This window comes from Falsiroseomonas frigidaquae, from assembly GCF_012163145.1.
GTDB lineage: Bacteria > Pseudomonadota > Alphaproteobacteria > Acetobacterales > Acetobacteraceae > Falsiroseomonas > Falsiroseomonas frigidaquae.
This window is the reverse complement of record NZ_JAAVTX010000001.1, coordinates 1-57,546: the sequence shown is the minus strand read 5'-3', so window position 1 is coordinate 57,546 and position 57,546 is coordinate 1. Positions and strand designations below refer to the sequence as shown.

The 57,546-nt window shown below is 70.8% G+C and carries 50 protein-coding genes and 1 tRNA gene (1 of these 51 only partly in view); 17 read left to right on the top strand and 34 right to left on the bottom strand.

All coding sequences use genetic code 11. The features are described from left to right. The 4 genes from HB662_RS00255 to HB662_RS00240 form a co-directional block, all read left to right on the top strand. Nucleotides 1-333, top strand: the end of a protein-coding gene (locus HB662_RS00255) for a Bug family tripartite tricarboxylate transporter substrate binding protein (protein ID WP_168046014.1). Its footprint begins 627 nt before the window's first position; only the last 333 of its 960 coding nucleotides appear in the window; its start codon lies off the left edge, out of view; its stop codon occupies nt 331-333. A 72-nt stretch (nt 334-405) separates the two neighbouring features. After that, the gene (argE, locus tag HB662_RS00250; RefSeq protein WP_168046012.1) at nt 406-1,566 is read left to right on the top strand and encodes an acetylornithine deacetylase; all 1,161 of its coding nucleotides are present in this window, start codon (nt 406-408) and stop codon (nt 1,564-1,566) included. Continuing rightward, nucleotides 1,563-2,537: a M14 family metallopeptidase gene (locus HB662_RS00245; RefSeq protein WP_342449410.1), complete on the top strand. Its 975-nt coding sequence runs from the start codon at nt 1,563-1,565 to the stop codon at nt 2,535-2,537. Before argE ends, HB662_RS00245 begins: the two co-directional genes overlap by 4 nt. 62 nt (nt 2,538-2,599) lie before the next feature. Next, a complete protein-coding gene (locus HB662_RS00240; RefSeq protein ID WP_168046008.1) occupies nt 2,600-3,409 on the top strand; it encodes an aspartate dehydrogenase in 810 nt (269 codons plus the stop codon). Nucleotides 3,410-3,529: 120 nt separating this feature from the next. Here the strand turns inward: HB662_RS00240 and HB662_RS00235 are convergent, their stop codons facing one another. The 5 genes from HB662_RS00235 to HB662_RS00215 form a co-directional block, all read right to left on the bottom strand. Then, nucleotides 3,530-4,210 carry a zinc metallopeptidase gene (locus HB662_RS00235; protein WP_168046006.1) on the bottom strand — a complete coding sequence of 227 codons (681 nt, stop codon included), beginning with the start codon at nt 4,208-4,210 and terminating at the stop codon, nt 3,530-3,532. Between the two features lie 12 nt (nt 4,211-4,222). Further along, nucleotides 4,223-5,008, bottom strand: coding sequence for an SDR family NAD(P)-dependent oxidoreductase (locus HB662_RS00230; protein ID WP_168046004.1), 786 nt, complete (start codon nt 5,006-5,008; stop codon nt 4,223-4,225). Between the two features lie 31 nt (nt 5,009-5,039). Beyond that, nucleotides 5,040-5,112 (bottom strand) — tRNA-His (locus HB662_RS00225). Nucleotides 5,113-5,174: 62 nt separating this feature from the next. Continuing rightward, on the bottom strand, nt 5,175-5,591 hold the full coding sequence (locus HB662_RS00220; RefSeq protein WP_168046002.1) for a cytidine deaminase: 417 nt from the start codon (nt 5,589-5,591) through the stop codon (nt 5,175-5,177). 2 nt (nt 5,592-5,593) lie between these two features. Then, nucleotides 5,594-6,787, bottom strand: coding sequence for an aminotransferase (locus HB662_RS00215; RefSeq protein ID WP_168046000.1), 1,194 nt, complete (start codon nt 6,785-6,787; stop codon nt 5,594-5,596). Nucleotides 6,788-7,142: 355 nt separating this feature from the next. Between HB662_RS00215 and HB662_RS00210 the strand changes: the two genes are divergently transcribed. The 3 genes from HB662_RS00210 (at nt 7,143) to HB662_RS00200 (ending at nt 11,762) form a co-directional block, all read left to right on the top strand. After that, a complete protein-coding gene (locus tag HB662_RS00210; protein ID WP_168045998.1) occupies nt 7,143-7,481 on the top strand; it encodes a P-II family nitrogen regulator in 339 nt (112 codons plus the stop codon). Between the two features lie 208 nt (nt 7,482-7,689). Further along, the gene (gene glnA, locus HB662_RS00205; RefSeq protein ID WP_168045996.1) at nt 7,690-9,129 is read left to right on the top strand and encodes a type I glutamate--ammonia ligase; all 1,440 of its coding nucleotides are present in this window, start codon (nt 7,690-7,692) and stop codon (nt 9,127-9,129) included. Between the two features lie 263 nt (nt 9,130-9,392). Further along, nucleotides 9,393-11,762: an ATP-binding protein gene (locus HB662_RS00200; protein WP_168045994.1), complete on the top strand. Its 2,370-nt coding sequence runs from the start codon at nt 9,393-9,395 to the stop codon at nt 11,760-11,762. Here HB662_RS00200 and HB662_RS00195 read toward each other — a convergent pair. After that, nucleotides 11,753-13,186: an amidohydrolase family protein gene (locus HB662_RS00195; RefSeq protein ID WP_168045992.1), complete on the bottom strand. Its 1,434-nt coding sequence runs from the start codon at nt 13,184-13,186 to the stop codon at nt 11,753-11,755. The two genes, HB662_RS00200 and HB662_RS00195, sit on opposite strands and share 10 nt — an antisense overlap. Before the next feature lie 121 nt (nt 13,187-13,307). Here HB662_RS00195 and HB662_RS00190 point away from each other — a divergent pair, with 121 nt between their 5' ends. The 4 genes from HB662_RS00190 (at nt 13,308) to HB662_RS00175 (ending at nt 16,735) form a co-directional block, all read left to right on the top strand. Beyond that, complete coding sequence (locus HB662_RS00190; RefSeq protein WP_168045989.1) at nt 13,308-13,931, top strand: glutathione S-transferase family protein; 624 nt, start codon at nt 13,308-13,310, stop codon at nt 13,929-13,931. A 22-nt stretch (nt 13,932-13,953) separates the two neighbouring features. Continuing rightward, nucleotides 13,954-14,529: a histidine phosphatase family protein gene (locus HB662_RS00185; RefSeq protein ID WP_168045987.1), complete on the top strand. Its 576-nt coding sequence runs from the start codon at nt 13,954-13,956 to the stop codon at nt 14,527-14,529. Between the two features lie 8 nt (nt 14,530-14,537). Further along, on the top strand, nt 14,538-15,425 hold the full coding sequence (locus tag HB662_RS00180) for an amidohydrolase family protein (RefSeq protein ID WP_168045985.1): 888 nt from the start codon (nt 14,538-14,540) through the stop codon (nt 15,423-15,425). 134 nt (nt 15,426-15,559) lie between these two features. After that, complete coding sequence (locus HB662_RS00175; RefSeq protein ID WP_168045983.1) at nt 15,560-16,735, top strand: sensor histidine kinase; 1,176 nt, start codon at nt 15,560-15,562, stop codon at nt 16,733-16,735. A gap of 15 nt (nt 16,736-16,750) precedes the next feature. Here HB662_RS00175 and HB662_RS00170 read toward each other — a convergent pair whose 3' ends face one another. The 13 genes from HB662_RS00170 to HB662_RS00110 form a co-directional block, all read right to left on the bottom strand. After that, complete coding sequence (locus HB662_RS00170) at nt 16,751-17,440, bottom strand: response regulator (protein WP_168045981.1); 690 nt, start codon at nt 17,438-17,440, stop codon at nt 16,751-16,753. Further along, entirely contained in the window at nt 17,437-20,229 is a 2,793-nt protein-coding gene (locus tag HB662_RS00165) for a sensor histidine kinase (protein ID WP_168045979.1), read from the bottom strand. Before HB662_RS00165 ends, HB662_RS00170 begins: the two co-directional genes overlap by 4 nt. A gap of 17 nt (nt 20,230-20,246) precedes the next feature. After that, a complete protein-coding gene (gene kdpC, locus HB662_RS00160) occupies nt 20,247-20,774 on the bottom strand; it encodes a potassium-transporting ATPase subunit KdpC (RefSeq protein ID WP_168045977.1) in 528 nt (175 codons plus the stop codon). 3 nt (nt 20,775-20,777) lie between these two features. Then, on the bottom strand, nt 20,778-22,796 hold the full coding sequence (gene kdpB / locus HB662_RS00155; protein WP_245185353.1) for a potassium-transporting ATPase subunit KdpB: 2,019 nt from the start codon (nt 22,794-22,796) through the stop codon (nt 20,778-20,780). Between the two features lie 11 nt (nt 22,797-22,807). Next, entirely contained in the window at nt 22,808-24,493 is a 1,686-nt protein-coding gene (gene kdpA, locus HB662_RS00150) for a potassium-transporting ATPase subunit KdpA (RefSeq protein WP_168045973.1), read from the bottom strand. After that, nucleotides 24,490-24,579, bottom strand: a complete 90-nt coding sequence (kdpF, locus tag HB662_RS00145; RefSeq protein ID WP_168045971.1) for a K(+)-transporting ATPase subunit F — start codon at nt 24,577-24,579, stop codon at nt 24,490-24,492. Before kdpF ends, kdpA begins: the two co-directional genes overlap by 4 nt. 272 nt (nt 24,580-24,851) lie before the next feature. Then, nucleotides 24,852-25,940, bottom strand: a complete 1,089-nt coding sequence (locus HB662_RS00140; RefSeq protein WP_168045969.1) for a YncE family protein — start codon at nt 25,938-25,940, stop codon at nt 24,852-24,854. 47 nt (nt 25,941-25,987) lie between these two features. Next, entirely contained in the window at nt 25,988-26,569 is a 582-nt protein-coding gene (locus tag HB662_RS00135) for a cytochrome b (protein ID WP_168047505.1), read from the bottom strand. A 5-nt stretch (nt 26,570-26,574) separates the two neighbouring features. Continuing rightward, nucleotides 26,575-30,486 (bottom strand): non-ribosomal peptide synthetase, encoded by a 3,912-nt coding sequence (locus tag HB662_RS00130; protein ID WP_168045967.1) that lies wholly within the window; start codon nt 30,484-30,486, stop codon nt 26,575-26,577. Further along, on the bottom strand, nt 30,479-30,730 hold the full coding sequence (locus tag HB662_RS00125; RefSeq protein WP_168047503.1) for a phosphopantetheine-binding protein: 252 nt from the start codon (nt 30,728-30,730) through the stop codon (nt 30,479-30,481). The genes HB662_RS00130 and HB662_RS00125 overlap by 8 nt, the downstream gene beginning before the upstream one ends. Nucleotides 30,731-30,746: 16 nt before the next feature. After that, entirely contained in the window at nt 30,747-32,384 is a 1,638-nt protein-coding gene (locus tag HB662_RS00120; protein WP_168045965.1) for an AMP-binding protein, read from the bottom strand. Between the two features lie 94 nt (nt 32,385-32,478). Further along, on the bottom strand, nt 32,479-33,702 hold the full coding sequence (locus HB662_RS00115) for an MFS transporter (protein ID WP_168045963.1): 1,224 nt from the start codon (nt 33,700-33,702) through the stop codon (nt 32,479-32,481). Beyond that, on the bottom strand, nt 33,699-34,913 hold the full coding sequence (locus HB662_RS00110; RefSeq protein WP_342449409.1) for an amidohydrolase: 1,215 nt from the start codon (nt 34,911-34,913) through the stop codon (nt 33,699-33,701). The genes HB662_RS00115 and HB662_RS00110 overlap by 4 nt, the downstream gene beginning before the upstream one ends. 119 nt (nt 34,914-35,032) lie before the next feature. On the opposite strand from HB662_RS00110, the gene HB662_RS00105 reads away from it, so the two are divergent. From HB662_RS00105 to HB662_RS00095, 3 genes are all read left to right on the top strand, one after another. Continuing rightward, nucleotides 35,033-36,130, top strand: a complete 1,098-nt coding sequence (locus tag HB662_RS00105) for an alpha-hydroxy acid oxidase (RefSeq protein WP_168045959.1) — start codon at nt 35,033-35,035, stop codon at nt 36,128-36,130. Between the two features lie 166 nt (nt 36,131-36,296). Beyond that, nucleotides 36,297-38,546 (top strand): TonB-dependent receptor, encoded by a 2,250-nt coding sequence (locus HB662_RS00100; RefSeq protein WP_168045957.1) that lies wholly within the window; start codon nt 36,297-36,299, stop codon nt 38,544-38,546. A 105-nt stretch (nt 38,547-38,651) separates the two neighbouring features. Next, a complete protein-coding gene (locus tag HB662_RS00095) occupies nt 38,652-39,332 on the top strand; it encodes a Fe2+-dependent dioxygenase (RefSeq protein ID WP_168045955.1) in 681 nt (226 codons plus the stop codon). A gap of 55 nt (nt 39,333-39,387) precedes the next feature. Here HB662_RS00095 and HB662_RS00090 read toward each other — a convergent pair whose 3' ends face one another. From HB662_RS00090 to HB662_RS00070, 5 genes are all read right to left on the bottom strand, one after another. Beyond that, entirely contained in the window at nt 39,388-41,121 is a 1,734-nt protein-coding gene (locus tag HB662_RS00090; RefSeq protein WP_168045953.1) for a sensor domain-containing diguanylate cyclase, read from the bottom strand. An 18-nt stretch (nt 41,122-41,139) separates the two neighbouring features. Beyond that, nucleotides 41,140-41,742, bottom strand: coding sequence for a methyl-accepting chemotaxis protein (locus HB662_RS00085; protein WP_168045951.1), 603 nt, complete (start codon nt 41,740-41,742; stop codon nt 41,140-41,142). Beyond that, entirely contained in the window at nt 41,743-42,519 is a 777-nt protein-coding gene (locus tag HB662_RS00080; RefSeq protein ID WP_168045949.1) for a protoglobin domain-containing protein, read from the bottom strand. A gap of 405 nt (nt 42,520-42,924) precedes the next feature. Beyond that, nucleotides 42,925-43,614: a cyclase family protein gene (locus HB662_RS00075; RefSeq protein WP_168045947.1), complete on the bottom strand. Its 690-nt coding sequence runs from the start codon at nt 43,612-43,614 to the stop codon at nt 42,925-42,927. Between the two features lie 20 nt (nt 43,615-43,634). Next, entirely contained in the window at nt 43,635-44,624 is a 990-nt protein-coding gene (locus HB662_RS00070) for a Bug family tripartite tricarboxylate transporter substrate binding protein (RefSeq protein ID WP_168045945.1), read from the bottom strand. Between the two features lie 165 nt (nt 44,625-44,789). Here HB662_RS00070 and HB662_RS00065 point away from each other — a divergent pair, with 165 nt between their 5' ends. Then, entirely contained in the window at nt 44,790-45,644 is an 855-nt protein-coding gene (locus tag HB662_RS00065) for an IclR family transcriptional regulator domain-containing protein (RefSeq protein WP_168045943.1), read from the top strand. Nucleotides 45,645-45,658: 14 nt separating this feature from the next. After that, nucleotides 45,659-47,035, top strand: a complete 1,377-nt coding sequence (locus HB662_RS00060) for an amidase (protein WP_168045941.1) — start codon at nt 45,659-45,661, stop codon at nt 47,033-47,035. Nucleotides 47,036-47,056: 21 nt separating this feature from the next. On the opposite strand, the gene HB662_RS29885 is transcribed toward HB662_RS00060, so the two are convergent. From HB662_RS29885 to HB662_RS00010, 10 genes are all read right to left on the bottom strand, one after another. Next, complete coding sequence (locus HB662_RS29885; RefSeq protein WP_168045939.1) at nt 47,057-47,512, bottom strand: transglycosylase SLT domain-containing protein; 456 nt, start codon at nt 47,510-47,512, stop codon at nt 47,057-47,059. Nucleotides 47,513-47,925: 413 nt separating this feature from the next. After that, the gene (locus HB662_RS00050; RefSeq protein WP_168045937.1) at nt 47,926-48,909 is read right to left on the bottom strand and encodes a tripartite tricarboxylate transporter substrate binding protein; all 984 of its coding nucleotides are present in this window, start codon (nt 48,907-48,909) and stop codon (nt 47,926-47,928) included. 21 nt (nt 48,910-48,930) lie between these two features. Further along, nucleotides 48,931-49,812, bottom strand: coding sequence for an MBL fold metallo-hydrolase (locus HB662_RS00045; RefSeq protein WP_245185351.1), 882 nt, complete (start codon nt 49,810-49,812; stop codon nt 48,931-48,933). A 31-nt stretch (nt 49,813-49,843) separates the two neighbouring features. Next, nucleotides 49,844-50,767 (bottom strand): 3-keto-5-aminohexanoate cleavage protein, encoded by a 924-nt coding sequence (locus HB662_RS00040; RefSeq protein ID WP_168045933.1) that lies wholly within the window; start codon nt 50,765-50,767, stop codon nt 49,844-49,846. A gap of 31 nt (nt 50,768-50,798) precedes the next feature. Then, a complete protein-coding gene (locus HB662_RS00035) occupies nt 50,799-51,410 on the bottom strand; it encodes a glutathione S-transferase family protein (protein WP_168045931.1) in 612 nt (203 codons plus the stop codon). A 62-nt stretch (nt 51,411-51,472) separates the two neighbouring features. Then, on the bottom strand, nt 51,473-52,441 hold the full coding sequence (locus HB662_RS00030) for a tripartite tricarboxylate transporter substrate binding protein (protein WP_168045929.1): 969 nt from the start codon (nt 52,439-52,441) through the stop codon (nt 51,473-51,475). Nucleotides 52,442-52,553: 112 nt separating this feature from the next. After that, entirely contained in the window at nt 52,554-53,411 is an 858-nt protein-coding gene (locus tag HB662_RS00025; RefSeq protein ID WP_168045927.1) for an IclR family transcriptional regulator, read from the bottom strand. Nucleotides 53,412-53,511: 100 nt separating this feature from the next. Next, entirely contained in the window at nt 53,512-54,687 is a 1,176-nt protein-coding gene (locus HB662_RS00020; protein ID WP_168045925.1) for a benzoate/H(+) symporter BenE family transporter, read from the bottom strand. Nucleotides 54,688-54,819: 132 nt separating this feature from the next. After that, nucleotides 54,820-55,623: an alpha/beta fold hydrolase gene (locus HB662_RS00015; protein ID WP_168045915.1), complete on the bottom strand. Its 804-nt coding sequence runs from the start codon at nt 55,621-55,623 to the stop codon at nt 54,820-54,822. A gap of 133 nt (nt 55,624-55,756) precedes the next feature. After that, on the bottom strand, nt 55,757-56,587 hold the full coding sequence (locus HB662_RS00010) for an alpha/beta fold hydrolase (RefSeq protein WP_168045913.1): 831 nt from the start codon (nt 56,585-56,587) through the stop codon (nt 55,757-55,759). 280 nt (nt 56,588-56,867) lie between these two features. Here HB662_RS00010 and HB662_RS00005 point away from each other — a divergent pair, with 280 nt between their 5' ends. Further along, nucleotides 56,868-57,311 carry a MarR family winged helix-turn-helix transcriptional regulator gene (locus tag HB662_RS00005; RefSeq protein ID WP_168045911.1) on the top strand — a complete coding sequence of 148 codons (444 nt, stop codon included), beginning with the start codon at nt 56,868-56,870 and terminating at the stop codon, nt 57,309-57,311. Nucleotides 57,312-57,546: the final 235 nt, after the last annotated feature.

The following is a 57,546-nucleotide window of genomic DNA, read 5'->3' as shown; positions in this document are numbered from 1 at the left end:
ATCCCCACCAACAACAACCTGCCCATGCTGGCGGTGTTCGGCGCCGAACGGATGACGGCGCTGCCGCAGGTGCCGACGGTGGCGGAGCTCGGCCACCCGATCGAGGGCAGCTCCGCCGGCGGGCTGGTCGGGCCGGCCGGCATGCCGGATGCGGCCGCCGCGGCGCTGGAGCGGGCCTGCGCCAGCGCGGTGGCCAGCGACAGCTTCCGCCAGGCGGCCGAGCGGCTGAACGCGGTGCCGCGCTACCTGCCCGGCGCCGCCTTCCGCACCCGCTTCGCCGCCGAAAGCGAGATGAACCGGACCGTGCTGCGCGACCTCGGCCTGGCCCAGTAGAGACACGGTATTGGCCCGGATTTGCGCCCGTTCCCGTGCCGTATAGAGTGAAGGCAAGGGAGATTCTCGCGGATGGCGGCGGAAACCGACGTGGTCGGGATGCTCGCGCGACTGGTGGCCTTCGATACGACCAGCGCGCGCAGCAACCTCGGCCTGGTGCAATTCGTACAGGCCGAACTCGCCAGCCATGGCGTGGCATCCCGGCTGGTGCCGGACGCCACGGGCCAGAAGGCGGCGCTGCATGCGGTGATCGGGCCCGCGGTGGCCGGCGGCGTGGCGCTGTCGGCACATGCCGATTGCGTACCGGTGGAGGGCCAGGACTGGGCGGCGGACCCCTTTACCCTGCGCGAGGCGAACGGACGGCTGACCGCGCGCGGCACGGTGGACATGAAGGGCTTCTGGGCCTGCGTCATGGCGGCGGTGCCGGGCCTCGCCGCGCGCAAGCTGGCGCGGCCGATCCATCTCTGCCTGTCCTTCGACGAGGAGACCACCTTCGCCGGTGCCCCGCTGCTGGTGGACAGCCTGGCGAAGCACGGCCCGCCGCCGGCGCTGTGCATCGTGGGGGAGCCGAGCCGCATGGCGCCCGTGGTGGCACATAAGGGCTATGCCTCCTGGGAAGTGGAGGTGACCGGCCGCACCGGCCATTCCAGCCAGGCGCACCGCACCGCCAATGCGCTGGAGGCGGCGGCGGAGGCGGTGGCCTTCCTGAAGGCGAAGGCGCGCCACTTCGCGGCGGAGGGCCGCCGGGCGGAAGGCTTCGAGCCGCCCCATACCACTGTCCATACCGGCACCTTCCGCGCCGGCAGCATCCTCAACATCGTCCCCGACTTCGCCGAATTCGTCTTCGAGGTGCGCGCCGTGCCCGGCGATTCGGCGGAATCGGTGCGGGATGCGCTGGCCGATTACGCCCGCGAGGTGCTGCTGCCCGATCTGCAGGCCCGCGCGCCGGAGGCCGCATTCCGCATCCGCCCGCGCTGCCTGGCGCCGGCGCTGAGCCTGGATGCCGCGCATCCGCTGGTCGCCCTGGCGCAGGATTGCGGCGCGGTGGGGCCGGTGGGGCGGATGCCCTTCGCGACGGAGGCGGGCGTGTTCCAGGATGCCGGCATCGCCACCCTGGTCTGCGGCCCGGGCGACGTGGCGCAGGCGCACCAGCCGGAGGAATGGATCGCCCGGTCCGAACTCGAAGCCTGCTGCGCCTTCCTCGACAGGCTCGGCGACAGGATGGCGGCGTGACGCCTCCGCCCCTGTCCGGGACCGCCGCGCTGGCCGGCCTGCCGCCGCTGACCGTGCATCTGCCGCAGCCGGAGATCGGCCCCTGGCGCGCCGGCAATGCCGGGCTGCCGGGGGTGTGGCGCTTCGCGGCGGCGGAGGCGGGGCCGCATCTGGTGGTCTCGGCGGCGGTGCATGGCAATGAGATTGCCGGCGCGCTGCTGCTGGCGCGCTGGCTGCGCGATGGGGTGCGGCCTCGGCGCGGCACGCTGACCCTGGTCTTCGGCAACCTGGCGGCGCTGGAACGCTTCGATCCGGCCGACCCCACCGCCAGCCGCTTCGTGGACGAGGATCTGAACCGCATCTGGGCGCCGGCGCTGCTCGCCAGCGGGCGGCGATCCGTGGAGCTGGAGCGGGCGCGCGCGCTGCTGCCGGTGGTGGCGCAGGCGGATGTGCTGCTGGACCTGCATTCCATGCTCTGGCCCTCGGACCCGCTGTTCCTGTCCGGGCCGGGGGCGGCGGCGCGACGGCTGGGCCAGGACCTGGGCACGCCGCCGCTGGTGGTGGCGGATGATGGCCATGCCGCCGGGCTGCGGCTGATCGACCATGCCCGCTTCCGCGATGGTGGCACCGCCCTGCTGCTGGAGGCCGGGTCGCATTGGCAGAAGGACACGCTGGCGCAGATGGAACACAGCGCCGCCCGGCTGCTGCGCCAGCTCGGCATGGCGGCGCCGGATGCGGCCCTGCCGCCGGATTCGGCGCCGCCCGCCGGGCGCCTGGCGCGGGTGACGCGCACGGTGACGGCAGCCACCAGCGGCTTCACCTTCCTGCGCGACTTCCGGGGTGGGGAGGTGGTGCCGCGCCGCAACACGCTGATCGCCCTGGATGGGGAGGTGGAGGTGCGGACCCCGCATGATGATTGCCTGCTGGTGATGCCCAGCCCGCACGCCATGCGCGGCCACACGGCGGTGCGGCTGGCTCGCTTCGAGGGGTAGGTTTCCTCCCGGCCGGTCTTGCTGTAGCCCCGAGCCGGGATCGCAAAGCTTGGGGGCCGCACATGGCACGTGAACTGACCGTCGCAATCGCTGGCCTCGGCGCCATCGGCCTGCACCTGGCCCGCGCGCTGGATGCGGGGGTGGAGGGGCTGCGCCTGGTGGCCGTCGCGGCGCGGGACCAGGACAAGGCGCGCGCCAACTTGGCCGGCTTCCGCACCCCGCCGGCGCTGGTGTCCCTGGCGGAACTGGCGCAGGCCGATGTGGTGGTGGAGGCCGCGCCGGCGGCGATCTTCGAGCAGGTCGCCGTGGCCGCGATCGAGGCCGGGCGCATCTTCGTGCCGTCCTCCTGCGGTGCGCTGCTGCCGCGCATGCATCTGGTGGCGCGGGCGCGGGAAACCGGCGCACGCATCATCGTGCCGACTGGCGCGCTGCTCGGGCTGGATGCGGTGCGGGCCGCGGCGGAAGGGGAGGTGAGCTCCGTCACCATCGAGACGCGCAAGCCGCCGCGTGGCTTGGTGGGCGCGCCCTATCTGGACCAGCACGGCATCGACGTGGCGGCGATCACCACGCCGACCCTGATCTTCAAGGGCAACGCCTTCGACGCGGCCCAGGGCTTCCCGGCCAATGTGAATGTGGCCGCCGCGCTCGCCCTGGCAGGCATCGGGCCGGAGCGGACGACGGTGCAGATCTGGGCGGATACCACCGTGACCCGCAACACCCACACGATTCGCGTGGAGGCGGCCAGTGCGCGCCTGACCATGACCATCGAGAACGTGCCGAGCGAGGAGAACCCCCGCACCGGCAAGATCACCCCGCTGTCGATCCTGGCCTGCCTGCGCGGCCTGACCAGCACGTTGAAGGTGGGCAGCTGAGGGCAACCATTTCCGCGCGACCTGCGGCCAGCCCAGCTGGCCGAGGCGGCGAACGGCGCCCGCCGCCTATGCGGCGAGCCAAGCGGCCGGAGGCCGCGCCCGGCGCCTGAGGGCCATGATTTACGGCCGGAACCAGCGCACCGCGTTGATCAGCGTCATCAGCCCCGCCGCCACATAGGTCAGTGCCGCGGCGCGCAGCACGCGGCGGGCCTTGGGCAGGTCGGCGGCGGCCAGGTAGCCGCCGCGCTCCAGCACCGGCAGCGCCTTGCCGAAGCTCGCATCCATCTCCACCGGCAGCGTCACCGCATGCACCGCCAGCCGCCCGGCGAAGAGCAGCACCACCAAGGCGAGTTGGAACGCCAGCAGGGCAGGCGACCGCACCGCGATGAAGACCAGCGGCATCGACAGCAGCAGAAGCTGCCCGATGCGGTCGAGCGGCGCGATCGCCTGGATCAGCGCCATGCGCCGGCGGAAGCCCGGCTCCCCCCGCGCATGCTGCACGGCGTGCGAGACCTCATGCGCCGCCACCGCCACCGCGGCGATGGAGCGGCCGGCGAAATGCGGCGGCGTCAGGCGCACCACGCCGGCGCCGGGGTCGTAGTGGTCGCCGGCTTCCGATTCCTCCACCTGCACATGGCGCAGATCGGCCTCATCCAGCAGGTGGCGGGCCAACTCCCCGCCGGTGCCGGGCAGGTCGCCCCGCTCCGCCTGCGCCACATGCAGCACATGCCGCACCCAGAGCTGCGGCCCGAAGATCAGGGCCAGCAGCAGGATGCCGCCGAGGATGACGAGGATGGCCATGCGGGCAGGATATCAGACGACGGGGCTGCGCCCGCCATCGACGTTGATGGCCGTGCCGGTGACGTAGCCGCCCTGGTCGGAGGCGAGGAAGGTGGCCATGGCGGCGAATTCCTCGGCCTTGCCGATGCGGCCCATCGGCACCGCCTTGCCCTGCTCCGCCTTCCAGTCTTCCCAGGAGATGCCGCGCGGGTCGGCGGCGTGGCGGCGCACCCATTGGTCGCTCTCGATGATGCCGACCAGCATGCCGTTCACCAGGATGCCGTGCGGTGCGCCCTCGCCGGCCAGGATCTTGGTCAGCGCCATGCCCGCGGCGCGGGAGACGGCGGTGGGGGCGCCGCCGGCCGCCGGCGCCTTGGCGCCGATGTTCAGCACATTGATGATGCGGCCCCAGCCGCGCGCCTGCATGCCGGGCCAGACGGCGCGGGTCAGGCGGATGGCGGCGAACAGCTTCAGGTCGAGATCGGCCTGCCACAGCGCGTCATCCACCTCCATGAAGGGGCCGCGCTGGCTGGTGCCGGCATTGTTCACCAGGATGTCGACCGGGCCGAGCTCTGACGCGGCCTGTGCCGCGGCGCGGGCGCAGCCCTCGGCGGTGCCGACATCGGCGGCGATGGCGGCGACCCGGGCGCCCTGGAATTTCCCCGTGATCCGCGCCTTGGCGGCTTCCAGCGCTTCCGCGCCGCGGGCGACCAGCGCCACGGCGGCGCCCGATTCGACATAGCTCTCGGCAATCGCAAGGCCGAGGCCCTTGGACCCCCCGGTGATCAGGGCGGTGTGGCCATCGAGGCGGATCTGCATGTGGTTGTTTTCCTGGACGTGTGGGCGAATGGGCGATCGACGGGGCTCGAACCCGCGACATCCAAGACCACAACCTGGCGCTCTACCAGCTGAGCTACGACCGCCACACGCCACTTTCCGGGCAACCGCCCGGGCGGCGGGTGATACGGCGAGGCGGGTGGTCGCGTCAACCGGGGGGATGGGTCTTGGCGAGATCGGCGGCGCCGAAAGCCTCCGGCAACAGGGCAGCGAGGGTGGTTTCGCGGGCCGTGCCATCCGCGGCACGCATCACCACCCGCAGCCCGCCATCCGGGGAGAATTCGGCAAGCACCTGGCGGCAGATGCCGCAGGGCGAAAGCGCCACCCCGGCGGGGCCCGCGATAGCGATCGCCCGGAACCGCCGATGGCCGGCGGCGATGGCGGTGCCGACCGCCACGCGCTCGGCGCAGATGGTGGCGCCGTAGCTGGCGTTCTCGACGTTGCAGCCCGGCTGGATGCTGCCGTCCTCGCACAGCAGCGCGGCACCCACCCGGAAGCCGGAATAGGGCGCATGCGCCCGGGCGCGGGCCACCTCCGCCGCGTCCAGCAGGGCGGCCGGGTCCATGGTCAGCCGGCGGCCACGCGGGCTTCGCCGGTCCTGCTGGCCAGCCAGGTCTCCATTCGCGCCAGCGCCTCATCCAGCACCGCATCGCCCTTGCAGAAGGCGAAGCGGGCATAGTGGCTGGGGGCATCGGCGGAGGCGTAGAAGGCCGTCACGGGGATGGCGGTGACCTTCGCCTCCACCGTCAGGGTGCGGCAGAAGGCTACGTCGTCACCGTTGAAGCCGAGCGGGCGGAAGTCGGTGGTGATGAAGTAGCTGCCCTGGGTCGGCAGCACGCCGAAGCCGAGTCGCGCCAGCCCCGCCGCCAGCCGGTCCCGCTTCGCCTGCAGGCTGGTGGACAGGCCCTCGAAGTAGGAATCCGGCTTGGCCAGGCCCACCGCGATGCCCCGTTGCAGGTTGGGCGGGGTGGTGAAGGTCAGGTTCTGGTGCGCCTTGGTGACGTTGCCGGCCAGGCTGCGGTCGCAGGTGACATAGCCGATCTTCCAGCCGGTCAGGCTGAAGGTCTTGCCCGCGGAGCCGATTCGCATGCAGCGCTCGCGCATCCGCGGCAGGGTCATCAGCGGGATGTGCTTCCAGCCGTCGAAGGTGAGGTGTTCGTACACCTCGTCGCAGATCGCGTAGCAGTCGTGCCGCTCGATCAAGTCGGCAATGAAAGCGAGCTCGGCGCTGGTAAAAACCTTGCCGGTGGGGTTCATCGGGGTGTTGAGCAGCACCGCCTTGGTCTTCGGCCCGAAGGCCGCGGCCAGTTCGGCGCGCGGCAGTTCCCATTTCGGCGGGGTCAGGCGCACCAGCTTGGGGATCGCGCCCAGCAGCTTCACCACCGGCAGGTAGGTGTCGTAGAGCGGCTCGATCAGCACGCATTCATCGCCGGGGTTCAGCACCGCCATCAGGCAGGCGGTGATCGCCTCCGTCGCGCCGGAGGTGACGATGACCTCGGCATTCGGGTCCACCTCCAGCCCGTAGAAGCGGCGGTTATGGGCGGCGACGGCCTGGCGGAGGTCCGGGTGGCCGGACATCGGCGGATATTGGTTGCGGCCATCCTTCAGCGCGGCGGCCGCGGCCTCGATCACATCCTCCGGCCCGTCATAATCCGGGAAGCCCTGGCCGAGGTTGATGGCGCCGTGTTCGGTGGCGAGTGCCGACATCACCGTGAAGATGGTGGTCCCGGTGGCGGAGAGCAGGTCGTTCTGGGGCTTCACGGAGGGGTCTCTCGGGGGGGCTGGCGGCGCAGGGTCGAAGCGCGTTGGGGATGATGGGGGGCGACGGAGGAAGGCGCAACATGGTCGGATTGCGCTGCCTGTTTTATGTGCGCTCTGCCTGTGATATGATCGTTTCGAGTGCTGGCCGTGCCAGAATCCGCGCCCTGCGCCGTTGCCCCGATGGCACGCGCCATGCAACACGGGGATCGGCGCTTGGGTTGGTAGTCAGGGCGTTGGCCTGACTGCCCGCCAGGATCAGGCAACCGGCTGGACCGGTTGCGGTTCGTGGCACCAGGCCGGGGGGAATCAGCGCTTGCGTCGGGCCATCCGGCCGGCATGCGGAGCGACGGAGCCGATGAAGAAGATCGAGGCGATCATCAAGCCCTTCAAACTCGATGAGGTGAAGGACGCGTTGCACGAGATCGGCCTGCAAGGGCTGACCGTGGTGGAGGCGAAGGGGTTCGGACGGCAGAAGGGCCATACCGAGCTGTACCGCGGCGCCGAATACGTCGTGGACTTCCTGCCGAAGGTGAAGATCGAGGTGGTCTGCCCCGATGAGTTGATGGAACGCGCGATCGAGGCGATCACCGCCGCGGCCCGCACCGGGCGCATCGGCGATGGCAAGATCTTCGTCAGCGACGTCCAGGAAGTGATCCGCATCCGCACCGGCGAACGGGGCGACGACGCGGTGTGATATCCGATCCGCCGGGCCCCAGGGTTTCAAGACCCCCGGGCATGGCGGGTAAAGACGGGCCGGACCGGCGATCGCGCCGGGGAAGGCTGGCCGGATGGCCGCGGCGCCCCCTTGTGGGGGTGGCGGCACCATCCGGGCGCGTGGCGGGGGCCGGTCCCCGTCGCGCGGCAATGGGACCGGGACGAACAAAGGCACAGGACCGCACACGATGGCGAAGAAGCCGGCAGCCGGGGGCAGCAACGCCGCCGTCTCCAAGGTCATGGAAATGATCAAGGAGCACAGCGTCGAATACGTCGATTTCCGTTTCACCGACCCGCGCGGCAAGTGGCAGCACACCGCGCAGCACGTCTCCACGATCGATGAGGACGTGTTCGCCGACGGCATCATGTTCGATGGCTCCTCGATCGCCGGCTGGAAGGCGATCAACGAGTCCGACATGATCCTGATGCCGGACCCGGCGACGGCGGTGATGGATCCCTTCGCGGCCAAGCCGCAGATGATCCTGTTCTGCGACATCGTGGAGCCTTCCACGGGCCAGATGTACTCGCGCGACCCGCGCAGCACGGCGAAGCGCGCCGAGGCCTACCTGAAGTCCACCGGCATCGGTGACACGGCGTTCTTCGGCCCGGAGGCCGAGTTCTTCGTGTTCGACAACGTGAAGTTCGGCACCGGCGGCAACTACGGCATCTACCAGCTCGACAGCATCGAGGGTCCGGGCGCCAGCCTGAAGGACTACCCCGAGGGCAACATGGGCCACCGCCCGGTGGTCAAGGGCGGCTACTTCCCGGTCGCGCCGGTGGACAGCGAGGGCGACCTGCGCGCCGAGATGCTGTCGACCATGGGCGAGATGGGCCTGGCGATCGAGAAGCATCACCACGAGGTGGCGCAGTCCCAGCATGAGCTCGGCACCAAGTTCGGCCCGATGGTCATGCAGGCCGACCACATGCAGATCTACAAGTACTGCGTGCACAACGTGGCCCACAGCTACGGCAAGACCGCGACCTTCATGCCGAAGCCGATCTACGGCGACAACGGCAGCGGCATGCATGTGCACCAGTCGATCTGGAAGGCCGGCAAGCCGATGTTCGCGGGCAACGGCTATGCCGACCTGTCCGAGATGGCGCTGTACTACATCGGCGGCATCATCAAGCACGCCAAGGCGCTGAATGCCTTCACCAACCCGACCACCAATTCCTACAAGCGCCTGATCCCGGGCTTCGAGGCCCCCGTGCTGCTGGCCTATTCGGCCCGCAACCGGTCCGCTTCCTGCCGCATCCCGTATGCGACGAGCCCGAAGGCCAAGCGCGTCGAGGTCCGCTTCCCGGATCCGGGTGCGAACCCCTACCTCGCCTTCTCCGCCATGCTGATGGCTGGCCTCGATGGCATCAAGAACAAGATCCATCCGGGCGATGCCATGGACAAGGACCTGTACGACCTGCCGCCGGAGGAGCTGAAGGGCATCCCGACCGTGTGCGGGTCGCTGCGTGAGGCGCTCGGTGCGCTCGCCGCCGACCACGAGTTCCTGCTGGCCGGCGACGTCTTCACCAAGGACCAGATCGAGAGCTATATCGAGCTGAAGTGGAGCGAAGTGTACAAGTTCGAGCACACGCCGCACCCGGTCGAGTTCGAGATGTACTACTCCGTCTGACCCGACCCGGTCGGCCGGCGGCACCCTTGCGGGGGCCGCCGGCCGATCGGCAGGCTAGGCGCCTGCGAATCGTTTCAAGGGCCGGATTGCTGCAGCCATGCAGCGATCCGGCCCTTTTTTTGTTCCGAGCCCGCATCTCTGCGTCCCTTCGATCACGGTCAGGCTAATTTGCCTTACCTGTCGCCACCACGGTTCACCTCTGCGCGTGAGAGTGCTGAATAGGTGATCGATTGGATGCATCGGAGGTCAAAGCGCAACTCGTGGTGGAAACGGCTCGCGACTCCACTCTCATCCTGGGCCAGGCGCTGGCGCGCATCGGTCGTCTCGCGCGCATCTGCCTTGGCGTCGAGGAGGCCGGGATTACCCTCGGCAGCGAGTCGGTGACCGAGGCGGGCGCCACCTCCGGCTTCCAGCAGATCTGGCCCCTGCATGGCCGCGACGGCCATCTGCTCGGAACCCTCTGGCTGCGCGACGCGGCGCCGCGGGAGCCATTTTCCGCTTCCGAGCATGCCCTGCTGGAGGATCTCGCGGCCACGGCGGTGGCGGCGCTGGAGCATCAGCAGGACATCGCGGCCCTGGCGCTGCGCGAGCGGCTGCTGCGGCTGGTGGTGGATGCGCCGAGCTTCTCGCTGGCCGTCGACAGGGCCATGGCGGAACTGCGCGCCGCGACCGACTCGATGCTGTGCCTGTTCTTCCGGCTGGGTCCGGATGGCAGGCACATGCACCTCGTCGCCGGCCAGGCCAGCACGCCGGAGCTGACGGCGGCGTATCTCGATCATCTGCGGCGGATCGATGTGCGGGTGGACAATTCGCTGTGCGGCAAGGTGGCGGCCAGCGGCGAGCAGTGCGTGGTGCCGCGGGTCGACGAATCGATCCGGCGGCAATACCCGGCGATCAGCCTGTCCGTCGAGCAGCGCATCGTCTCGCAGATCGTCACGCCGCTCTCGCTTGGGGAGGCCCGCTACGCCTTCAGCGTCGGATTCGGCCCCGGCCCACGGGTCCTGCCGGCGCTGGCCGAGATGCTGATGGGGCTGGGCAGCGCGCTGCGACCGCTGCTGCGGCGACTGCTGGATGCGGAGCAGATCGCGCTGAACGAGCAGCGCTTCCGCCTTGTGGCCGGCGCGACGGCCGAGATCGTCTGGGACTGGGACCTCGACACCGGGCAGGTCTGGTGGAGCGAGGAGATGACCCGCCAGTTCGGGCATGTGGTGCCGGAGCCGCTGCCGGGGCTGGGCTGGTGGTCCCGGCTGGTGGTGCCGGAGGAGCGGGAGGCCGTCACCGCTTCCCGCAAGGCGGCGATCGCGGATACCGAACCCTGGCAGGCCGAATACCGCTTCCGCAAGGCGGATGGCAGCATCGCGCTGGTCTCCGACCGCGGCTTCCTGCTCCGCGATGCGGATGGGGTGGGCCTGCGCATGGTCGGCAGCATGGTGGACATCACCCGCCAGCGCGCGCTGGAAGAACAGCTGCGCCAGGCGCAGCGGCTGGATGCGCTGGGCAATCTGACCGGCGGCGTGGCGCATGATTTCAACAATTTGCTCGCCGTCATCATCGGCAATGCGGAGCTGATGATGGAGGAACTGGCGCTGGACGACGCCTCCCGCAGCAATCTCGAGATCATCCTGGCGGCGGCGGAGCGCGGCGCGGACCTCACCGGGCGGCTGCTGGCCTTCGCCCGGCTGCACCCGCTGGCGCCGAAGGTGGTCGACGTGAACCGTCTGCTCCGCAACATGGAGGATCTGCTGCGCCGCCTGATCGGCCCGCCGGTCGAGGTCGCCTTCTCGCTCAGCCGGGGCGAGGCGCCGGCGGTGATCGACGGGGCGCAGCTTGAGAATGCGGTGCTGAACCTGTGCATCAATGCGCGGGACGCCATGCCGCTGGGCGGCCGGCTGCGGATCGCGACTGCCTGCCTCGACCGCGCGGCGCTGGCGGAAGCCGGGCTGGACGTGCCGCCGGGCGACTACGTCGTCATCACCGTCACCGATACCGGGGCGGGGATGCCGCCCGAGGTCGCCTCCCGCGCCTTCGAGCCGTTCTTCACCACCAAAGCCTTCGGCAAGGGCAGCGGGCTCGGCCTCAGCATGGTGTTCGGTTTCGTCAGCCAGTCCCGCGGCCATGTCCGCATCGCCACCGAGCCGGGCAGGGGCACCGCGGTGACCCTGTACCTGCCGCGCTCCGAGCAGGCGCCGGAGGTGGTGGAGCCGGAGGCGCCGACGGTGCTGGCCTCCGGCCGGGGACGGGTGCTGCTGGTGGAGGATGATGCATCCTTGCGCCGCACCGCGACGGCGCAGCTGCAGCGGCTGGGCTACGAGGTGCTGCCGGCGGCGAACGGCGAGGCGGCGCTGGAGGTGCTGCAGCGGGATGCGTCGGTTGACCTGCTGTTCACCGACATCGTCATGCCGGGCCGGCTGAACGGCCACCAGCTGGCCCGCCGGGCCGCCGCGCTGCGGCCCGCGCTGCGGGTGCTGTTCACCTCCGGCTACCAGGCCAATGCGGCGCCGGAACCGGGCGACCTGGATTGCGGCTTCCTGCTGCTGCCGAAGCCGTATCGCCTGGCCGAACTGGCGGATGCCGTCCGGCAATTGCTGGACACGGCGCCATCCCGGTCCCGGATCGGGCAGGATCAGCCGTAGCGCGTGGCGCCCCAGAAGCCGGGGGGCGTCGCCGTCATGTGCTGGAGCCCGGTGCGCGCGAGGGCGAGGCCGATCTCCCGCGTCGCCGCCTCCATCACCGCCTCCTCCTCCACATCCCGCACGACGCGGCCCTGCATCACCACGCGGCCGCCGACCAGAACGGTGTCCACATCCGAGCCGACGGCGAAGCAGACCAGGCGGTACAGCGGCATGTCGCCGGGCCACAGATGCGGCTTGTGCAGGTCCACCAGCGTGATGTCGGCGCGCTTGCCGGCCTCCAGGCTGCCGATCTCGTCCTGCAGGCCCAGCGCCTTCGCGGCATCGCAGGTGATCATCTCCAGCGCCTTGCCGGGCGGCAGCACCTTGGCATCGCGGAAATGCCGGCGGTGGTAGTGCATCGCCTGGGTCATGTGGCGGAACATGTCGAAGCTGCGATCCGGCGCGGTGCCGTCGGAGCAGATGGCGACGGTGGCGCCGGCGTCCATCAGCTCGATCGCCGGGCAGCGGCCGATGATGGACATATTGGCGGAGGGGTTGTGCGCCACCCTTGTGCCGGTCTCCGCGATGCTGCGGATCTCGTCCTCCGCCAGGTCGATGCAGTGCGACAGCAGCGCGTCCGGGCCCAGGATGCCCTGCTCCATGGCGTCACGCACCGTGCCGCCCTTGTGGCCATCCTGCGTGAAGCCGACACCGCGGGCGCGGGACAGGGCGCGCACCTGCTTCGCCACCTCCGGGTAGATCGCAGCCGTCTCCGGCGTCACGCCATGCCGGCCGGGGTAGCCGACCGGCGCGCAGAGCATGATGCGCGTCAGGCCATCACCCGCGCCATGCAGCCGGTCGATCAGCGTGGCGCAGACATCGAGCTGGTCCTGCAGCCCGATCTCCCGCTCCCGGTTCGTCGCGCCATCCCATTCCAGGAAGCGGTTCGGGTAGGGCGGCGGGGAGACGCCGGGGCAGAGCACGCTGCGGATGCCGATACGGCGATAGCCTTTGGCATGCGCCTCGGCATGCGCGGCATCGTCGGTGCGGGAGCCATAGGCGCCGAAGATGGACAGGCCGGTGGTGACGCCGGCCTTCAGCCGTTCCAGCGCCGCCAGCGCGCCATCGGCGCCCCAGAATTCGGGCGTGGCGCCGCGCGGGTAGATGGCTTCCACCGACTCCGTCCAGCGCGCGCCATCGCCGCCGCCCAGCGTCTTCACCAGCGTGTGCCCGGCATGGGCATGGGCATCGATCAGCCCGGGCAGCACCGCCTTGCCGGCGGCGTCGATCTCCGCCGTGCCCGGATGCGCGGCGCGCAGCTCGGCGGTGCTGCCGATGGCGGCGATGCGCCCGTCCTGCACCAGCACCGCGCCGTCCTCGATGACGCGGCGCGCGGGGTCCATGGTGACCACCAGGCCGTTCGCGATCAGCAGCTTCTCCGCCATGGGGCTTTCTCCTCCGAGCTGTTGGGCCCGTTCAGGTTTCCACGTGGGCGAGGTGAGGCCAAGGGGGTGACGCCTTCCCCGGGCTGTGCGTAGTCTCCCCCGTCATCCGGAGACCGCGTCCATGAAGCTGTACTACTCCCCAGGCGCCTGCTCGCTCGGCATCCACGTGATCCTCGAGGAGATCGGCAAGCCGTATGAGCTGTCGCCGGTGGCGCTGAAGGATGGCGCGCAGCACAAGCCGGAATTCTTGGCGGTGAACCCGAAGTCGAAGGTGCCGGCGCTCGACCGGGGCGATGGCCGGGTGCTGACGGAATTCCCGGTCATTGCCTGGTGGCTCGGCAAGTCGAACCCCGAGGCCGGCCTGATGCCGACGGATTTCGAGGCCGAGACCCGCTGCCTGGAAATGCTGGACTATGTCTGCGGCACCATCCACCCGCAGGGCTTCACCCGCCAGTTCCGCGCCGCCAACTTCACCCCGCGGGAGGAGGACCAGCCCAAGGTTGTGGAACAGGGCAAGGCGCTGGCCGCCAAGTACTTCGAAACGCTGGAGAAGAACTGGACCGGCGGCACCTATGTGCTGGCCTCGGGCTATTCCGTGGCGGATGCGGCGCTGTTCTTCGTTGAATACTGGGCGACGCGGCGCTCGGGCATGACGTTGCCCTCGCACCTGGCGAAGCACCTGGACGCCATGCTGGCCCGCCCGGCCGTGCAGCGCGCCCTGCAGCAGGAAGGTCTGCCGGCTTAAGGCCGGCGGATACCCCCGCGCCATGACGCTGCACCCCACCCCCTTCTGGTTCCTGCGCCATGGCGAGACGGACTGGAACGCCCAGGGCCTGTCCCAGGGCCGCACGGACATCCCGCTGAACCATGTCGGCCGGGCGCAGGCGGAACGCGCCGCCCGCACCCTGGCGCCGGTTCCAATCGCCAGCATCGTAGCTTCCCCCCTGCTGCGGGCCCGGCATACGGCGGAGGTCGCGGCGGCCACGCTTGGCCTGCCGGTGAGCCTGGACGAGGACCTGGCGGAGGTGAATTTCGGCAGCCAGGAAGGGCTGCCGATGGGCGATTGGTACGATGACTGGATCGCCGGCGACTATACGCCGGATGGCGCGGAAAGCTTCGCCGTGCTGCGCGAACGGGCGGTGCGCGCTGTGAACCGCGCCATCGCGCTGCCCGGGCCGGTGCTGGTGGTGGCGCATGGCGCGCTGTTCCGTGCGCTGCGCCAGGCGGCGGGGCTGGAGGCGAATGTCCGCACGCCCAACGCCCTGCCTTTGTGGATGGAGCCGCCGGCGGCGGAGGCCACCGCATGGCGCATCACCCCGGCGCTGCTGGCGCCGGAGGACTGACGCCCCGCATGGCCAAACCGCCGCGCATCGCCGGGCCGGTGGCGCTGCCGCGCCGGCCGCGCATCGCGCCGCCGCCTGGGGCGGTGGATGCGCATGCGCATCTGTTCGGGCCGGAGGCGCGCTTCCCCTATGCCGAGGGCCGCGGCTACACGCCGCCCGACGCGCCGGTGGAGGCGTATCTGGCGTTGCTGGATCGCCTCGGCCTGGCGCGCGGCCTGCTGGTGCAGGGCAACGCGCATGGCTTCGACAATGCCGTGCTGCTGGATGCGCTGGAACGCGCGCCCGACCGGCTGCGGGCCATCGCCATCACCGATACGCGGATCGCCCCGGAGACGCTGCGCGACTGGCACCGCCTCGGCATGCGCGGACTGCGCTTCCATGAACACATGGCGCCGCCCGGCTATGTCCGCGGCGTGGGGCTGGAGGCGCTGCCGCATTTCCGCGGCGTGATGCGCGACCTCGGCTGGGTGGTGCAGGTGTTCTGCGACCATCGCCGCCTGCCGGCCATTGCCGCCGATCTCGCCGCCATCGCGGAGGAGATGCCGGTGGTGATCGACCACATGCTGGCGGTGCCGGCGGCGCAGGGCATTGCCGATCCCGGCTTCCAGGCGCTGCTGCGGCTGGTGGGGGAGGGGCTGGCGCATGTGAAGCTCTCCGGCGCCTATCGACTGTCCGACCGCTTCCCCGACTACCCGGATGCGCGGCCCTTCCATGACGCGCTGCTGGCCGCCAATCCGGAACGGCTGCTGTGGGGGACCGACTGGCCGCACACCTCGATCCCGGCCGCGATCATGCCGGATGATGGGGCGCTGCTCGACCTGTTCCAGGACTGGACCCCCCGCGCCGAGGATCGCGCGCGCATCCTGGTTGAGACGCCATCCCGGCTGTTCTGGTAGCGTCTGTTACAAAGTCGCGGGAACCGTTGCGCCGCCGCGGCTTGCCCCACGGCACGCCGGCATGGGAAGGAACAGCACGCAGCGCAACATCGGGTTGTGCTACGGGATCGATTCGAAATCATCATGGGTTGCAGATGATGTCGGCCGGCATACGGACCGAAGGCGGCGGTGAACTCTACACCCGCCTGCGCCAGCAGCAGCTGATCTCGGCCTTCGGGCGGGAGGCGCTGCGCGGCCAGGGGCTGAAGGAGCTGTTGCAGGAGGCCTCGCGGATCGCCGCCGAGGGGCTGGGGACCAGCCTGGCCAAGGTGCTGCAGCACATCCCGGCGGAGGGCGCGCTGAAGATCGTCGCCGGCGTCGGTTGGCGCTCCGATGTGATCGGCGTGGTGCGCTTCGGCACGGATCTCGAATCCCCCGCCGGCTTCGCGCTGCGGACCGGTGCGCCGGTGATCTCCAACCACCTGGGCGGGGAAGGGCGCTTCCGCACGCCCCGGCTGATGGTGGAGCACGGCGTCCGCCGCGCCGTGAACGTGCTGATCCGCGGCGAGGCCGGCGCGCCGCCCTTCGGCGTGCTGGAGGTAGACAGCCGCGACCCCTCCGAGGATTTTTCCGAAAGCGACGTGGATTTCCTCCAGGCGTTGGCCAATGTCGTCGGCCTGGCGATCGACCGGGACCGTGACCGCCGCGACCGCGACCTGCTGACGCGGGAGGCGCATCACCGGGTCAAGAACAGCCTGCAGATCGCCCAGACCCTTCTGCGCCTGCAACTGCGTGAGGTCGAGGACCCGGAGGCGCGGCTGCAGCTGGAACAGGCAGCGCGGCGCATCATGACCATCGGCGCGGTGCATGAACGCCTGTTCTCGGGCCCGGCCATCGGCCAGGTCTCGGTCGGCACCTATCTCCGCGGGCTGGTGGAGGATCTGCGCAATTCGCTCGGCGTCGGCGAGGGCGGCCGGCCGCTGGAGCTGGAGCTGACCGCCCTGGGCGAGATGGCCGTCTGGGACGGGGATCGTGTGACCACGCTCGGCCTGGTGGTGACGGAGCTGGTGACCAACGCGTTCAAATATGGCCGGGGCGGCGTGCTGATCCGCCTGGACATCGCGGCACTCGACGGGACCGGGACGCTGGTGGTCGAGGATGGCGGGGAGGGACCGCCGGAGGGCTATGACCAGGTGCGAGGCCGCGGCCTGGGCATGCGGATCCTGGCGACGCTGCTGCGCGGTGGCGCGCTGGTGCCGGAATGGCCGGATGGCGGGCGGTTCCGCTTCGTCGCCACGCTGCCGCCTGCGGTTTCCGCCCCCTCCAGCTGATCAACCCGCCGGCCGCTACCGTTCCGCGCCGAACCGGTACCCCACGCCGGGCTCGGTGCGGATCAGCCAGGCGGCGTCGCCCAGCTTCTGGCGCAGCTGCGCGATGTAGACCCGCAGGTACTGCGTATCCTCGACATGCGCGGCACCCCAGACGGTGGCGAGCAGGTGGCGCTGCGTCACCACCCGCCCATCCCCCGCCCGCGCCAGCGCCGCCAGCAGGTCCCATTCCCGTGGCGTCAGGTGCATCGGCGCCTGCCCATCCAGCCGGGCGGTGCGGCGCGGGAAATCGATCTCCAGCGGGCCGGAGCGCAGCACCGGGTCCAGCTTCGCCTCCGGCCCCGCCACCCGCCGCAGCGCGGCGCGGATGCGGGCCAGCAGCTCCGCCAGGGCGAAGGGCTTCTCCACATAATCATCGGCGCCGGCATCCAGCGCCTGCACCTTCTCCGCCTCCCGGTCCCGCGCCGAGACGATGATGACCGGCACGGCGCTGAAGGCGCGCAGCCGGACCAGCGCCGCCTGGCCATCCATGTCCGGCAATCCGAGGTCGAGCAGGACCAGCGCCGGCGCCTGCGTCGCCACCAGGCGCAGCGCCTCGGCGCCGGTCTCGGCGCGCAGCACCGCCAGGCCGGCGGCCTCCAGCGCCGGCTTCAGGAAACGGTGGATCTGCGGTTCGTCATCCACCACCAGGACCCGCGGCGCGGTCATGCCGGGAAGCGCAGCGTGATGCGGGTGCCACGGCCGGCGGGACCAATCGGGCTCTCGGCGGCGATCCGCCCACCCATCGCCTGCGCCAGGCCGCGGCAGATGGCGAGACCCAGTCCGGTGCCGGCGGCCACGCGATCGGTGCGGGTCACCCGGAAGAACGGGTCGAACACCCGGTGCAGATCCTCGGCCGCGATGCCCACCCCGTCATCCTCCACCCCGATGGCGATCTCATGCCCGTCCCGCCAGGCGGCAAGGCGCACCGCGCCCTCGGAGAATTTCAGGGCGTTGTCCAGCAGATTGCCCAGGATCTGGTCCAGCAGCCCGGGATCCAGCTGCGGTTCGGCCAGCCGCTCCGGCACCGTGACCGTGATCTCGCGCCGCGTCATGCGCCGGGCGCGGCCGGCGGCGACGTCCAGCGCGTCGGGGATGTTCACCGGCTCCCGGCGCGGTGCGATCTCGCCATGCTCGATCCGCACCATGTCCAGGATGTTCGCCAGGTAGCGTGACAGCCGCGCCGTCTCCTCCTCCGCGGCCAGCAGCAGGTCGGCACGGGTCTCCGCCGGCAGAGCCTCGCCGGATTCGCGCAGCGTGCCGAGCGCGCCGCGGATGGAGGTCAGCGGGGTGCGGAGGTCGTGGCCGAGCGAGGTCAGCAGCGCCGTGCGCAACTGCTCGGTCTCGGCCCGGGCGGCGCCACGGGCCTCGCGCTCCATCAACTGCGCCCGCTCGATCGCGACGGCTGCCTGGTCCAGCAGCGCGGTCAGCGCCTTGTCGGTCTCCCCCGTCAGGGCCTCGGCCCGGTCATCCAGCTTCACGCCGACCAGGCCGACAACGCCACGCGCGGTCCGCATCGGGCGGAACTGCCAGGCCGAACCCGGCAACGTGTCCGTCGCGCGGCCGGCGCGGCGACCCTGTGCCAGCGCCCAGCGCGCCGCGGCCATCGCCGTCTCGTCGAGGTCCATGGTGACGGGCATGGCGGCCCGCAGCACCGGCTCCGGCGCCGAGCCGGCCAGCACCGGCTCCGGCGCCGAGCCGGCCAGCAGCGGCTCCGCCGGATGGGCCAGCAGCGGCTCCGCCGCGTGGCTCTGCAGCGGCTCCGCCGCATTCGGCAGCTGCGGCTCCGCCGCATGGGCCAGCAGCGGCTCCAGCGGCATCACCACCACGGCGGGCACGCCGGCGACCCGCGCGGCTTCCTCCGCCACCGCGGGCAGCAGCTCCGGCAGGCCGCCCGGTCCGCCCAGGCGGCGGCTGAATTCCACCAGCCGGCGCAGCGCCAGCATCCGCGCCCGCGCCGCCCGCACGGATCGGCCCAGCCTTCCCGTGGTGCCGGCCAGCAGCAGCGCCACGGCGGCGAAGGCCCCGAGGCCGATCAGGTCCGCGCCATCCTGCAGTTCCAGCGTGTAGCGCGGTTCCAGGAAGAAGAAGTTCCAGGCGAGGAAGCCCAGCGCGGCCCCCGCGGCGGCGTGCCACGGCCCGAGGAGGGCGGCCAGCGCCACCACCATGGCGAGGAACACCATGCCCAGCGTGCGCTCGGGCAGCAGCCCCGCCGCGCCATGGCCGAGCGCCACCACCAGGGCGATGGCGGCCGGCACGGCGAGCCAGCCCAGCCAGGGCGGCAGCGTGGCCGGCGATGCGGCCGGGGCCGCGGGCCTGGCGCGTCCCTGGGCCACCGGCCCGGGCACGATGTGCAGGGTGAAATCGGTGGCGCGGCGCGCCAACGTGGCCGAGAGGGTCCGCCCCAGCCGGCGCCGCCAGAAGCCGGGCTGGCCGCGCCCGATGACGATGTGCGAGGCATTGCGCGACCGCGCCTGGGCCAGGATGGCGCCCGGCAGGTCGTTCGCCACCACCGTCTCGACCTCCGCGCCCAGCTCCTCCGCCAGGCGCAGCGCGGGGGCGGGGTCCGCCGCATCCACCGCGCCGGGCCGCTCGACATGCAGCACCACCAGCGGCGCACGCAGCGCATCGGCGATGCGGCGGCCCTGGCGTACCACCGTTTCGGCCGAGGCATCGGCGCCGAGCAGGGCCAGCACCCGGTCGCCGGCGGGCCAGGGGCCGGCGATGGCGTTGGCGCGCATGTAGCCGGTGACGTCGGCATCCACCCGTTCGGCGGTGCGGCGCAGCGCCATCTCCCGCAACGCGGCCAGGTTGCCCTCGCGGAAGAAGCCGCGCATCGCGCGGGCCGCCTGGTCGGGCTGGTAGATCTTGCCCTGGCGCATCCGCTCCAGCAGCTCGGCGGGCGGGATGTCGATCAGCTCCACCGCGTCCGCGCCGGCCAGCACGGCGTCGGGCACCGTCTCCGCCACGCGGATGCCGGCGATCCGCGCCACCGTGTCGGACAGGCTTTCCAGGTGCTGGACGTTCATCGTGGTCCAGACCTCGATGCCGGCGTCGCGCAGCTCCTCCACATCCTGCCAGCGCTTCGGGTGGCGACTGCCGGGGGCGTTGCTGTGGGCGAGCTCGTCCAGCAGCAGGATGCCGGGGCGGCGGGCCAGGGCGCCGTCGATATCGAATTCCTCGAGCACCTGGCCGCGATGCATCAGGCGGGCGCGCGGCAGCAGGGGCAGGTCGCCGATCTGCGCGATGGTCTCGGCGCGGCCATGCGCCTCGATGATGCCGGCCAGGACATCGGCGCCGCCGGCGCGGCGGCGGCGCGCCTCGGCCAGCATCTCATGCGTCTTGCCGACACCCGGGGCAGCGCCGAGGAACACCTTGAGCCGCCCGCGCCCCTCCCGCGCCGCCAGGGCCAGCAGCGCATCGGGGTTGGGGCGGTCCGGGTCGCGGGGCGTGGGCATCGCCTTCCAGTCTGGGGTCAGGGGGCCCCCAAGGCGAGGTTCAGCCGCAGCACATTGACGCGCGGTTCGCCCAGCAGGCCCAGCGCGCGGCCTTCCGTGTGGCGTTCCACCAGCGCCTGCAGCTGCGCCAGCGGCAAGCCGCGTGCCGCGGCCACGCGCGCCGCCTGCAGCGCGGCGTTTGCCGGGCTGACATGCGGGTCGAGGCCCGAACCCGAGGCCGTCGCGGCATCGGCCGGCACGGCGCGCCCGCCGTCTGCCCGCGCGCGCACCGCGTCCAGCAGCGCGGCGCTGGTCGGGCCGAGATTGCTCGGCGCCGCGCCGGCATCGCTGCCGGAGGGCCGCGGCTGGAACCACGCCGCGCCTTCCAGGCGGCGGGCGATGAGGTCGGAGCCGACCACCTGCCCATCCTGGACGACCAGGCTGCCATTCGCCGCCTGGGGGAACAGCACCTGTGCGATTCCGGTGAAGCCGAGCGGCACGATCAGGCCGAGCAGCAGGGTGAAGCCGCCCAGCATCACCAGGGCGGGGCGCAGCAAGGTCCACATGGTTCAGACGATCCCCAGCAGGGTGAGACAAAGGTCGATGGCCTTGATGCCGAGGAAGGGCACCACCAGCCCTCCCAGCCCATAGACCAGCAGGTTCCGCCGCAGCAGCGCGCCCGCGCCCAGCCCCGCCCGGCCGACGCCGCGCAGCGCCAGCGGCACCAGCGCCACGATGATCAGCGCGTTGAAGATGACGGCGGACAGGATGGCGGATTCGGGGCTGGCGAGCCCCATCACGTTCAGCGCCGCCAGCCCCGGATACTGCGCGACGAAGATTGCGGGCAGGATCGCAAAATACTTGGCCACGTCATTGGCGATGGAAAAAGTGGTCAGCGCGCCGCGGGTGATCAGCAGCTGCTTGCCGATCTCCACCACCTCGATCAGCTTGGTCGGGTCGCTGTCGAGATCCACCATGTTGCCGGCCTCGCGTGCCGCCTGGGTGCCGGTCTGCATCGCCAGCCCGACATCGGCCTGGGCGAGGGCGGGCGCGTCGTTGGTGCCGTCACCGGCCATCGCCACCAGCCGTCCCTCCGCCTGGGCGCCGCGGATGTAGCCGAGCTTGTCCTCCGGCGTGGCTTCCGCCAGGAAATCATCGACGCCCGCCTCGGCGGCGATGGCGGCGGCGGTCAGGCGGTTGTCGCCGGTGACCATGACGGTGCGGATGCCCATGCGGCGCAGCGCGTCGAAGCGTTCGCGGATGCCGGGCTTGATGATGTCCTTCAGCGCGATGGCGCCGAGCACCTGGCCGTCCCGCGCCACCACCAGCGGCGTGGCACCGGCGCGGGCGATGCGCGCCACCGCCTCGGCCAGCGCGGCCGGGGTTTCCGCCGCCATGCGATCGGCCGCCGCCTTGCGGAAGCGCCCGCGGCCGGGCAGGTCCAGCCCGGAGAGGCGGGTCTGCGCGGTGAAGGGGATGATGGCGGCGTCCGGCGGCACCGGCTCCGCCACGATGCCGTGGCGATCCCGCGCCAGCACCAGGATCGAGCGACCCTCCGGCGTCTCGTCGGCCAATGAGGCGAGCACCGCGGCCTCCGCCAGGTCGCGTTCCGTCACGCCGGGTGCGGGCAGGAAGCTGGCGGCCTGGCGGTTGCCGAGCGTGATGGTGCCGGTCTTGTCCAGCAGCAGCACATCCACATCGCCCGCCGCCTCCACCGCGCGGCCCGAGGTGGCGACGATGTTGAAGCGCACCAGCCGGTCCATGCCGGCAATGCCGATGGCCGACAGCAGCCCGCCGATGGTGGTCGGGATCAGCGTGACCAGCAGCGCGGCCAGCACCGGCACGGATGGCGGCGTCGCGTGGAAGCTGGCCATGCCGACGATGCTCGCCACCGCGATGAGGAACACGATGGTCATGCCGGCCAGCAGGATATCCAGCGCGATCTCGTTCGGTGTCTTCTGGCGCGAGGCCCCTTCGACCAGCGCGATCATGCGGTCCATGAAGCTGTTGCCGGGCGCCGCGGTGACGCGCACCACCAGCCAGTCCGAGACCAGCGTGGTGCCGCCGGTGACGGCGCTGCGGTCGCCGCCGGATTCGCGGATGACGGGCGCGCTTTCGCCGGTGACGGCGGCCTCGTTCACGCTGGCGATGCCCTGGATGACCTCGCCATCGGCGGGGATCAGGTCCCCGGCCTCGACCAGGATGATCTCGCCCTCGCGCAGCTCGGCGGCATCGCGCGGCTGCCACAGGCTGCGATCATCGGCGCGGAGCAGCAGCTTCGCGCGCGCCTCGCCGCGGGCGCGGCGCAGGCTTTCGGCGCGCGCCCGGCCGCGGCCCTCGGCGATCGCCTCGGCGAAGGTGGCGAACAGCACGGTCAGCCAGAGCCAGGCGGCGATGCCGGCCTGGAAGCCCCAGCGATCGCCGCGAAAGGCGGCGAGGATCGCGAGCAGCGTGACGAGGATGGAGACCACCTCCGTCACGAAGATCACCGGGTTGCGGATGAGCTGCGCGGGATTGAGCTTCCGCACGGCGTCCCCGAAGGCGCGGGCCAGCAGCGGCCGGCCCGGCGCCTGGGCGTTTGTGAGCATGTCCATTTGCCTCAGAAGGTCTGGCCGGCCAGCAGCGCGAACTGCTCCGCGATGGGGCCGAGGAAGAGCGCGGGCAGGAATTGCAGCCCGCCCAGGATCAGGATGACGCCGCAGAGCAGCCCGACGAACAGCGGCCCATGCGTCGGGAAGCTGCCGGAAGACGCCGGGGCGCGTGGCTTGGCCGCCAGGCTGCCGGCGATCGCCAGCACCGGCACGATGATGGCGTAGCGGCCGAGCAGCATGGCGATGCCGAGCGTGGTGTTCATGAAGGGCGTATCGGCGCCGAAGCCGGCGAAGGCGGAGCCGTTGTTCCCCGCCGCCGAGGAATAGGCGTAGAGGATCTCCGAAAGCCCGTGCGGCCCGGCATCCTGCACGCTGGCCAGCGCCACCGGCAGCAGGGCGGCCAGCGCGCTGAAGCCGAGCACGCAGGCCGGCACCACCAGCACCGCCAGCATCGCCAGCTTCACCTCCCGCGCCTGGATCTTCTTGCCGAGATACTCGGGCGTTCGCCCCACCATCAGCCCGGCGACGAACACCGCCAGCAGCACGAAGATCAGCATGCCGTACAGGCCGGAGCCGACGCCGCCGGGCAGCACCTCGCCAAGCTGGATCAGGAACATCGGCACCAGGCCGCCCAGCGGCGTGAAGCTGTCATGCATGGCGTTCACGCTGCCATTGGACGCGCCGGTGGTGGCCACGGCCCACAGCGCCGACATGGCGATGCCGTGCCGCACCTCCTTGCCCTCCATGTTGCCATCGGCGGGGTTCAGACCGGCGGCGATGTGCGGCGGATTGCCGGCGGCTTCCGCCGCGTAGGTCAGTGCGGTGCCGGCGATGACGAAGACCATCATCACCGCGAACAGCGCCCAGCCCTGGCGCCGGTCGCCAACCATGCGCCCGAAGGTCAGCGTGAGCGCGAAGGGAATGACGAGAATGGCCCAGAGCTGCGCCAGGTTGGCGATGGCCGTGGGATTTTCCAGCGGATGCGCCGAGTTCACGCCGAAGAAGCCGCCGCCATTGGTGCCGAGCTGCTTGATGGCGACCTGGAAGGCGGCGGGTCCGAGGGGGATGGCGCCGCCGCCCTCAATGGCGGCGGCACCGGTCAGCGTCTGCGGCACGCCCTGCGCCACCAGCAGCAGCGCCAGCAGCAGGGTCAGCGGCAGCAGCAGGTACAGCGTGATCCGCACCAGGTCCGCCCAGAAATTCCCCAGCGCCTGCACGCCCCCGGCCGCCAGCGCGCGCGTCAGCGCCAGGGCCAGGGCGATGCCGGTGGCGGCGGAAAGGAAGTTCTGCACCGCGAGGCCCGCCATCTGGCTGAAATGCGACATCGCCGTCTCGCCGCTATAGGCCTGCCAATTGGTGTTGGTGACGAAGCTGATGGCGGTGTTGAAGGCGAGCCATGGCGAAAGCCCCGGCAGGCCCTGCGGATTCAGCGGCAGCCATGCCTGCGCGCGCAGCAGCACGTACAGCAGCAGGAAGCCCGCCGCGTTCAGCGCCAGCATGGCCAGGACATAACGCTGCCAGCCCATGCCCTGCGCCGGGTCCACGCCGGCGGCGCGGTACAGCACCGCCTCGATGGGGTGCAGGATTCGCACGCGCCCCTCCGCCACCGCCGCGATATAGCGGCCGAGCGGCACGGCGGTGGCGAGCACGAGGGTGAGAAGCAGGGCGATCTGCGCCCAGCCGATCAGGGTCATCGCAGATCCTCCGGACGCAGCAGCGCCCACAGGAGATAGCCGAGCAGGCCGAGCGCGACGGCGCCGCCTAGGATGAGGTCCAGCATGGCGGCGTCAGACCCAGGCGCTGGCGCGGGCATAGAGGGCCATCAGCGCGAAGGCGCCGAGGCCGAGGGCGATGAGAAGAACATCAAGCATGGTGGCTCCCTCCCGGGCGGAAGGGGCCCGGGCGAGCGGAGCATCGGCCCGTGATGCGCAAAGGGGCCATTCGAATGACGGGCCGCGCGCGTAAGGGCGGCGTAAAGACGCGGCCGGCATGCCCCGTCAGAGGAGCCGCGGCGACGAGCCTGGTCCGGCCCGCCGCCGCGCTACGGCATTGTCAGATGCGGATGAGGCTCACGGTATCGCCGTTCGGATCCTCGACCGGCGGCTGTCCACGCGGCGCGGAACGGGCCTTGTTGCTGACATAGGCCAGGCCGGTGCGGCGATCGACGGCGACGGTGTTCGGATGGGTGCCGGTGGCGAGGTTGGCGACCACCACGAGGCCGCGCGTATCGACCACGCTCACCGTGCCGGCCTGGCGGTTGGCCACATAGGCCAGCGCGCCATCCGCCGACAGCGTCACGCCCAGCGCGCCCGCACCGGTCTCGATCGCCTTCACCAGCTCGCCCGACGCGGCGTTCAGCACCGTCAGCGTGCCGGTCTTCTGGTTGGCGCAGAACAGCCGGCCGCTGGTGGCGTCATGGACGATGTTGATCGGACCCTCGCCGCCCGATGCAAAGCGCCGGATGCCCGCCTTGCGTGCCAGGCTGACCTCGACGATCTCGTTCGACTGCAGCGCCGTGGCGAACAGCCGGTCGCCGGCCGGGTCGTATGCCGCACCGATGATGCCGCCATCGAGGCCTTCGGTGATGACGGTGGCCATGGCGTTGGTGGCGGTATCGGCGACCCAGATCGCGCTGGGCCGGCCACGTCCGCCGAACACCGTGACGAAGGCCCGGTCATTCGCCTCATCGGCGATCACCTGGCGGACATGGGCGCGCTCGCCCTCCGCGATGCGGGCGCGGACGGTGCCGCTGCGGGCATCGATCACCAGCAGGGCACCGCTGCGCGTCGCGGTGCCGAGCAGCAGGCCGCGGCGATCATTCACGCCCATGCCAAAGGCGGCCTCGGCGCCCAGCTCGATGCTGGATTTCGTCTCCAGCGTCCGCGGGTCGAGACCCAGGATCTTCGCGGCGTTCTCGCCACGCTTGCCGACGCTGGCGACATGGACGAGGCCGGTGGTGGAGCTGACCACGATCTCGTACAGGCCGGCGCCCGGCTGCACGGTCTTTTCCACCGCGGGCGCCGCCAGGGCGAGGCGCGGGCGCAGCACGGAGGCTGCGAGGCCGGTGCCCATCAGCGCCAGCAGGTGGCGCCGCGACGGGGCGGGGTGCCCGGCGGGGGGGCGCGAGGGATCTCTGGCCATGGGGGAAGCCTTCCTATGCGGTCGGTGGTCTGTGTTGCGAATGATTATCAACCGCTAATCTGGTCCTGGCAATCCGCCATCCGGCCCCTCATCCGGCCCGCCATCCGCCGCAACGTGCCGTCGCGCCAGATGAAGTGATGCAGCACGACCATCAGCACGTGGCCGAGGATCAGCGCCAGCAGCAGCCAGGCGAGCCGGCCATGCAGCAGGTCCGCCGGTGCCGACATCCAGTCGATGCGCGGGCCGCCGCGCGGCACGACCTGATGGCCGAAGAAGGCGTAGCCTCGGCCGTTGCCGAATGCCCGCAGCAGGGCCAGGGACGGGATGAGGAGCATCAGGCCGTACAAAGCGCCATGGCCGAGCCGCGCCGCGCGACCTGCCCAGGATCTTGGCTGCGCCGGCCGACGGCCACGGTTGATCCAGGCCCAGAGCAGGCGCAGCAGGATCAGCAGCAGCAGCACGGTGCCGACCGACTGGTGCGTGCCGACCCAGAACGCCATCAGCGGCGTGCGCCCGAGGACCAGGCGCAGCGCCATGCCGGTGATCTGCCACAGCAGGATCGCCGCCATGCCCCAATGCAGCAGCCGCGTCACCTGGCCGTAGCGTTCGAGCGTGTCGCGCCATTGCATCGGCTTCACAGGCGCTGCCGCAGCGCGGGCGCGATCACGGCGGTCGCCGCCTCGCCCACCATCTCGCCGTGCAGCGCCTGCACGTCGATCACCTCCAGCCGCTCGGCATGGGGCGCCCACATGGCGGGCGTGATGCTGCGCCCGGCATGGTCGCGGGCGGCGCGGAAATGCGTGATCGTGCCGTCGAAGCGGCGGTGCCGGTGGGCGCGCACCAGGCGGTTGTTGCCCTCCACCACGCGCACCACGCCGTCCAGCACGGATTCCGGCAGCCGGCCCAGCGGCCGCCCGCCACGGCGCAGGAAATCGATCACCGCGCCGCGTTCCATCGGCAGGTCCGGATGGTCCTCCGGCTGGTGCCCGGCCAGGCCGAGCATGGCCGTGAAGATCGCCTTGTCATCCGGCTCCGGCTCGGCGCGCCAAGCGTCGGAGGGATAGGCATCGAGCAGGGCGACGAGCCCCACCGCATGGCCCAGCTCGCGCAGCCGCACCGCCATGGCCTGGGCGATGATGCCGCCAACCGACCAGCCGGCGAGATGAATGGGGCCGGGTTCGCCCAGCGCCAGCACGCGGTCGGCGTAGTCGGCCGCCAGTGCATCCAGATCCCCCGCAGGCGCTGCCTCGGCATGCAAGGACGGCGCCTGCACGCCGAACACGCTGTATTCGGGGGCCAGTGCGCGTGCCAGCCCGCCATAGCACCAGGAAACGCCGCCCGCCGGATGCACGACGAAGAGCGGCGGCTGCCCGGCCCGGCCATGGCCGAGCCGGATGATCGGCCGCAGCCCGTCATCGGAGGGCGGCAACCGGTCGGAATCGATCAGGGTGGAAAGCCGCGCCACGCTCGGATGTTCGAACAGCGCGCCCAGGCCGGGATCGCGGCCGAACACCTGCTGCACCCGCTGCATCAGCTCCACGGCCAGCAGGGAATGCCCGCCGAGCGCGAAGAATTCCTCCTCCGCCCCCACCTCGGGCAGGCCCAGCGCCTCGGCGAACAGCGCGGCCAGGCGGCGTTCGGTTGCGCTGGACGGCGCGCGTCCATTGGCGGCGGTGATCCCGGGGGCGGGCAGGGCATCGCGCGCCAGCTTGCCGCTGCTGTTCACCGGCAGTGAATCCAGCGCGACGAAGGCGGCGGGCACCATGTAGTCGGGCAGGCGCGCCACCAGCAGGGCGCGCAGCGCGGCCGCATCGAAGCCCTCGCCGGGCACCACATAGGCGACCAGGCGCTGGTCGCCCGGACGGTCCTCCCGCAGCACCACGCGGGCCTGCCGCACCATGGGGGAGGCGGCGATCGCGGCCTCGATCTCGCCGGTCTCGATGCGGAAGCCGCGCAGCTTCACCTGGCCGTCGCGGCGGCCGAGATACTGGATGGCGCCATCGGCGCGGAAGCGCGCGAGGTCGCCGGTGCGGTACATGCGCTGCCCCGGATGGAAGGGGTCGGCGATGAAGGCGCGCTGCGTCAGGTCCGGCCGGCCGAGATAGCCGCGCGCCAGCTGCACGCCCGCGATGAACAACTCCCCGGTGACGCCCGCCGGCAGCGGCCGCAGCGCCGCATCCAGCACATACAGCCGCGTATTCCACACCGGCCGGCCGATCGGCACCGGGCGGCTGTGGTCGCCGGCCGAGGCATCCCAGAAGCTGACATCAACCGCCGCTTCGGTCGGGCCATACAGGTTGTGCAGCGCCGCCTGCATGGTGGCATGGAAGCGGTCGCGCAGATCCGGCGTCAGCGCCTCCCCCGAGCAGAACACCCGCGCCAGCGCCAGGCCCTGCGAGTCCGGATGCGCCAGGAAGGCGGCGAGCATGGAGGGTACGAAATGCGCCGTGCCGATGCGCTGCGTGCGGATAAGCCGGGCGATCGCCGCCGGGTCCCGATGCGCGCCGGGCGGTGCGATCACCAGGGTCGCGCCCACGACCAGCGGCAGGAAGAATTCCCAGACCGAGACATCGAAGGTGGCCGGCGTCTTCTGCAGGATGCGGTCCCGCGGGCCGATGCCGTATTGCGCCCCCATCCAGAGCAGGCGGTTGACGATGGCGCGATGCTCGACGAGCACGCCCTTGGGTTCGCCGGTGGAGCCGGAGGTGAAGATCACATAGGCGGCGTCGCCAGGGGCGGGTCCGGCCGGTGCCGCGCCGTCCTGCGGCCACGCCGCGGGCGGCAGCAGGGCGACCTCCCCGGGCAGCGGGGCCTCCGCCAGGGCCAGGCGCGGCCGGGCGGTGGCGAGGATGCGGGCCTGTCGCTCGGCGGGGTGCGTGGGGTCGAGCGGCAGGTAGGCGGCGCCGGCGCGCAGCACCGCCACCAGGGCCACCAGCAATTCCAGCGACCGGTCGAGCGCGACCGCCACCAGGTCGCCCGGGCCGATGCCGCGCTGGGCCAGCGCCTGCGCCAGGGCGGCGCTGCGGCGGTCGAGCGCGCCGTAGGGCATGGACTGGCCCTCGAAGACCAACGCCTCCGCTTCCGGCTGCGCCGCCATGCGCGCCGAGATCAGCGCGGCCAGCGTGGTCTCCGGCACCGGCTGGGCGGTGTCGTTCAGCGCATGGACGAAGTGGCGGGCTTCCTCCGGCGTCGCGGTGGCGACATCGGCGAGGCTTCCAGCGCGCAGCGCCGCCGCGACGAAATGCGCGGCGCGGCGTGCATGGGCCGCGGTTTCCTCGGCCGAGTACAGGTTGGGATTCGCCTCGACATCCAGCCGTAGCGCCGTCGCGCCCGGATCGCCGCGCAGGTCGAAGCTGAGATCATCCACCGGTCCGGTGCCCAGCAGATGCAGGCTGCAATCCAGCCCCGGAAACACCGGCAGGCGATGGTAGGGCTGGATGTTGACGATCGGCCCATGCAGCCGCCGCCCGGCACCGACGCGGCCGAGGTCGCGGCGAAGATACTCGCCCCGGTAGCGCCCATGGCGGCGCAGCGCGGCAAGCTGCGTCGCGCAATCCTCCGCCGCCACCGGCAGCGGCGCGGCTTCGTCGCCGCGGATGCGCAGCGGCAGCACGTTCATCAGCGTCGCCGGGCTGCGCGCCGCGGCGCTGCCAAAGCGGTTCATGAAGGTGACGCCGATGGTGGTCTCCGCCTCCCCGGTCAGGCGGCGGCAATAGGCGCCCAGCAGGAAGGTCAGCAGGTCCGGCCAGGCAAGGTCATGCGCCTCCGCCACCTGCCGCAGCGCGGCCGCCGTCGCGGCACCGATCTCCGCCTCCGCCCGATGCGCGGCGCGGGCTGTCAGCGCGGTGCCCTCGGCGATGCCGGTGACCTCCGGCGCATCCGCCATCAGCCGCAGCCAATGGGCGCGATCCTGTGCCATGCGCGGGGAGATGCGATAGGCCGCATCCTCCGCCAGCACCGCCGCGAAGCCTTCGAGTGGCGGGCCGGGGTCCGCGCCGGTCAGGCGATGCGCGTAGAGCGCCGCGGTGCGCCGCACCACCAACTCCGTGCCGAAGCCGTCCAGCACCAGGTGGTGCGCGCGGTGGAACCACAGATGCCGTTCGGGCGAGAGGCGGTACAGGCGTTCCGTCGCCAGCGGGCCGCGCGCCGTATCCACCGCCCAGCCCATCTCGCGCAGCATGGCGGCGCGCGCGGCGGCGAAGGGGTCCGGCTCCGCGCCCAGATCCACCACCTCCAGCCGGGGGCGCATCGCCTCGTCGATCTGCTGGCGCACGCCGGCGGGGCTGTCCTGCACGCGGAATGCCAGCGCATCGGCCTCCGCCGCCATGCCCTCGATCGCGGCGCGGAAGGCCGCGAGGTCGAGCGGACCGCGCAGATCCAGGTACTGGCCGGTGTTGAACAGCGGATTGCCGGGGTCGAGCCGCTGCGCATACCACAGCCCCTCCTGCGCCGCCGTCAGCGGCAGGCCCCCCTGCGCCGCCGTCAGCGGCGGGCCCCCCTGCGCCGCCGTCAGCGGCGGGCCCACGGACGCGGCGTGGTCAGGCATCGCGTTGCAGCGCCCGCTCCGCCAGCGACCACCAGGCGCCGAGCGTCGTCTTCTCGGCCACGGCGGCGAGTTCCAGCTGCAGCCCATCCTCCGCCCAGCGGGTCAGCAGGGTCATCGCGCGCATGGAATCCAGGCCGAGGTCGATCAGGTTGTCGCCGTCCTCCAGCTCATCGGGCGGAATCCGTACCGCGCGAGCCAGGTCGGCGCGCATGCGCGCATGCGTCCAGGGCCGCTTCGCCTGCATCACGGGGCACACTCCCTCAATCCGCTTGCTGCCCGGATTCCTCGGCCAGCAGCCGGGCGCGCAGGCGGGCGCGCAATTCCTTGCGGCTGATCTTGCCGGCGGCCGTGGTCTCGAAGGCCTCGACCAGAACGATCTGGTCGGGAACCTTGAACTCCGCGATGGCGCGGCCGCGCATCCAGGTCTTCAGCGCCACGGCGCGCGGCTTGTCGCCACGCGGGATGATGAAGGCGCAGCTCCGCTCGCCGAGGAATTCATCCGGTACGGAGACCACCGCCGCGTCGAAGACGTTGGGATGGGCGAGGAGATGATCCTCGATCTCCTCGGCGGAGATCTTCTCGCCGGCGCGGTTGATGTGGTCGCCGGCGCGGCCCTGCACCACCAGGTAGCCCTCCGGCGTTCGCTTCACGATGTCGCCGGTGCGGTAGAATCCATCCGGCGTGAAGGACCGCGCATTGGCGGCCTCGTCATTGTGGTAGCCGCGGATGGTGTAGGGCCCGCGCGCCAGCAGGTGCCCGGCCTCGCCTTCCGGCACGGGGCGGCCCAGATCGTCCAGGATCAGCACCTCGTCATCCGCGCTGATCGGCCGGCCCTGGGTTTCCAGCACGAGCGCATCGGGATCGTCCAGGCGCGTGTAGTTCACCAGGCCCTCGGCCATGCCGAACACCTGTTGCAGCTTGCAGGGCAGCGCATCCTGCACCCGCCGCGCCGCTTCCGGGGTCAGCTTGGCGCCGCCGACCAGCAGCACCTCCAGGCTCGACAGGTCGTGCGGCGTGCGTGGCGCCGCCTCGGCCCATAGCAGCGCCAGCGGCGGCACCAGGCCGCTGATGGTCACCCGTTCCCGCGCGATCAGCGGGAAGGCGACATCGGGCGCGGGGGAGGGGCTGAGCACCACGCGGCCGCCGGCATGCAGCGTGCCCATGTGGCCGGGCGAGCTCATCGGGAAGTTGTGCGCCGCCGGCAGGGCGATCAGGTGCACGCTGTCCTGCGTGACGCCGCAGATCTCGTTGCTGGCGCGGAAGCTGTAGATGTAGTCGTCATGCGTGCGCGGGATCAGCTTCGACAGGCCCGTGGTGCCGCCGGATATCTGCAGGAAGGCGACGGCGGCAGGGTCCGGGTCGCCCGGCAGCGCGGCACGGTTGCCATCGAGCTGCTCGAAGGGCGTGAACTCCGCTGCATCGCCCACCACCACCGCATGGCGCAGCGCGGGGACGGCCGCGCGCAGGTCCCGCGCCAGTGCGCGGTAGTCGAAGCCATCCGGGCCGCGATCGGCGCAGATATAGCCGGCAGCCTCGGATTTGCGGAGGAAGTGGCTGATCTCCGTCTGGCGATGCGCCGGCAGCGCATAGACCGGGACCATCTGGGCGCGGAACAGGCCGAACACCGCCGTGAAGAATTCGGGGATGTTCCCCAGCTGCACGACCACGCGGTCGCCCGGTCGCAGGCCGAGCGCCAAAAAGCCGGCGGCGGCGGCCTCGGCGCGGGCCTGCAGCTCGGCGTAGCTCCAGCGCTGCGTGCCGCCGATGATGGCAAGGGCGCCGGGATGCGCGGCGGCGCGTTGGCGCAGGAAGCCGGGGAAGGTCTCGCCCCGCCAGTGGCCGGCGGCCCGGTAGCGGGTGGCGGCTTCGGCGGGCCAGACCTGTTTCAGTGGGAGCACGGCAGATCACCCGTCCAAACGGCGCCTGCCCGAGGGGCAGAGAGAGCATCTGGCGGCGCGTGCGTCAGCAGATGCGAATAATAATCATTATATATCACGCGGACGGAACGGCAAGCGGGTCGCGCGCCTGCCGCCACAGCGGCAGTGAGACGCCGAGCAGCAGCGCGCTGGCGAGCACATAGGGCAGCGCCGGCGCCACCGCATAAAGCAGCGTGCCCGCCACCGGCCCGACCACCATGCCGAGGCCCTGCGCCGCCCCCGCCGCGCCCGCCGCCGCACCCTGCTCGCCGGGCTCCACCGCATTGGCGGTCATCGCCGAGAAGGCCGGGAAGACCCAGCCCATGCCGAGCGCTGCGACGAAGTAGCAGGCGGCGAGCATCCAGGCCTGGCTTGCCAGCACCACGCTGCCGAAGCCCAGCGCCGCCGCCAGCGCGCCCAGGCGGATCATCCGCTCCGGCGCGATGCGCCAGCGCGCCGCCACGGATTGCGACAGCACCAGCGCGATGCCCACCATCATCAGCGCGGTGCCGGCTGCACGCGCCGCATCCTCCGGCGGCAGGCCTAGCCGGTCCATCGCAAAGAAGCCGATGCTGACCTGCGCGATGGAGACGCTGAACATGGCGCTGAAGCCGATCGCCAGTGGCTGGCGCAGCCGGCGGTCGGTCAGCTTCAGCCGCCGCCGGGGCGGGCTCGGCTTCGGCGGCGTGGCGGGGATCAGCCACCACAAGGCGAGGCAGGCGAGCAGCGGCAGCGCGGCGGTGGCGATCAGCGGCACGCTCAGCCCATAGGGCACCAGCAGCGCGGCCAGCGCCGGGCCGGCGACCAGCCCGGCACCGCTGCCGGTGCCGAGCCGCGCCATCGCCTGGGCCCGCTTTGCGGGTTCGGTACGGTCCGCGATCAGCGCCATGCCGGCGGCCGGGATGGCGGCATAGGCGCCGCCGACCAGCGCCCGCCCGGCCACCAGGCCGAGGAAGGCGAGCGTCACCGGCACCTGCCAGCGCAGCATCGCATCGATGAACAGGCACAGCGCCCAATAGGCCAGGGTGAAGCCGAGCGCGCCGGCCAGCAGCACGGCGCGACGGCCATGGCGGTCGCTCGCCCGCCCCCAGGGCCGCGCGCCCAGCATCCAGGCGACGCCGGATGCTGTGACGGCCAGCCCGGCCTGCCAGGGCTGCAACCCGGCGACGCGCGCCACCGGGCCGATCAGCGCCACGAAGGCCATCATCGCCAGGCTGCCGCAGAACACCGCCACCATCAGCACCGGCAGGACCGGGTCGCGCGCGGCCGGAGTGTCCTCCGCCGGGGTGCCCTCCGTCATCCCTCGCGCATCGCATCGCCCAGGGCGTGCGCGACCAGGCTGACCCAGTAGGCCGCGCCGAGCGGCAGCAGCCGGTCATTGAAGTCGAAATGCGGCGTGTGGACGTGGTGGTAGCTGCCATCCGGCGCGAAGCCGTTGCCCGCCAGCATGAAGGCGCCGGGCCGCTGCTGCAGCATATAGGCGAAATCCTCGCCGGCGGTGATCGGCGGATAATTGTCATCCACCGCATCGCGCCCCGCCACCGCCGCGGCGGCGCGGGCGGCCAGCCGGACCTCCGCCGGCGTGTTCACCAGGGCCGGATAGCCGTGCTGGTAGTCGACCTCCACCGTGCAGCCATGCGCCATGGCGCAGCCGGCGGCGAGTTCGCGCAGCCGGCGTTCCATCACCTCCCGCGCCGCGGGCAGGAAGGAACGGCCGGTGCCGGAGACGAAGACCTCCGCGGGGATCACATTCGGCGCCCGCGCATCGCCGCCGGCAACGTGGCCGATGCTGAGCACGGCGGTCTGGCCGGCCGGGATGTTGCGGCCGATCACGCTCTGCAGCGTGCCGATGAACTGCGCCATGGGCTGGGTTGGGTCTGTGGCGCGGTGTGGCACGGCGCCATGGCCGCCGGTGCCGCGGAAGCGCACCGACCAGCCATCGACATTGGCCAGCATCGGCCCGGCGCGCAGCCCGAAGCGGCCCAGCGCCAGGCCCGGCTCGTTGTGCAGGCCGAAGACGGCATCGGCGGGGAAGCGATCGAACAGGCCTTCCTCGATCATCAGCCGGCCACCGGCCAGGCCTTCCTCGGCCGGCTGGAAGATGAAATGCACGGTGCCGTGGAAATCCGGATGCTCCGCCAGGTGGCGCGCCGCGCCCAGCAGCATGGCGGTGTGCCCGTCATGCCCGCAGGCATGCATCACCCCGGGCGTGGCGGAGGCATGGGCGGCACCCGTCGCCTCCTGGATCGGCAGGGCGTCCATGTCGGCGCGCAGCGCGATGGCGCCGATCCTCCCCCCGCCGGGGCCGCGCCGGCCATGCAGGGTGCCGACCACGCCGGTGCGGGCGATGCCCTCCGTCACCGCAATGCCCCAGCCGCGCAGCTTCGCCGCGACCAGCGCCGCGGTGCGGCTTTCCTGGAAGCCGAGTTCGGGGTGACGGTGCAGGTCGTGACGGATTTCCGTCAGCTCGGCCTCGTGGCGTGCAAGCAGGGCAGGAAGCGGGGTGTCCACGGGGCAGGTCACCGGGTAATGCGAATAATAATGCGTGCTACTTGCAGTTGGCCGGATCGGCAAGCACAAAGCCATGGGTTCCGCCGGTCCGCCGGACGCGCCGACATTAAGGATGCGCCATGTCCGACGCCTTCCAGATCCCGGCGGATGCCGTCTCGCTCGCCGATTACGAACGCCATGCCGAGACGCGGATGACGGCCGCGGCCTGGGCCTATGTCGCCGGTGGCGCGGCGGATGAGCTGACCCTGCGTCACAACCGCGCGGCCTATGACGCGATCCGGCTCCAGGGCCGCGTGCTGGCGGATCTGCGCGGTGGCGGCACCGGGCAGACGCTGTTCGGCGCGCATTTCGAGCACCCAATCCTGCTCGCCCCGGTGGCGCATCAGCGCCTGGCCTGCCCGCAGGCAGAGATCGCCACCGCCGTCGGCGCGGCCGGCGCGCGGGCCTGCCTGGTTGTCAGCACGGAGGCCGATTGCCCGGTCGAGGAGATCGCCGCTGCGGCCAGGGGGCGCTTCTGGTTCCAGCTCTACATGCAACATGACCGCGACTTCACCCGGGCGCTGCTGGCGCGCGCGGAACGGGCGGGGGCGCAGGCCATCGTCGTGACCGCTGACGCGCCGGTCAGCGGCTTCCGCAACCGCGAACAGCGCGCCGGCGTGACGCCCGCGCTGCTGGGGGAGGCCGTACATCTGCGCGGCGCGCGGCCCGGGCCGATGCCGCGTGCAGGGCTGGGGGAAAGCCTGGTGTTCGGCGGCTTCATCGACAGCGGCGCGCGCTGGGAAGATTTCGCCCGGCTGCGCGCGACGACGAAGCTGCCGCTGCTGGTCAAGGGAATCACGGCGCCGGAGGATGCGGAACGCGCCATCCGGGAAGGGGCGGATGGGCTGATCGTCTCCAACCATGGCGGGCGGGTGCTGGATTCGCAGCCCGCGACCATCGAGATCCTGCCGGCGATCGCCGCCGCCGTCCGCGGGCAAGTTCCGCTGATCGTGGATGGCGGCATCCGCCGGGGCACCGACGTGCTGAAGGCGCTGGCGCTGGGTGCCGCGGCGGTGATGATCGGCCGGCCCTATGTCTTCGCCCTGGCGGTGGCGGGCCCCGCCGGGGTCGCGCATGCGGTGCAGATCCTGCGCGGCGAGTTCGAGGTGGCGATGGCGCTGACCGGCTGCCGCGCGCTGGGCGATATCGGCCCGCGCATCATCTGGACGGGCCGCTAGCAGGATGCGGCGCTTCGACGTTGCTGGAATGTCACACCCGCGCCGGTCCGCGCCCTGAAGCGGCGTCGTGTTACGAAGTGTCCTTGCGAATGACTCTTAATTGCATGAATGCTCCGCCCGCCCGTCGGGAGTGCATCCGCGCCCCGCGACTCAGGGGAGTTGAGTGATGACCGCCAAGCCCACCTTGCGCATGATCGTATCCAACACGGCCTTCGGTGCCAGCCTCGCGGCGGGCATGATGCTGGGTGGCGGCGCCTCGGCCCAGACCGCGACCTCGCCGCAGGCGCAGGCCGAGCCGGAAGCCAGCCAGGCGGTGCGCCTGCCGGGGATCAGCGTGGTCGGCGACCGGCCGGAAAATACGCTGCGCGGCGAGACCGGCCTCGGCCGCCTGTCAGGGCCGATCCAGAGCATTCCGCAGACCATCCAGGTGGTGCCGCGGGAAGTGCTGCAGCAGCAGAACGTGACCACGCTGGAGCAGGCACTGCGCAACGTGCCCGGCATCACCTCCTCGGTCGGTGAGGGCAATGGCGGCGTCAATGGCGACCAGATCCGCATCCGCGGCTTCAACGCGCAGAACGACCTGTATGTGGACGGCCTGCGTGATTTCGGCACCTTCCGCCGCGATGCCTTCACCTTCGAGGAAGTCCAGGCGCTGCTCGGCCCGTCCGGCCAGACCTTCGGCGCCGGTTCCGCGGGAGGCACGGTGAACGTGGTGAGCCGCACCGCGCGCCTCGGCAATTCCTTCAACGCAGATGCCACCGCCGGCATGGGGCCGTTCTTCCGCTCGACCGTCGATGGCAACTACCAGATCAGCGACACGGCGGCGGTGCGCCTGAACCTGATGGGCCAGACTTCGCGGCTCGCCGGCCGGGACATGCCGTGGGGCGAGCGCTGGGGCATCGCGCCCTCCATCGCCTTCGGCCTGGGCACCGACACCACCTTCACGCTGGAATACCTGCACTACCAGTATGACGAGCCGACCGACACCGGCGTGCCGGTCCTGACGCGCCCCGGCGCCACCGTCGGCCGCCCGATCACGGAGTATGGCCTGGACCGCCGCACCTGGCTCGGCACGCCGAATGACCGCGACAAGACGACGGTGGACCGCCTCACCGCGCGCCTGCAACACCGGGCGACGGACTGGCTGACCATCTACAACGACACGCGCGCGGGCATCCAGGACCGGTCCTTCAGCTACAGCATCATCGGCTGCACCGCGGATTGTGCGACCGGCTTCTTCAATCGTACCGGAACGCCCGGATACACCTACTCCGGCGCGGGATCGCCCTATGATTCCAGCACCTGGGGCGTGCAGAACGTGACCACCGCGGTGGCGCGCTTCAACACCGGCTCGCTGCGGCATGAGGCGACGGTGGGCGTAGATGGCTGGTACGAGGATTTCGAGCGCACCGGCTACAGCTACGGCGCCGACCGATCGGCCTTCCGCGGCAACTTCTTCGAGCCCGACAACGATACCTCCTACAGCTACACGCGCTCGACCGCGGCGAATGCCACGCGCCGCGCGCAGACCACCGCCGTCGGCGTCTTCGCCAGCGAACGGCTGTGGCTGACGCCGCAACTCTCCGTCCTTGGCGGCGTACGCTGGAACCGCTTCCAGACGGACTATCAGGCCTTCGGCCCGGGCGTGTCACCGACCGAGCTGAATGCCGACAACAGCTTCGTCGATCCGCGCGGCGCCGTGATCTGGGAGCCGACGCGCGACTACACCTTCTACTTCTCCTACGCGCAGTCCTCCTTCGCGCCGGGCTCCAACTTCGCCACGCAGCCGGGCCAGGCCAATGTCAACAACACCCAGCTCGAGCCGGAGCGGAACGACATCTACGAGATCGGCGCACGCGGTGCCTTCCTCGGCGGAAGGCTGGGCCTGAGCGCGGCCGCCTACCAGATCACCAAGAACAACGCGACGGAGACCGATGCGCTGACCGGCGCCACCTTCACATCGGGCGACCGGCAGGAAGTGCGCGGCATCGACATCGGCGCGACCGGCAGCATCACCCCCGCCTGGACGCTGAATGCGCGCTACAGCTACACCGACAGCGAGACGACGCGTTCCACCACGCCCGCCAATGTCGGCAAGCCGATCCAGCTGGTGCCGGAGCAATCGGCCGCGCTGTGGACCGCCTATGAATTCAACCAGGGCCAGAAGCTGAACCTGACGGTCGGCGGCGGTGTCACCTGGGCGAGCCGGATCTTCCTGAATGCCGCCAACAGCCAGGAAGTGCCGGAGAGCTTCTCGCTCGACGCCTTCGTTTCACACCGCCTCAACCAGAACCTGCTGCTGCGCGTGAACGGCTACAACCTGACCGACCACCGCAACTACACCCACGTCTCCAGCGGCCGCGCCGCGCTGGGGACCGGGCGGGCGGTCACCATGACGCTGTCCACCAACTTCTGATCGCACGGGTCCAGGGCCACCGGGCCGCGCGGCCCGGCGCCGCCTTTCCGCTTGCCGGCCCCACGCCGGCGGCGGAATAGGCTGCGGCAGCGGAGGAGAATCGCGATGCTGGTGCATATCCCGAACGTGCTGACGGCCGAGGAGGTCGCACAGTGCCGGCAGAGGCTGGAAAGCGCCGATTGGGTGGATGGCCGCGCCACCGCGGGCGAGCAATCCGCCAAGGTGAAGCTCAACCTGCAGGTGCCGGAAAACTCCGCCGCCTCGCGCCAATTGGGGGAGGTGGTGCTGCGGGCGATCAACCGCAGCCCGCTGTTTGCCTCCGCCGTGCTGCCGCTGCGCGTCTATCCGCCGATGTTCAACCGCTACGATGTGGGCATGACCTTCGACACCCATGTCGACAACGCGATACGTGCCCTGCCGGGCGGCGGCCGCATGCGGACGGACGTGTCCTCCACGCTGTTTCTCACGCCGCCCGAGGAATATGAGGGCGGCGAGCTGGTGGTCGAGGACACCTATGGCGCGCAGTCCGTGAAGCTGCCGGCCGGTGACATGGTGATCTACCCGGCGACCAGCCTGCACCGCGTCAACCCGGTGACGCGCGGCAGCCGGTGGGCGTCCTTCTTCTGGACCCAGTCGATGATCGACGACGACCGGCAGCGCCGCCTGATGTTCGAGATGGACATGTCGATCATCCAGATGCGGATGGCGGTGCCTGATGACCATCCCAGCGTGCTGGGCCTGACCGCCTGCTACCACAACCTGATGCGGATGTGGTGCAAGACCTGAGCCGTTTACGGCAGGGAAGCGAGGCTGCCCGATCCGGAAGCGGGGCGTGCCACCGTCATCCGGGCCGCAATTCCGTCAGGGCCTGGATCTCAGAGCCCTTCGCTGCCTGGTCTGGATGCTCGCCGGTACTGCCGCAGACGCGGTTGCGGCCGCCATCCTTGGCTCGGTAAAGGGCAGCATCGGCCCGCTGCAGCAGGATCTGGCTGATGTCCTCCATCGCTTCGAATGCGTGCGACGTGGCAACGCCGATGCTCGCCGTGACCATCCCGAAAGGCGGGTTGCCGGCATGCAGCAGGTCCAGGCGCTCGATGACGCCACGCACGCGCTCCGCGAGATCCACCGCGCCGAGCGTATCGGTATCCGGCAGGATCATGGCGAACTCCTCGCCGCCATAGCGCGCGACGAAGTCGGACGACCGTTGCAGGCCGCGGCGAAGCGCTTCGGCAACCATGCCCAGGCAGCGATCGCCTTTGGGATGGCCATAGAGATCGTTGTAGTTCTTGAAGCGGTCGACATCGATCAGGACAAGCGAAAGCGAGGAATGGGAGCGGGTCAGCCGGCGGCATTCCTGATGCAGTCGATCATCGAAGCTGCGGCGGTTGGCAAGCCCGGTCAGGGCATCCAGCGACGCCAGCCGGGCCGTCGACTGCCGCTGATGCACCGTGTCGGTGATGTCCGTGGCGATCTTCAGGATCTTGTGCGTCCTGCCTGCTGCGTCGAAAATCGGGTTGTAGCTGGCCTGCAGCCAGACTTCCTGTCCGCCCTTGGCCAGGCGCCGGAATTCGCGCTGGACGAATTCGCCCGCCCGAAGGCGGTCCCAGAATGCGGCATATTCGGGCGTGGCGGCCTCGACGGGATCGATCAGCATGCGGTGATGCCGGCCGCGCACCTCCGAGAATTCATACCCCAGCAGCTTGAGCAGCTTGTCGTTGGCCGAGATGATGGTTCCATTGGGTTGAAACTCGATGAGCGCGGTAGAGCGTGAAATCGCCTCGATGATGCCACGGTGGTCCGCGGCCCCCTGCCGGTCGGCGGTCACGTCCGTGGCGATCTTCATCACCTTCTGCGGGTGGCCGGCCGCATCGAAGATGGGATTGTAGCTGGCCTGAAGCCAGACTTCGCGCCCGCCCTTGCCCAGGCGCCGGAATTCCGTCTGCACGAACTCGCCGGCCCGCAGCCGATCCCAGAGGGAGTTGTAGGCGGGCGCGGCCGCCTCGGCCGGGTCGACGAAAAGGCGGTGATGCCGGCCGCGGATCTCAGACTCACTGTAGCCCATCGTCTCGAGGAATATGCTGTTCGCGCAGACGATGGTGCCGTCGAGGGTGAACTCCACCAGGCCGGTGGAGCGGGAGATCGCCTCGACCATGCCGCGATAGCCGGCGGCGCTTTGGCGTTCCAGCGTGACATCGGTCGCCATCTTCACCACCTTGTAGGGCTGGCCTGCCGCATCCAGAACAGGATTGTAGCTGGCCTGCAGCCAGACTTCGCGGCCGTCCTTGGCCCGGCGGCAGAACTCCGCCTGGATGAATTCGCCCAGCCGCAACCTGTTCCAGAACGCCGCATACTCCGCGGCATGGATCTGGGCGGGATCCAGAAACATGGTGTGTGGGTGTCCCTGGACCTCCGCGGCGCGATACCCCATCAGCCGCAGAAAATTCTCGTTGGCGGAGATGACGGTGCCATCGAGCGTGAACTCGACAAGCGCCATGGAGCGGGAGATTGCGTCGACGACGCTTCGGTCGGCGACCGCATGCTGCCAATCGAGCGCATCACATATGCAGCTATCCATCTGCGGACTTCCCTTGCCTCAGGCCGCCTGGCTTTGCGCCAGCAGTTCCGACACCGCCTGATCGAGTTGTGCCGCCTGGCCTGCCAGATCCGATGCGATGCCGAGCATCCCGCTGGCTGCACTGCCTGACTGCACGGCCGCATCGCTCACGCTGCCGATATCGTCGGCGACCTGACGGGCATTGCTGGCGACGCGACCGACATGGTCGGCGATTCCCAGGGTCGCCGATCGTTGCTGCTCGACCGAGATCGCGATGGCGCCTGATATGCCGTCCATCTCGCCGATCACGGTGCCGATCTCAGCCACGGCCGAGACGACCTCTCGCGTTGTCGACTGGATTGCGGAGATCTGATCTGCGATCTCCCTGGTCGCCCGGGCGGTCTGGGTGGCCAGCACCTTCACCTCATTGGCGACGACCGCAAAGCTCTTGCCCGCATCACCCGCGCGGGCAGCCTCGATGGTCGCGTTCAGGGCGAGAAGGTTGGTCTGGGATGCGATCGCCTCGATCAACACGACGACGCGGCCGATGCGCTCGGCCGAGTCGCGGAGCGAGTGGATGCGGCTCTCCGCTGCCTTCGCGCTGCTGTTGGCCTGAACTGCGACGTTCGTAGCCAATGTCACCTATTGCGCAACTTCGCCGATGGTGGCCGAGAGATGCTCGGCTGCGCCGACCACCGAACGGACGTTCTCCGAGGCCTCCACCGACGCGTCGCGGGCGTCGGTGGCCTTCTGGCTTGTCTGGTGTACGGACCAGGAAAGGGTCTTCGCATTCTGCTCGACAGACGTCGCGCAGGATCCGACCGTCTTGGCGACCGACTGGATGCGATGCTGGAAATGCTTGATCTGGCGCTGGGCCGACTCCCGGCGTGCCTTTTCCACCTCCGCATAGGTCTCGAGGAGAACCTCCAGGTCGAGCCAGGCCACCTTGCCGAGCGCCTCCGCGAGCAGCGGGACGCCTTTGAAATCCCCGCTGCCTCGTCCGAACGGCCAGCTTCGAATGGGCGCGCTGGTGAGCGTCGCGGCGATGCCGCTGGTCACGGCGGAATGGCAGATGGCCATTGCGTAGCCTGGCACGCCGTGATCATAGAAGGCGGTCGCCAGGCTTCGAGCCGATGCGGCGAAGCCATCTTCCACTTCGCCTCCGACGACCCGCATCCAGTGCTGGGAACGGACGTCGCTGACCGCAGGCACCTGAAGGGCCGTGTGAATCTCCGGCCACTGCACGAACGATGCGGCGCTTTGAAGCAGCACAGCGGGCAGAAGGCGGCGCGTGGAGGCAGCGTGCAACCTGAGGCACTGAAGATGCTGGCTTTCGATCCCGAATGCCAGCAATCGGCGATCGCGCGTCCCGACAGGAATCATGAACAAATCTCCGTGCAGGTCGATCTGGTTGATCACAAGTATGGGAGATTTATTAATGACAGCTGTCTGCCTGGGATGTCCGCGGATCGCCTATGCCTCCGGCCTTCTCGCCGGACTCGTGGGGCGCGATGCCGCAGCGCAGCCTGTTCGCGCTGGCGGTGGTGCCGGTCGTGCGGATTCGCGCAGGATGCCGCGACCCTTCAGGGCTTGACGGCGCGGGTGCGTCTCGTTTCGCAGCCCGCGGTTGGCCGCGACCGCCATTCGGACGGCCCTGGGAACTCCTCCGCCATCAGCATGCGACCTTGGTGACCCAGGGGCCGTGGCCCGGGCGGTTACCTGCGCCGCTGCAACGCCACGCAGGCATACCGACACTGTCTACTCAGGCACTTGCCCTGGGGGCGGCAGGCCGGCCATGCGCCGATCCTGCCGCCGCCCCGCCGGTCAGGCGAACATCGCCACCGCGCGGATCGGGCTCGCGGTGCCGCCGCGGATGCGCAGCGGGAAGCCGATGAAGGTGAAGCGGCCGCGACCCAGCAGCTTGTCCAGGTTGGCCAGGCATTCCATGTGGGTGATGCCCCGCTCGGCGCAGGCCATATGCGCCTGGAAGTTCGGCTCCCCCTCCGGCGCCGGGCTGATCGCCTCCACCCCGAACATGCCGATGCCCTGGTCCGCCAGCCAATGGATCGCCGGCAGCGACAGGCCGGGGAAGTCATGCGCATAGCCAGGCTTGCCCAGCAGCCTGTCATTGGTGGCCATGTGGATCAGCACCGTATCGCCGGCGCGGATCGTCTCGCCCGACTTCGCCACCGCCGCCTGCAACTCCTCCAGCGTTGCCGCGGTCTTCAGCGGCAGGTGCGACAGGTCGATGCAGAAGGCGGAGGTGTAGAACTTCTCCAGCGGCACCTGGTCGATCGACAGCGCATCGGGGCGCGGGTCGAAATGCACCGGGGCATCGACATGCGTGCCGGCATGGTCGCTGAAGGCGATGGACAGCGCCTTGCTGGTGAAGGTGGTGTTGCCGGCGCGCTTCGGCTCCGAATGGTCGTTCCACACCGTCATCACCACCGGGGGGTGGGAGGGGTGGGTCTGCGTGCGATGGAAGATCTCGCGGCTCAGGTCGACGAATTCCATGGTGGGGTTTCCTCCTGGGTTCAGGTGATACGGATGCCGGCACGGCGGATCACCGCGCGCCAGCGGGCCCGGTCGGCGGCGACATGCGCGCCGAGCCCGGCGCGTGGCACGGGAAGCGGGTCGCATCCCATCTCGTTCAGGCGCTGCGCCACGGCGGGCTGCGCGACGGTTGTCTCGAAGCCCTCGCCCAGCCGTGCCGCGATGCCATCCGGCGTGCCGGGCGGGGCGTACAGCGCATAATACAGCACCGCCTCATAGTCGTTGAAGCCGGCCTCGGTCAGGGAAGGCACCTGCGGCAGCCGGGCATGGCGCGTGGTGGTGGTGACGGCGATCGGCCGCACGGCATTGTTCTCGATGTGCGGCAGGGCGGTCGGCATCGTGTCGATCATCATGTCCACCTGCCCGGCCAGCACCGCGGCGGTGGAGGGGGCCGTGCCGCGGAAGGGGATGTGGTTCAGCTCGATGCCCGCATGGGCTTCCAGCAGCATCATGGCCAGGTGCCCGCCGGTGCCGATGCCGGCGGTGCCGTAGGTCAGCTGGCCCGGACTGGCCTTGGCCAGGGCGATGAGCTCCGGCACCGAACGTGCCGCGAGGCCGGGCCGGACATACAGCACCTGCGCGACATTCCCGACCGAGGCGATCGGCACCATCGCCACTGGGTCGAGGCCCGGGTTCTCGCGGATCTCCGGGTTGACGGAATGGGTGGACTGGTTGGCCATCAGCAGGGTGTAGCCATCCGGCGCGCTGCGCATCACCGCCTCGGTGCCGATGGTGCCGCCGCCGCCGGAGCGGTTCTCGACCACGACATTCTGGCCGAAGGCGGCGCGGGCGGCCTCCGCGACCACGCGGGACATGACATCGGCGGCGCCGGCCGGCGGGAAGGGCACGATCAGCCGCAATGGGCGGTTCGGGTAGCCCTGGCCCTGGGCCTGGGTGGTTCCCGCGGCCAGGGCGCCGGCGGCCACCAGCAGGCCACGGCGGGTGAGGGTGGTGCGACGAGGGTGAGGCATGGTGAGGATCTCCCGGTCCGAGTTGGGCCGAGCGACGGGCTGCTTCCTTAACGGCGGGGGCGGGGCGCTGAAGAGTCCACCATGTGGACCCCTGGACCACCGCCAACCTTGTTGCCGTGTATGCTCGCGGTCGAAGCCAAACTGCGCAATCGGGAGTTCCGTATTGTGGACTCTGATCTGACCACCGCCAGCCTCGCCGCCGCGCCCCTGCCGCGCGACGGCGCGCAGACCATCCACCGCGTGGCCGCGCTGCTGCGGGAGATCGTGGCCGCGCGCGGCCAGGGCGCCTCGCTTGGTGCGCTGGCCGCGGCAACCGGGCTGGCGCGCCCCACGGCGCACCGCATGCTGCAGGCCCTGGTCGCCGAGCAGATGCTGGCGCAGGAGGTCGCGGAGCGGACCTACCGGCCGGGACCGCTGCTGTACGAACTGGGCCTCGCCGCCGCACCCCGGCTCGACCTGCGGGCGCTGTGCCGGCCGAGCCTGGAGCGGCTGGCGGAACAGAGCGGCGACAGCGCCTATCTCACCATCCGCAGCGGGCCGGACGCGCTGTGCCTGGATCGCTGCGAGGGGGGTTTCCCGATCAAGGCCCTGCCGCTGGAGATCGGCAACCGGCGGCCGCTTGGTGTCGGCGCCGGGGCATTGGCGGTGCTGGCCGGGCTGCCGGCGGCGGAGGCCGAGGCCGCGCTGGCCGGCAATGCCGCGCGTTACCCGCGCTACCGCCTGACCGAGACCAGGGTACGGGAGGCGCTGGCACAGGCGCGGCGCGATCGTTTTTCGGTCAGCACCGGCCGTTTCGTGGCGCGCTATCGCGGCGTGGCCGTCCCGGTGCCGCTGCCGGCGCTGCGTGGCCTGCCGGCGCTGCGTGGCCTGCCGGCGGCATCCCTTTCGGTGGTTGCGATCTCCGAGCGCCTGGCGCCGCCGCGGCTGGAACGGGTGGCCCGGCTGCTGCTGCGGGAAGCGGCGGCGCTGGCGGCGATCCTGGCGCGATCCGCCCTGCAGGATGCCGAGGCGATACGATGATGGACAAGGATAGCATGATGGCCCCAACCCTGTTCCCCCGCGACACGGCGGCCGAGATGGCCGCAAGCCTGGCCGCTGGCACGACGACGCCTGAGGCGTTGCTGCGAACCTGCCTGGACCGCATCGCGGCGCTGGACGGCACCCTGCATGCCTGGGCGCATCTGGACCCGGATGGCGCGGCGATGGCGGCCGCCGCATCGGCCGCGCGGCACCGTGCCGGCGCGGCGCTGGGGCCGCTGGATGGTGTGCCGGTCAGCGTGAAGGACAATCTGCATGTCGCGGGGATGCCCGCGCGCTGGGGCAGCCGCTTCTTCGCCGATTTCGTGCCGGCACAGGACGATATCGTGGTGGAGCGGCTGCGCGCCGCCGGTGCCGTGATCGTCGGCAAGACCAGCACGCCGGAATTCGCCCTGTCCGGCCGCTGCTTCAGCCCGCTCACCGGCCATACCCGCAACCCGCTGAACCCGGCGCTGACGCCCGGCGGGTCGAGTGGCGGCGCGGTGGCGGCGATCGCGGCGGGGATGGTGCCGCTGTCGGTGGCGACCGATGCCGGCGGCTCCACCCGATTGCCCGCGGGCTATACCGGGCTGGTCGGGCTGCGGCCCAGCAATGGGCGGATCGCGCGCCGGCACGGCTTCCCGCCGATGGCGCTGGATTTCCAGGCGGTGGGGCTGATCGCGGCGACGCTGGCGGATCTGCGCCTGCTTTATGGCGCGGTGGCCGGGCCGGATGCGCGCGATCCGACCTCCCTGCGCCTGCCGCCGGAGGAGCCGGCCGGGCCGGGCCGCCGCCTGCGCGTGGGCTGGTGCGCCGCCATCGAGGGGGAATTGGTGGACGCGGAGGTGCGGCAGGCGGTGGCGGAGGCGGCATCCCGCCTCGCGGCGGAGGGCTGCGAGGTGGTGCCCTGCACAATCCCCTATGACCTGGCGGCGCTGCGCGCCATCTGGGGCGTGCTGACCGCCGTCGGCGTCGCCCGCATGGCCGCCCGCTTCCCGGAGCGCTGGGAGGCGGAAGCGAGCGAGTCCCTGAAGCCCATGGCGGCGCGCGGCGCGACCATGACGGCCACCGAATATGTCGAGGCGCTGGACGCGCTCGCCGCCTTCCGCGCCGATGTCTCCGCGCGCTGGGGCGCGCATGACGCGCTGCTGCTGCCGAGCGCGGCGGCGCCGGCCTGGCCGGTGGAGCGGGAATTCCCGGCCTTCATCGATGGCCAGCCCGGCCATGCGCGCGCCCAGAATGTCTTCGCCACCTGGGTGAACGCGATGGGCTGGCCGGGGCTGACCGTGCCGGGCCAGCCGCATCCCGATGGCCGCCCGATCGGGGTGCAACTGGTCGGCAGCCATGGCAGCGAGGCGCTGCTGTTCGAACTGGCGCGGCGGTTGGGTGCCTGACGGCGGCAGAGGGTCCAGCCCTCAGCGCCGGGGCGGCGCCAGGCAGACCATGCGGGCGGCGCGTCGCCGGATGCGCGGGTCCGGACTGCCGCGGAGAACCAGGACAAGCCGGGCACCCGGCGCGCAGAGGCTGCGGCCCGGCAGTTCGATCGACGCGGCGGCCGGCGTGCCGCCGCGCCAGGCCTGGCCCAGCTGGGCCATGGCGACGCGTCGCCGGTAGGCGTCACCGCGGGCGGCGTTTCCGGAATGGTAGCGCCGGATGGCCGCCTCCCAGTCCGGCAGCCCCGCCCGCAGCCGCGACAGGAAGGCCGCGGCGTAGCGAACATTGGCGACCGGATCGAAGGCCTCGTGCAGGTCGGCGAAGGCGTCCGGATGGTGCAGCAGGTTGATCTGCATGCAACCCACATCGATGGATGCGACGCCGCCGGCCCGCAGGGCGGCCACGGCGGCCACCGCCGCCGCCCTGTTCCTGGCCACGCCACTGCGCCCGCGGCATTCCAGGACCAGGGCCAGGGCTGCATGCCGCCGCCGCCCGGCGTCGCGCGCCCGGTCTCGACCAGGGCAATGGCGAACAGCAGCCCGGGTGGCAGGCCGGATGCGGGCTCGACGGCTGCGATTGCGGAGGCGCAGGCGGTGGATGCCGGGGGCGATGACGGGGGCGATGCCGGGTTGGCAGCCACCGGCGTCGCCAGGGTGGCCAGCAATCCGGCTGCTCCCAGGACCGGCCCCAGCAGCTGCGCAAGGCGTACCATCTGCGCTCCTCATGCCGCGCGACAGGCGCTTGGTAGCCCTGCCTGGCAGAGGGTCGCAACTGCGCGTCGGCGCACGCGGCCCTCCTGATCCCGCACCCCCGGAGCGATCCGCGCCATCGGTGGGGCGCGGTTCGCGGCTCACTCGAGCCGCGCGCCCGAGAAGCGGATCACCTCGGCCCATTTCTCGCCCTCCCGCCGGATATGCGCGGCGAATTCCTCCGGGGAACTGCCGATGAGGCGGCCGCCCTGGTCCAGCAGGGGCTGGCGCGTCGCCGGGTCCTGCAGGGCGTTCCGCACCGCGCGGTGCAGTTCCGCGACGCGTTCCGCCGGCATGCCCGTGGGCCCGATCAGCCCGTAGTAGCTTTCCGACTCCACGCCGTTGACCCCCGCCTCGGCCATGGTCGGCACATCGGGCAAGGCCGGGGACCGCTCGGCGGCGGTGACGGCCAGCGCCCGGATGGCACCGGATTGCACATGCGGCAGCATCACCGGCACGTCGCCGAACATCAGCTGCACCTGTCCGGCGATAAGGTCCGTCACCGCCGGCGCCGCGCCGCGATAGGGCACATGCATCAGCTCGATCCCCCCGGCGCGGGCGCGAAACAGCTCCGCCGCCAGATGCAGCGAGTTGCCGCTGCCGGAGGAGGCGAAGGCGAGGGTGCCCGGCTGGCGCCGCGCCAGCGCCACCAGCTCGGCGACGCTGCGGGCCTGCACCGAGGGATGCACCGCCAGCACCTGCGGCACGGAGATGGCGAGCGAGATGGGCTGGATGTCGCGCTCGACCTGGTAGGGCATGCGCGGCATCAGGTTCGGCAGGACCGACAGCGCGCCGCTGCTGCCGATGCCCAGCGTGGTGCCGTCCGGCCGCGCCCGGGCCACGGCCTCGATGCCGATGACGCCGCCGGCGCCCGCCCGGTTCTCGACCACGAAGGTCTGGCCGAGCTGCCCGGTCAGCGCGCGTGCGAGCAGCCGGCCGACGATGTCCGCCGGGCCGCCCGGGGGGAAGGGCACGATGATCCGCACCGTCTGGTCGGCGCCGCGTGGCTGCGCCCATGCGTGCGGCGCCGCGAGCAGGGCCGCGGTTGCGGCGGTGGATGTGACAAGGATTCGCCTCTTCAGCATCTTGGTTCCTCCCAGAAGGGTTCAGCGCGGCGCATCGCCGTGCAGGTCGAGTGTCCAGGCGTCGGGCACCAGCCGATAGGAATCGCCATCGCGTGACAGATGCGCCAGGGCGGGAAAGTGCAGATGCATGCCGGCGACCGCCTGGCGATCCGCCGCCACCCGGTCGAACAGCCGGCGTCGCGTCTGCTGCGCCTGGACCGGATCCACATCGACCAGCATGGTGACCTCGGGCCGCGGTACCTGCAGTTCCTGCACATGCACGATGTCGCCCCAGATCAGCAGCGACGCATCCCCCGAGGCGACCAGGAAGCCGGTATGGCCCGGTGTGTGTCCCGGCAACGGCACGGCGGTGACGCCGGGGAAGACCTCGCCGCCGGTGAACAGCCGCGTGCGGTCGCGGTAGGGCGCCAGCCGGGCGCGGGCATCGCCGAAGAAAAGCTGGCGGCGGGCCGGGTCCGCCACCCGCATCATCGCGGAATCATCGTGCCAGTAGGCATGTTCATCCGCGTGCAGGCAAAGCTCCGCCGCGGGGAAATGCGCCTTGCCCTGGCCGTCCGAAAGCCCGCCGAAATGGTCGGGGTGCAGATGCGTCATCAGCACCGTGTCCACCTGCGAGGGGGCGATGCCGGCAGCGGCGAGGTTGGCGGCCAGGAAGCCGACCGTCGGCCTGGCGGGCCCGCAGCCGGTATCGATCAACGCGATGCGGCCACCATGGCGGATCAGGAAGGCGTTCACCGCGGTGCGCCGCGGCACCGGCCGGAAGGCGGCGTGCAGCATCGCCGCCGCGTCCTCGGCCGGGATGCCGAGCACGGTGCTCATCGCCACGTCCTGGTGCCCGTCATGCAGCGCCGTGACGTGGATATCGCCGACGCGGCGGTGGAACACGCCGGCCACCTGCCGCATCACTTCCGCGCCTGTCTCCGGCCTGTCCATCTCAGGGTGTCGGCAGGCCGAGGCGCTGGCGCGCCTCCTGCGGCGTCGCGATGCCGATGTCGAACTCCTCCAGGATGCGGCGGATCTTCTGCACCTGCTCGGCATTCGACTTGAACAGCCGGCCGGGGCGCTCGGTGACGTTGTCCTCCTGCCCGATGCGGACATTGGTGCCCATCAACGCGCCATAGGCGGCGGCCCGCATGTTGTCGGGGCCGGTGCCGTGGGTGAAGATCACCGTCTCCTCCCCGAACAGCCGTTCCGTCGTGCGCTTCATGTGCAGCAGATGATCGATGTCGGACGGGATGCCGCCGAGGATGCCGGTGAGGAACTGCACGATGATCGGCTGCGGCAGCTTCTTCGTCTTCAGATGATGTTCGAGGATGTAGAGGTGCCCGACATCGTAGCATTCGAACTCCATCAGGAATCCCTGCTCCAGGAAGATGTCGATCAGCCGGTCGATCTTGGCGAAGGTGTTCTGGGTGACGATGTGGTGCGAGGCGGGGCCGTAGAATTCCCTTTCCCACTCATGTTGGAATTCCGTGGTGCCCTGGTCCTGCGCCTTCTTGAAGCGGCCGTAGTTCATCGAGCCCACGATCACCGTCGCGATCTCCGGCCGCATCACCAGGGCGGCGGAGGCGCGATCCTCCGCGGTGTTGCCCATCGAGCAGGACATGTTGATCACCGCGTCGCATTGCGCGCGCACCTGCGGGATGAAGCTCTTCCAGATGGCGGGATCGTTGGTGGGGCGGCCATCCTTCGGATCGCGCGCGTGGAAATGCAGGATGGCGGCGCCGGCCTGGGCGGCCTCGACGGATTGGGAGATCATCTGCTCCGCCGTCACCGGCAGATGCGGCGACATGGAGGGCGTGAGCGTCGCACCGGTCACGGCGCAGGTGATGATGACGTTCTTCTTCGGCTTGGCCACGTGGCGTTCCTTCGGTTGTACGATATGCGGGTCAGTGTTCGTCGCGATAGGCTGTGGCGCGCATCGCGGGACGTTCGGTGAAGCGGGCATGCCAGGCATCGAGGGCCGGTCGCCCGTTGCGCCATTGCAGTCCGGCATGCCGGAAATCGAGATGCGCGAGGGCGCAGGCGATGGCGATGCTGCCGGCGGTCACCACCTCCAGCGCCTCCGCCTCCCGCTCCAGCCGGTCCAGCGTGCAGGCGATCCGGGACGCCTGGGCGGCGGCATGGGGTGGCGAGCCGAGCGGGCCGCGCTGATGCTCGCCCAGTCGCCGGATGGAGTTCTCCATGATGCCGTCGCCCAGCGATTGCAGGCGCAGCACGGCAAAGCGCCGCGCCGCGTCGGCGGGCAGCAGGCGATGCGCGCCGTGCTGCGAGTCCAGCCATTCGAGGATGACGGCGGAATCGAACAGGGCGCTGCCATCGGCCAGCAGCAGCGTCGGGATCTGGCCCAGCGGGTTATGCGCCATCACCTGCGGATTGCCCTCGGTGGCGGAGACCACGACGCGCTCCGGCGTGATGCAGTCTGCCATGCCCAGCTCATGCGCTGCCACCATCACCTTGCGCGCGAAGGGGGAGCGTGAGGACCAGAACAGCCGCATCATCTGCAATCCGCATACCTGTGGGATCGGGGCCGGTGGGATCGGGGCCGGTGGCACCGCGTGCGTCACCGTGCCGCAGGCTGCGCGGCCTCGGCGATCCAGCGGCGCCACAGCACCGACTGCGTGCGGATTTCCTCGGCCGAGGCGGCGCCACCCAGGTTGCCGCGGGTGCTGTAGGCCTGCTGCGCGGCGCGGGCGACTTCCGGCGAGGCCACCGCCTGTTCGATCGCCGCCTCCCAGGTCGCACGGATCTCCGGCGGCAGGTTGCGCGGGCCGGCATACATGAAGAAGTTGCGCAGCGAGATGTCCACGCCCTGCTCGCGCAGCGTCGGCACATCCGGCGCATAGGCGTGCCGCGCATCGGTGATCGCGCCGATCGAGCGGACATCGCCGGACAGCACGGCCGGCACATGCACGCCGCCCGAGATCGTCACATCGGCATGGCCGCCGAGCACGAGTTGCAGCGATTCCGCGGAACCCCGCGTCTGCACGGAGATGATCTCGATGCCGAATTGCCGCGCCATCCGGCCGGCCACCAGTTCCTGCAGACGGCCCGTCGCGCTCAGCGTGATGAAGCCGCGCGAGCGGGCGGTCGCGACCATGCTGGCGATGTCGCTGATCGGGCCCGCGCGTCCGGCGACCAGCGCGTATTCGATGGAGCCGATGGTGCCGAGATAGTCGAAATCCTCCGGCGCGTAGCGCGGGCGTTCCGAGATATAGGGATCGAGGCCGAAGACCGAGGTGGAGAACAGGCCGATGGTCATGCCATCCGGCCGGATGTTGCGGATCTCGGCCGCGGCGATGGTGCCGCCGGCGCCGCCCTTGTTCTCCGTGATCACGGTCCAGCCGCGCTGGTTCTCGATCACCTTGGCGACGGCGCGGCCAATGACATCCGTGGTGCCGCCGGCGCCGAAGCCGATGATGATGCGGACCGACCGCCCCGGATCCCAATTCGCCTGTGCCGCGGCCGGCAGGCTGTGCAGCGCGGCCAGCAGCGCCGCGAACACCATTGTGGTGCGCGCCCAATTCCTCATGGTCCGTCCCCCGTGCCTCGCCCGGTCTTTGCGCCGGGCGATCGGCGGCGCTCACCGCCGTTTATGGATAACGACGTTACCCTAATCCGGTGCGAAGCCGCCGGTCAACGGTTCAGAGGATCAGGCCATGCGGCATCAGGTTCTGGCTGGGGGCGAAGGAATCGGCCTCGGGCAAGGGCCAGGCATCGCCGAGCCGCGCGGCACAGTCGCGCACCAGCCCACCGAAGCGCCGGAAATCCTCCGGCGTGGCGCGGGATACGGGGGCGGTGATGCTGACGAAGCCGACGCAACGGCGCGCCCCGGCCTCCGCGGCGTCCGCCCCGGCCCAGATCGGCGTGGCGATGGCGGCGATGCCGGCCTCGTTCTCCTGGTTGCTCAGGGCGAGGCCGGTGCGGCGGATTTCCGCGAGCTGCGCCAGCAATGCCTCCAGCGTCGTGACGGTAAAGGGGGTCAGCGGCTCGAGCTTGCCTTCGACGATCTGCGCCACCTGCGCGTCCGGCAGGGTGGAAAGCCAGGCCTTGCCGGTGGCCGTTGCATGTGGGGCCATTGGCGTGACCGGGTCGATCTGCAGCCTCTGGCGCCGGCCCACCGCCGCCATCACCCAGCGCGGCTGGCCGTGGTCGAGGACCGAGAACAGCACCAATTCGCCGCAAGTATCCGCCAATTGCCGCAGGACCGGCTGGCACTGGCCCAGCAGGCGGTTGCGCGACAGCACGCGCAGGCCGAGGTTGCTGACCTTGAATCCGACGAAGTAGAATTTACTCTCCGCGTGCCGGTAGAGGTAGTTCTCCTCCTCCAGCGTCATGAGAATGCGCAGCGCGATGTTCTTGTTGACGTCGAGCCGTCGCGCGATGTCGGACAGCGACATGCCGGTATCGGAATCCGCCAGCATCTCGATCACCGCCAAGGTCCGGCGCACCGTGACGAGGCTCAGGCCCAGCTCGGCCGGCTCCTCCGCTTTCTTGGCCATGCCCACTCCGATCAGGATCAAACCTGTCATATAACGCGGCCTGTGCCGCTCTACGAAACGGGCGCTGTCCTGGGCACCTTCAATCGTCGCCCGGCGCGGCTCAGCGGGCGCGATGCGGTTTCAGCCATACCCGGATGGCGAGCGCGGCAAAGCCGGCGGCCAGTCCCCAGAAGGCGGCACCCAGGCCGTACAGGGTGAGACCCGAGGCGGTGGCCAGGAAGGTGAGCATGGCCGGGTCGCGGTTCTGGTTCGGCCCCAGCATCGCCTCGATCGCCCCTGTCAGGGCGGGAATCAGCGCCAGGCCGGTCAATGCGGCGATAACCGATGGCGGAAGCGCCAGGAACAGCCGCACCAGGCCGGGCGCGAAAAGGGCGAGCAGAAGGTAGAAGCCGCCATAGATGACCCCGACGGTCCAGCGCCGGTCATGATCCGGGTGCGCTTCCTCGCTGGTGCAGATGGCGGCCGTGATCGCGGCCAGGTTCACCGCATGCGCGCCGAACGGCGCCGCGGCCGCGCTGGCGAGACCGGTGCCGATCAGCAGCGGCGCCGCCTTCGCCTCGTAGCCCGCGGCCTTCAGCACCACGAGGCCGGGAAGGTTCTGCGACACCAGTGTCACGACGAACAGCGGCAGGCCGATGCTGAGGATGGCGTTGACATCGAAAGCCGGCGCCGTAGCGATCAGTGCGCCGAAGGTCGCGCCCGCGGGCAGCCCGGCAAGGTCGCCGCGCAGCAGCGTCAGTGCGATTCCAGCGCCCAGCGCGATGAGCAGCGCATAGAGTGGCACGCGCCGCCGTGCCGCGATGAAGACCACGAGCAGGACCATGACGAGCAGCGGGTCCACCCCCGCTATGCGGAAAAGCGCGAGGCAGAAGGGCAGCAACACGCCCGCGAGCATGGCGGAGGCGATCGCCGGGGGAATCCGTTCCGCCAGGCGCCCGAGCACGGGGACAAGGCCCAGCGTCATCATCATCAGGGAGGCGGCGAGAAAGACGCCGATCGTCGTCGGCCAGGACAGGCCCGGCGTGGCCGCCCCCAGCAAGGCGGCCCCGGGCGTGGACCAGGCGAGCACGACGGGCATCCGAAGGCGGGCGGACAGCGCGATGCCCGCGAGCCCGATGCCCAGGCAAAGCGCGGTGACGGCGGACCCGGTCTGCTCGACCGATGCACCCAGGCCGCGCAATGCCTGCACGACAAGCGGCACGGTGCCGCCGAAGCCGATCAGCGCGGCCAGGAAGGCCGAGGACAATGCCGTGGGTGGTGGAAAGGCGCGGGGCATGGGCTGGTCCTCTGGTCACGATGCGGCATGGCCCGGCCGGGCGGAGGCGCTTTCGGAAGCATGCGGCAAGCGGAACCTTCAGCGCCGCCTGCCGCGCCGGTCAAGGCGACGGGTCGCCCAGGGCCCTTGGGATCAGCGGGCTGCGCGCGAGGCCTCCCTTGCGGCCTCCTCGATCACATCCGCCACCACCTGCGGCTGGGTCATGAAGACGGCGTGGCTGGCCGGGACCTCCGTCACCTTGGCGCCGATGCGGCGTGCCATGTGGCGCAGCATGCGAAGGTCGAACGCCTTGTCATCCGTGGCGATCACCGCCCAGCTCGGCCTGGTCCGCCAGGCGGCGTTCGTCAGCTTCGTGCCGAAGACCGACATGGCGATCGGCACCTGCGAGTCGCGCATGAAGGCCGCATCCGCATCGCTGGTATCGGCGGCGAAGCCGGCCTTGAAGTTCTCCGGCTTCAAGAAGCCGAAGCCGTCGCCATGGATGTCGAGGACGAATTCGGGCGGCGTGACGAAGCCTTCATATTGCTGCGCCGTCGTTTCGCCGGCGTCGGGCGAGAGGGCGGAGACATAGACGAGGCCGGCGACCTTCGCGTCGACGCCCGCCTCGGTGATGACGGTTCCGCCCCAGCTATGGCCGACCAGGATCGCCGGGCCATCCAGCCGGTCGAGAGCGCGCCTGGCGGCGGCGACGTCGTCGGCCAGGGAGGTCAGCGGGTTCTGCACGATGGTGACGCGATAGCCGCGCTGCGTCAGCCGATCATGGACGCCGCGCCAGCCGGACCCGTCCGCGAAGGCGCCATGCACGAGCACGACGTTGCGGACGGGCCGGGCCTGGGCATCCGGTGCAGGGGCACCGGCCGGCTGGGCCTGGAGCGCCACCGGCAGGACGGCTGTGGCGGCAACCGCGGCGATGACGGTGCGGCGGGTCTCATTCATGGCAAGGTTCCTTCGGATGCTGTGGCGTGCGGCCTCGAAGGCGGGTCGCGGGGGACCGGCGCCTCGGGCAGGCGACTGCGTGGCGGTGCTCCGGCTATCCCGGTCCGGCGCGGGGCCGGACCGGGTTGCGCGGTCAGGACTTGATGAAGGCGAGGAGGTCGGCGTTGATCAGCGCCGCATGGGTGGTGGCCATGCCGTGCGAAAGGCCGGAGTAGGTCTTCAGCGTGCCGTGCTTCAGCAGCGGCGTCGCGAGCCGCGCCGAGTTGGCGATCGGGACGATCTGGTCGTCCTCGCCATGCATCACCAGCGTCGGCACCTCGATCGCCTTCAGATCCTCGGTGAAGTCGGTCTCGGAGAAGGCCGTGATGCAGTCGTAATGCGGCTTGGCGCCGCCCATCATGCCCTGGCGCCACCAATTGTCGATGACGCCCTGGGAGGCCTGCGCGCCCGGGCGGTTGTAGCCGTAGAAGGGGCCAGCCGGGATGTCGCGGAAGAACTGCGCGCGGTTCGCGACAAGGGCGGCGCGGAAGCCGTCGAAGACCTCGAGGGGCAGGCCGCCCGGGTTCTTCTCGCTCTGCACCATCACGGGGGGCACGGCGCCGATCAGCACCGCCTTCGCGACGCGGTCCTTGCCATGGCGCGCGACGTAGCGGGCAACCTCGCCGCCACCGGTGGAATGGCCGATATGCACGGCGTCGCGCAGGTCCAGATGCCGTGCCAGATCCGCGACGTCGGCGGCATAGGTGTCCATCTCATTGCCGGTGGCGGTCTGGGCGGAGCGGCCATGGCCGCGGCGGTCATGGGCGATGACGCGGAAGCCCTTGTCCAGGAAGAACAGCATCTGGGCGTCCCAGTCGTCGCTGCTGAGCGGCCAGCCATGGTGGAAGACGATGGGCTGACCGGTACCCCAATCCTTGAAGAAGATTCGCGTGCCATCCTGGGTGTTGAAGCTGTCGCTGCTCATGGTCGGGTTCCTTTTGACGGAGGACGAAGGCTGCAGGGTGAGGGAAGGGGAACTCCCACCCACGAGCCGGGCACCCGCCTCGAGGGGAGCGGCGGCCAGAACCGCGCTGCCGAGGAGGATGTGCCGGCGGGAGGTGGGGGTCATGGGCGGTGCTTTCATTTATCGCGACAATGATTATCGCGATAAGCCAGATCTATCCACTGGCCAGGGCCTTGTCCAGTAGAAAATGATCGCGACATCCTTTATCGCATGAAGCTTCTATTGCACGCCCGGAGCACCGATGCCCGTCACGCCGCCTTTCCCGCTCGACCAGCAGATCTGCTTCACGCTCTATCGCCTGAACATGGCGGTAAACCGCAGCTACAAGCCGCTGCTGGATGAACTGGGCCTGACCTACCCGCAGTACCTGGTACTGAATGCGCTGGGTGAGGAGGATGGCCGGCCGATTGGCGTCATCGCGCAGCGCCTGGCGCTGGAGTCCAGCACGATCACGCCGCTGGTCAAGCGGATGGAGGAGGCCGGCCTGGTCGACCGGCGCCGTGCCCGGGACAACGAAAGGGTGGTGCAGGTCTGGCTGACCGAGAGCGGCCGCGGGCTGCTGCAGCGGTGCGGTTGCCTCAATGAGATGCTGGGCCAGCGCCTGGGCCGGGTCCTGCCGGGGCTGGAGGAACAGAACCGGCAATTACAGGCATTGCTGAAGGAGCTCGAGGCGCCGGCTCCTTGAGGGCGGATCGAGGCGGGGGAGGGGGAGACTCGGGGGACTGCGGCAGGCGTTGGCACCTCGGCGGCCCGTGCTGAGCATGCTGGCCGATGCAACCGCCGCTGTGGTTATGGCAGCCATGTGACGGTACGCATGTCGGTCCGTTGACAGTGTGCGTTGTGGGCCGTAGAAGCCCGCCACCGACGACGAGCCACACGGTTCTGATCGGTTCGCTGGGAAGGCGGGGTTGCAAGTGGCG

Coding starts and splice junctions, on each gene's coding strand:
- argE (WP_168046012.1), top strand. CDS start 406: ATGGCGGCGGAAACCGACGTGGTCGGGATGCTCGCGCGACTGGTGGCC.
- HB662_RS00240 (WP_168046008.1), top strand. CDS start 2,600: ATGGCACGTGAACTGACCGTCGCAATCGCTGGCCTCGGCGCCATCGGC.
- HB662_RS00235 (WP_168046006.1), bottom strand. CDS start 4,210: ATGGCCATCCTCGTCATCCTCGGCGGCATCCTGCTGCTGGCCCTGATC.
- HB662_RS00230 (WP_168046004.1), bottom strand. CDS start 5,008: ATGCAGATCCGCCTCGATGGCCACACCGCCCTGATCACCGGGGGGTCC.
- HB662_RS00220 (WP_168046002.1), bottom strand. CDS start 5,591: ATGGACCCGGCCGCCCTGCTGGACGCGGCGGAGGTGGCCCGCGCCCGG.
- HB662_RS00210 (WP_168045998.1), top strand. CDS start 7,143: ATGAAGAAGATCGAGGCGATCATCAAGCCCTTCAAACTCGATGAGGTG.
- glnA (WP_168045996.1), top strand. CDS start 7,690: ATGGCGAAGAAGCCGGCAGCCGGGGGCAGCAACGCCGCCGTCTCCAAG.
- HB662_RS00195 (WP_168045992.1), bottom strand. CDS start 13,186: ATGGCGGAGAAGCTGCTGATCGCGAACGGCCTGGTGGTCACCATGGAC.
- HB662_RS00190 (WP_168045989.1), top strand. CDS start 13,308: ATGAAGCTGTACTACTCCCCAGGCGCCTGCTCGCTCGGCATCCACGTG.
- HB662_RS00185 (WP_168045987.1), top strand. CDS start 13,954: ATGACGCTGCACCCCACCCCCTTCTGGTTCCTGCGCCATGGCGAGACG.
- HB662_RS00180 (WP_168045985.1), top strand. CDS start 14,538: ATGGCCAAACCGCCGCGCATCGCCGGGCCGGTGGCGCTGCCGCGCCGG.
- HB662_RS00175 (WP_168045983.1), top strand. CDS start 15,560: ATGATGTCGGCCGGCATACGGACCGAAGGCGGCGGTGAACTCTACACC.
- HB662_RS00170 (WP_168045981.1), bottom strand. CDS start 17,440: ATGACCGCGCCGCGGGTCCTGGTGGTGGATGACGAACCGCAGATCCAC.
- HB662_RS00165 (WP_168045979.1), bottom strand. CDS start 20,229: ATGCCCACGCCCCGCGACCCGGACCGCCCCAACCCCGATGCGCTGCTG.
- kdpC (WP_168045977.1), bottom strand. CDS start 20,774: ATGTGGACCTTGCTGCGCCCCGCCCTGGTGATGCTGGGCGGCTTCACC.
- kdpB (WP_245185353.1), bottom strand. CDS start 22,796: ATGCTCACAAACGCCCAGGCGCCGGGCCGGCCGCTGCTGGCCCGCGCC.
- kdpA (WP_168045973.1), bottom strand. CDS start 24,493: ATGACCCTGATCGGCTGGGCGCAGATCGCCCTGCTTCTCACCCTCGTG.
- kdpF (WP_168045971.1), bottom strand. CDS start 24,579: ATGCTGGACCTCATCCTAGGCGGCGCCGTCGCGCTCGGCCTGCTCGGC.
- HB662_RS00140 (WP_168045969.1), bottom strand. CDS start 25,940: ATGGCCAGAGATCCCTCGCGCCCCCCCGCCGGGCACCCCGCCCCGTCG.
- HB662_RS00135 (WP_168047505.1), bottom strand. CDS start 26,569: ATGCAATGGCGCGACACGCTCGAACGCTACGGCCAGGTGACGCGGCTG.
- HB662_RS00130 (WP_168045967.1), bottom strand. CDS start 30,486: ATGCCTGACCACGCCGCGTCCGTGGGCCCGCCGCTGACGGCGGCGCAG.
- HB662_RS00125 (WP_168047503.1), bottom strand. CDS start 30,730: ATGCAGGCGAAGCGGCCCTGGACGCATGCGCGCATGCGCGCCGACCTG.
- HB662_RS00115 (WP_168045963.1), bottom strand. CDS start 33,702: ATGACGGAGGGCACCCCGGCGGAGGACACTCCGGCCGCGCGCGACCCG.
- HB662_RS00105 (WP_168045959.1), top strand. CDS start 35,033: ATGTCCGACGCCTTCCAGATCCCGGCGGATGCCGTCTCGCTCGCCGAT.
- HB662_RS00100 (WP_168045957.1), top strand. CDS start 36,297: ATGACCGCCAAGCCCACCTTGCGCATGATCGTATCCAACACGGCCTTC.
- HB662_RS00095 (WP_168045955.1), top strand. CDS start 38,652: ATGCTGGTGCATATCCCGAACGTGCTGACGGCCGAGGAGGTCGCACAG.
- HB662_RS00090 (WP_168045953.1), bottom strand. CDS start 41,121: ATGGATAGCTGCATATGTGATGCGCTCGATTGGCAGCATGCGGTCGCC.
- HB662_RS00075 (WP_168045947.1), bottom strand. CDS start 43,614: ATGGAATTCGTCGACCTGAGCCGCGAGATCTTCCATCGCACGCAGACC.
- HB662_RS00070 (WP_168045945.1), bottom strand. CDS start 44,624: ATGCCTCACCCTCGTCGCACCACCCTCACCCGCCGTGGCCTGCTGGTG.
- HB662_RS00060 (WP_168045941.1), top strand. CDS start 45,659: ATGATGGCCCCAACCCTGTTCCCCCGCGACACGGCGGCCGAGATGGCC.
- HB662_RS00050 (WP_168045937.1), bottom strand. CDS start 48,909: ATGCTGAAGAGGCGAATCCTTGTCACATCCACCGCCGCAACCGCGGCC.
- HB662_RS00045 (WP_245185351.1), bottom strand. CDS start 49,812: ATGCGGCAGGTGGCCGGCGTGTTCCACCGCCGCGTCGGCGATATCCAC.
- HB662_RS00035 (WP_168045931.1), bottom strand. CDS start 51,410: ATGATGCGGCTGTTCTGGTCCTCACGCTCCCCCTTCGCGCGCAAGGTG.
- HB662_RS00030 (WP_168045929.1), bottom strand. CDS start 52,441: ATGAGGAATTGGGCGCGCACCACAATGGTGTTCGCGGCGCTGCTGGCC.
- HB662_RS00025 (WP_168045927.1), bottom strand. CDS start 53,411: ATGGCCAAGAAAGCGGAGGAGCCGGCCGAGCTGGGCCTGAGCCTCGTC.
- HB662_RS00020 (WP_168045925.1), bottom strand. CDS start 54,687: ATGCCCCGCGCCTTTCCACCACCCACGGCATTGTCCTCGGCCTTCCTG.
- HB662_RS00015 (WP_168045915.1), bottom strand. CDS start 55,623: ATGAATGAGACCCGCCGCACCGTCATCGCCGCGGTTGCCGCCACAGCC.
- HB662_RS00010 (WP_168045913.1), bottom strand. CDS start 56,587: ATGAGCAGCGACAGCTTCAACACCCAGGATGGCACGCGAATCTTCTTC.
- HB662_RS00005 (WP_168045911.1), top strand. CDS start 56,868: ATGCCCGTCACGCCGCCTTTCCCGCTCGACCAGCAGATCTGCTTCACG.